Origin of the sequence: Streptomyces cavernicola, from assembly GCF_029968035.1 — a bacterium.
Taxonomy (GTDB): Bacteria; Actinomycetota; Actinomycetes; order Streptomycetales; family Streptomycetaceae; genus Streptomyces; species Streptomyces cavernicola.
On record NZ_JASCIQ010000024.1, the window covers coordinates 57,672 to 113,772 of the forward strand.

Genomic DNA, 56,101 nt, shown 5'->3' on the forward strand with positions numbered 1-56,101 from the left:
GTGGCGAAGGGGTCGGCGGGGCTGTGGATGTCGCCGCCGCGCAGCAGCACGGTGCGGTGGCCGTCGTCGTCGGCGGCCGTGGAGGGGGTGGTGCGCTCACTCATGGGGTCCAGTCTCGCGCTTGCCTCGCGGGGGCGATTGCAGGGGGGGTGCGGGTCGATGTCCCGCGGACAGACTCCGGGGCTTCGCCCACGGACCCCCGGGTCGTGTCTCTACTGCCGGTCCGCTGTGGTTGGTCGCGCCCACGCGGCGCAGCCGCCGATGTCACAGCCCCGCGCCCCTGGGGTACGGCTCCGCCGCCCCCTCAGATGCGCGGTGGGCGGGCCTCGTACGGGGTGGAGAGGACCACCGTTGTGCGGGTGGAGACTCCGGCGAGGGAGCGGACGCGGCTGAGCAGGTCCTCCAGCTCCAGCGGCGTGGCGACGCGCACCTTGAGGATGTAGTTCTCGTCGCCCGCGACGCTGTGGCAGGCCTCGATCTCCGGTACGCCGGCGAGGCGGTCCGCGATGTCGTCGGGGGCGCTGGGGTCGAAGGGCTTGACCGAGATGAACGCCGTCAGCGGCAGGCCGACCTCCTCCGGGTCGACGACGGCCGCGTACCCACGGATGACGCCGCGCTGTTCGAGCCGGCGCACGCGCTGGTGCACCGCCGACGTGGACAGGCCTGTGGCCTTGCCGAGGTCGGTGTAGCTCATCCGCCCGTCCTTGACGAGCAGCTGCACGATCTGACGGTCGAGGTCCTCCATGCCCTGAACCTACAGGGCGGTGATCTCTCGGGACAGCCGGTGTCCGCTGGGCGGATGGTCGACGTGCCGGGAGCGCCCGGAACCCGGCGGCGCGAACGGCGCGCGAAGGTGGCGCGAGGTGCGCAACTGCCCACCCCTGTACGGCGTCTGACCGGGAGACAACGAACGAGAGGCGCCGTCGGACGTCGATCCGTCGCCTGGACCACCCAGCGGACACCGGTTTCCACACCCCGGACATCCGCACCCGCGACAGGCGTGTGACGAACGCCACAGGTTTATGGGCACGGTCCGCACAGTGGACGCGATTACCCGTACGACGAGACGGGCAATGCTTGCTGTGGTCGAGGCCGCAGCGCCCGGCCGGCCCACCCGAGGGGGAGAGTCCCATGCAGAGTGTGAAGCGCCCTGGCCGCACTGCCCGGAACCGGCAGCAGCCTGTCGTCGAGCCCGTATCGGAGGGCGTCGAACCCGGCGCCGACGGAGCCGAGGACACGTTCGACGCGTACGACACCTTCGAGATGTACCGGGTGATCTGCCCGGACTGCGCTCAGCCCATCGCGCTCCTGGCGGACGAGGACGTCCTGCCCGAGCACGCCAAGTGCCCCACTCCCTGGAACCCGTTCGGGCTGCAGGTCTGCTCCGGCACCGGCCGCTCGGCCACCGACGCCCGCCCCGCCGACGAGAGCGAGGAGGTCCAACAGCAGGACACCGCCCTGCTGTTGACGCTCCCTCAGGGGCTGGACTGGCGCACGCAGCCCTTCTCCCACGTCGGCGGCCCCGGCTCGCGGCCCATCAAGGTCCCGCAGCTGCACCGCGCCGCCTGAGTGCTGACGCTCGCTCAACTCCAGTAGCTGCCCTGCACCATGGCCGTCAGGCTGTCGTGGTGCAGGATCAGCCGGTCCGGGTCATCGGGCACGGCGGCCTCGCCGAAGTGGACCTGCCGGTACGCCACACGCAGCATGACGACGGCGTGCCGCAGGGCCGCGTACAGCGTGTAGAAGTCCATGTCGCGCGGCGTGTGGCCGGTGAGTTGTGCGTACCGGGCCTCGATGCGGTCGCGGCGCAGGAACTCCGGCAGTCCGGGCTGGCCGAAGGACACGGTCAGGTCCTGGAAGAAGCGGTGCAGATAGACCGTCCAGCCGAGGTCGACCTCGCGCGGGGCGAGCGCCGCCATCTCCCAGTCGAGGACGGCCGCCGGGGCGAAGCCGTCGTAGATGACGTTACCGATGCGGGCGTCGCCCCAGTTGAGGACGGGTGCGCCCTCGTCCTGCGGCCACAGTTCGGCGAGCCGGTCGAAGGCGCGCTCGATCAGCGGTGAGCGCGGCCGGCCGTCCACCACCCAGGCGTAGTACGCCCGTTGGGCCGCCACGTGCCGCCGCAGCGGGCTGCCCTCGCCCGGCAGCTGAAGGAACCGGGCCCGCTCGACGGGGAAGCGGTCGTGCAGCCGCGCGAGGATCTTCAGCGTCGCGTCCTCGAGCCCGGCCCGTTCGGCGTCGCTCGCGGAGTGCAGCCAGTTGCCCTCGTACGTGTAGGGCATGACGTCCGGTGGCACGCGGCCCTCCTTGCGCTCCATGACGAAGAAGGGCGCGCCGAGCGGTTCGGGGTCCTCCTCCAGCCACAGCACGCGCGGCACCGGTATGCCGGTGTGCTCGCCGACCAGGCGCATGGTGTCGTACTGCCGCCGCATGTCGTAGACCGGGAAGATCGTGTACGCGTCGGGGTCTGCGGCGAGGCGCAACGCGCAGGCGCGCACGGGTGGTTGGGGGTGGTCTAGGTCGAAGAGCAGGGTCTCGCTCGACATGCCGTTGGACTCGGGCACGGACACGCCGGTCGCCCTGGCGCCGGGCAGGCGGGTGTCCAGCCAGGCGGTGAGGCGGCGGGCGAGCCGTTCCGGGTCTCGGGTGGTGGTGCGGGGCCGGGGCGCCGTGGCCATCGCGAACTCCCTTCGCTGGTGGGCATGTTGGCGGGCGCGCTGCGGGGGTCTGAATTTTTCATGTCACAGTGAGACACAAAAAATTCAGGGGGCCACCGAGTCGAAGCCCGTGAAGCCGCTGGGGTCGTGGCGGCCGAAGCTGCCGTGCTCGAAGATGCCGTGGCCGATCCGCCCGTCGAGGGTGAAGCGGGCGGCGTGGTCGGTGACCCCGTACGCGGCGAGCGGGTGGGCGGACGGGTCGGACAGGTCGTAGCTGCGGCGGTCGGTCCAGCCGCGGCCGCGCCAGGTGCCGTGCTGCCAGTCGTCGGCGGGCGGGTAGCCGGCGCCGATCGCGAGCGGCGAGGAGGCCAGGACCTGCACGCCGAGTTCGAGGGGTTTACGCGCCGGGTCGGTCAGGTGGATCACGGCGCGCTCGGGGTGGCGGGTGCCGGGGCGGTAGGTGATGTCGGTGTGCGGCCAGCCGAGTTGGACGTCGCGCCGGCCGTTGCGCACGAGCAGCGCCTCGTTGAGGGACCGGTGCCCGTCGGCGTCCTCCTGAACGATCACCATCATGAAGCGGTCCTCGAAGGCCACCGGCGCCCAGATCCAGTGGAAGCCCTCCGTCCGGTGCTCTTCGGCGGCGCGACCACCGTCCTCGCCGGGGATCGGGCGCACACCCCAGCTCCGGTCCCTGGTCGCCGTCCACTCCCCCGGCGTCACGGCGATCTCCTCGCCACCGACCCGGATCGTGCCGCTCGGCCGCCCGGCCTGTACGAATCGGCGCCCTTCCAGGGTGAGCCGGTCGCCGCGCCGCTGGGTGTGGTGCGGCTCCCAGACGGCCGGGAAGTCCGCGTTCCACTCGATGTCGCACGCGAGGGATTCGGGCCCTTCGGCCGCGCACTGCAGGCGGATGCGCTGGAGGGGGCGGTCGACGGTGAGGCTGAGGGGGCCGACGGCGAGGTTCATCCGGTCGTCGCCGAGGGCGTCCGAGGCGCGTACGGCGTGCAGGGTGTCGCCGATGCGCAGGGTGGCGTAGGCGTCGATCACCCCGATGTTGGGGTAGACGCCGAGGCCGAGGATGAGCAGGGCCCGGCCCTCGTGGTCGAAGACGTGGAAGATGCAGCGGTCGTAGGCGTTCCGGTCACTGGTGGCGACGTGCTTCATCGACAGCGGGACCTGGTGCACGGGGTACTCGTCGAGCGGAACGGGACGGTCGTCGGTCATGGCTCGCCTCCCTGGACGCACAGCGATGGGCGTCGCACGGAGGGGTGCGGCCCCCGGCGGCGCAGATGACGGTACGTCAGATCCGCTGTGGGGGGCCAGGGTCGTGCCGGGGTCAGGGCCTGAACTGACGCCCGAATTCCTGGAACGGTGACCGGTGGTGCATATGCGGCGTTGGCCGGGCATGACCGCCTTGCATGAAGCGATCGGCCGGCGCCGACGCACGCTTTACGTCCCCGCTCCCGGAGAATCGGTTCAGCAAGCGCCGCAGGCCGCTGACCAGCTGGGTCTGCGTCCGTCGGATCCGCCGATCTACCGGGCGATGATGCGGTCCTGGGCGGGCCGGGGTCTGACGCTGCCGGGGCGCCGGGATGCGGAGTGGGTGCGGCTCGCGGCGCCGATCGTACGTACGGGACAGTTCGGCTCGACGACCCCGTTCAGCGCACACCCGATGCAGCAGGCCACCGGCGGTCAGGAGGCCTACCACGGCGGCGAGGGCAGGGCAGCACTGCCGGCGGGGGCGGAGGGCTGATCGGCGCCCCGCACCGAACGCGGGCCGAGGGCCCGAGGCGGGCTCGGCTCACGCCGGGAGCCGAGCCGCGCCGCGCCCGCCGTAGGCCGGCGCGGCCTGCGCGTCGCCGCTACTTCGACTCCGGGCCCACCAAGTGGCGGGCGATCACGACGCGTTGGATCTGGTTGGTGCCCTCGACGATCTGCAGAACCTTCGCTTCGCGCATGAGGCGTTCGACGGGGAAGTCCTGCGTGTAGCCGTACCCCCCGAGCACCTGGACGGCGTCCGTGGTGACGCGCATCGCGGTGTCGGTGCAGAACAGCTTGGCCATGGCGGCCTGTCGGGAGAACGGCAGGCCCGCGTCGCGCAGCCGGGCCGCCGAGAGGTAGAGGGCGCGGCCGGCCTCTATCTGCGTCGCCATGTCGGCCAGCATGAAGCGCAGGCCCTGGAAGTCGGCGATGGGGTGGCCGAATTGGCGGCGGTCCTTGGCGTACGCCGCGGCCTCGTCCAAAGCGGCCTGGGCCACGCCGATCGCGCAGGCGGCGATGCCGAGGCGGCCGGAGTCGAGGGCGGAGAGGGCGATGGCGAAGCCCTGACCCTCCTCGCCGAGCCGGCGGGCGTCGGGGACCCGCACGCCGTCGAAGTGGAGCTGAGAGGTGGGCGAGCCCTTCATGCCCATCTTCCGCTCTGGCGCGGCGGCGGACAGCCCCTCGGCGTCGCCCGGCACCAGGTAGGCCGTGATCCCCTTGGGGCCTTCGCCGCCGGAGCGGGCCATGACCGTGTAGAAGTCGGCGATGCCGCCGTGGGTGATCCAGGCCTTGCTGCCGTCGATCACCCAGCCGTCCCCGTCCCGTACGGCCTTCGTGCGCAGCGAGGCGGCGTCGGAGCCGGCGGCGGGCTCGGAGAGGCAGTACCCCCCGAGGAGGCCGCCGCCGAGCATCGCCGGGAGGTGCTCGGCCTGCTGCTCCTTCGTCCCGTACCCGGCGAGGGCGTGGGCGGCCAGCGTGTGCACACTGACGCCGAGGCCGACGGTGAGCCGGGCCGCGGCGAGCTCTTCGAGGACCTGGAGATAGACCTCGTACGGCTGGTCGCCGCCGCCGAACTCCGAGTCGTACGGCAGGCCGAGGAGGCCTGACTCGGAGAGCAGGGTGAAGACTTCGCGCGGGAACCGCCCCGCTTCCTCGCCCTCGGCTGCGGCCGGGGCGATCTCGCGCTGCGCGATCTCGCGGACGAGTGCGAGGAGGTCGCGGGCCTCCTCCGTGGGCAACTGACGCTCCACCTGCTGGTGCGGCGCACGGTCCGACATGTCGTCGCTCTCCTCCCTGTCGGGCGCTGCGGCGTCGCATCGGGTGGGGTGCCGCAGGAGTCTGACTACCCGGCCACGGGCGGTGATTCGGGTCGCGAAACGGGGCTCGCCGGCGGCCGATGGGGCGAGTATGCCTGATGAATGGCCGCACGTCACCAGGTTCACGACCGTTCACTTCACTTCTCTCGTGAATGCGTGCGCGGCCTCCATGAACGGACCTCGCAGAGGTACACGAACCGGCCTGCGAACCCGCGCCCGGATTGGTCCGAACCATTGACCGCACTGGTCTAGTCCTCTACTGTTCCGGCGAACGCCTTACCGCGTTCATGTCAATCCCGGCGCCGTGTCCCGACCCTCGGGGGCCCGCGCCCTGCGCAAGGTCAACAGCAGTTCCTCCCTCCCCCACGAGGAGACACCATGCTCAGACCGCACCGCCTCCGCACCCGTACGCGGGTGCTGCTCGCCTCGGCCTGTTGTGCCGTACTCGGCGGCGGCCTGCTCGTCGGAGCGGGCGCGGCCGGCGCCGCTCCGAGCCCCGCCCAGGAGAAGACCGCCGCCGGTTCGAAGGTCGTCGGCTACTTCACCGAATGGGGCGTGTACGACCGCAACTACCACGTGAAGAACATCGACACGTCGGGTTCCGCGGCCAAGCTCACGCACATCAACTACTCGTTCGGCAACGTCCAGGGCGGCAAGTGCACGATGGGCGACGCCTATGCCGCGACGGACAAGGCGTACACCGCCGAGCAGTCCGTGGACGGCAAGGCCGACACCTGGGACCAGCCGCTGCGCGGCAACTTCAACCAGCTCCTGAAGCTGAAGGCGAAGCACCCGAACCTCAAGGTGCTGTGGTCGTTCGGCGGCTGGACCTGGTCCGGCGGCTTCACCGAGGCGGCCAAGAACCCGGAGGCGTTCGCCCAGTCCTGCTACGACCTGGTCAACAACTCGAAGTGGGCCGGCGTCTTCGACGGCATCGACATCGACTGGGAGTACCCCAACGCCTGCGGCCTCACCTGCGACACCAGCGGGCGCGAGGCGTACAGGAACGTGATGGCCGCGATGCGCGGCAAGTTCAAGGACCAACTGGTCACCGCCGCGATCCCGGCCGACGCCGCGGACGGCGGCAAGATCGACGCGGCCGACTACGCGGGCGCGGCGCAGTACGTCGACTGGTACAACCCGATGACGTACGACTTCTTCGGGGCCTGGGACGCGCAGGGTCCGACCGCTCCGCACTCGCCGCTGAGCAAGTACGAGGGCATCCCGAAGGACGCCTGGAACTCCGAGGCGACGATCGCGAAGCTCAAGGGGCTCGGCATCCCGTCGGAGAAGCTGCTGCTCGGGGTCGGCTTCTACGGGCGCGGCTGGACCGGCGTCACGCAGAAGGAGCCGGGCGGCACCGCCACCGGCCCCGCGCCCGGCAAGTACGAGCAGGGCATCGACGACTACAAGGAGTTGAAGACGAAGTGCCCGGCCAACGGCACGGTCGGCGGCACCGCATACGCGCACTGCGGCAACAACTGGTGGAGCTACGACACCCCGGAGACGCTCGCCGGAAAGATGGCCTACAAGAACAAGGAAGGCCTCGGCGGCACGTTCTTCTGGGAGCTGAGCGGGGACACGGCCGACGGTGAGCTGATCAAGGCGCTCAACTAGGCGGTGTCCGGTTTCTGCGCCGCGGGTGCCCTGGACGGCAACCGGCCCGCGGCGGGAGTCGGCGGGGCGGAGGGCCTGGTGCTCTTCGCCCCACCGGCGTGCGCGGACCAGGCGCTGGGGGGTGTCTCCCGCTGGGGGGTGTCTCCCCCTAGAGCAGTCCGGCCTGCGTGACGAACATGGCGAGCACGACCACCAGGGTCCAGCCGAGTACGTGTTCCAGGATCTTCGGGCCGTCGTCCTTGGGGCCGCCGGTGCGGAGCCGGGCGCGGGCTTCTTCGACGGTGGTGGCGGTCGCGGTCATGGCTGTCTCGCTCACGGTGGTACGGCAGGTGTCCCCCACTGGCCCGACCAGGGTGCCAGGGCAGGCCGCCGACGGGTTAGGACGTAGGTCACGCGGGCCCGGCCCGACCCCCTCCGCTAAGCTCCGCTGATCTTCGTACCCGGGGAATTCGTACCTCGGGGAGGAGACCTGGGAGGGGACATGGCAGAGAGCCTCAGCGGTGCGGGCACCGCGGATTCCGACAGACCCGAGAACGCCGACGGACCTGAGAGCACCGATGTGAGCACCGGGCCCGCGCCCGTGGAGCTGCGCTACCGGCCGCAGCCCGCCGACACCCTGGCCGGGCTCCGGGTCCGGGAGCGGATCAAGAAGGCCGGGTTCGTGGGGCGGATCCTGTTCCTGGTGGTCTGGGTGGGGCAGTGGCTGCTCGGCACCCTGCACCGGGGCTCGGTGGAGCCCGTCTCGACGGTGCTCGTCGCGCTGGTCGCGCTGTTCCTGTGGGGGTACCCGCGGATCCAGGCCGCGCATGTGCAGAAGCTCGTCGGCTGGCAGGGCGAGTACCGACTCACCGTCTCGGCGGAGGGGCTCCACTGCCGTACGGACGACAGTGCCCTCACGCAGAACTGGACCTTCGTCGGCGGCTGGCGCGAGACCCGGGGCCACTTCGTGCTGATCAGCCGGGACCCGAACATCATGTGCCTGGACGTCATCCCCAAGCACGGCGCGAGCTCGCCGGAGGACGTGGACCGGCTGCGGGCCCTGCTCGACCTGCACGCCAGGCGCGTCTGACAGCAACGGCGTGCGCGGGCCCGGCCTCGCCGGGTTCGGCCTCCGGCTGCTCGGCGGGACCTGGCAGCGCACCCCGTAGATTTCGGGGATGGACGTCCGTCAGTTGGAGTACTTTCTCGCCGTCGTCGAGCACGGCGGCGTCAACCGGGCGGCAGCCGCGCTGCGCGTCGCCCAGCCCTCGCTTTCGCAGGCCGTCAGGAAGCTGGAGAAGGACCTGCGGACCGAGCTGTTCCACCGGGTCGGCCGGGGGCTGGTCCTCGCTCCGGCCGGTGAGGCCCTGGTCGGTCCGGCGCGGCAGATCCTGCGGGACATCAGCTCCGCCCGCCAGGCCGTGCACGAGGTACGGGACGTGGAGCGGGGCCGGATCGACATCGCGTCCCTCTCGGACATCTCGACGGATCCGCTGTCGGTCTGGGTGGCGCACTTCCGGGTCAAGAACCCGAACGTCACCCTGCGCGTCGACGAACGCGACCATGTGTCCGACGTCCTGGAGCTGGTCAAGTCCGGAGCCTGCGAGCTCGGCGTGACGACGCTGCCGGTACCGCACGACGGGCTGACCGACGAGTTCCTGGTCACCCAGCAGTTCCTCCTGCTCCTGCCGCCCGGGACCGAGGGCGAGCTGCCCCCGGTCGTCCCGCTCCGGTCGATGGCCGGCATCCCGCTGGTGATGGGGGAACGGAACACCCCGACCCGGGACTACATCGAGGGCATGCTGCGCGAGAACGGGGTGGCCCCGCACATCGCCGTCGAGGTGCCGCAGCGGGGCGCGGTGGTGCCCATGGTGCTCTCCGGCGCCGGCGCGGCGATCGTCTCCCTCCGGGTCGCCATGGAGGCCCATCAGCGGGGCGCGGTCGTACGCGAGGTCGATCCGCCGCTGCAGCGACGGATCGGGATGGTGCACCGGTCCGGGCGGCTCACCAACGCGGCCGCGGCGTTCCTGGCGGAGACCAAGGCCGACCTGGCGTCGTGGAACCGCTCCTTTGACCGGCGAACGGCTTCGGGGCTGAGCCGGATCGAGGCTGCGGGGCAGGTGATGGCGGCGATGGAGAAGCGGCAGCTCGACCGCTTCAAGGCGCGGTCGCCGATCGCGGTCGAGGAGACCGGCGGCGATGACCTCGACTCATAGGCAATCGCAGTCGATCCGCTCGGCAATTGGTCTTTGACGCTGTCGGTCGCGGGGACGTTTGATGTGGCGCAGTTCAGGACGCGGACAGCAAGCGATCAACTCCCGCTCACCGGAGGCGCCGATGCCAGCACAGGTCTCATGCTCGATAGCCCAGCAGGTCGCGACCGTGACACTCGACAACCCCGAGCGCCGGAACGCCGTTTCGTTCCGGCTGCTCGGTGAACTGGAGGACGTACTCGGACACCTGGAAGCGGACCGCTCGGTGCGGGTCATCGTGCTGACGGGGTCCGGTTCGAGCTTCTGCGTCGGCGCCGACCTCGCCGCTCCCCCGGAGCTTCGGTCCCTGCGGGGCGACTCCTACGAGGAGGACTCGGCGCGGCTGCGCACGGCGAGCCATGTGGCCCAGCGCCTGCACTCGATGCCCCAGGTCACCGTGGCCGCGATCAACGGCGCCTGCGCGGGGGCCGGGCTCTCCCTGGCGCTCGCGGCCGACCTCCGGATCGCGTCCGAGGCCGCCGTCTTCAACACCGCGTTCCTGAGCGCGGGGCTCCCGGGCGACCTCGGCGGCGTCTGGTTCCTCACCCGGCTGCTCGGCGCCGCGCGGGCCCGTGAACTGTTCCTGCTGCCCGAGAAGTTCGACGCGCGCCGGGCGGCCGAGCTCGGCCTCGTCACCTCGGTCGCCGCCGCCGACGCGTTCGGTGCGCTCACGGATCGCGTCACCGCCCGCCTGGCGACCGCCGCTCCGCTCGCGGCGCGGGCCATGAAGCAGAACCTGCTCGCCGCTCAGACCCTGCCGCTGGCCGACTATCTCGGCGGCGAGGTCGACCGTATGGTCCGCTGCTTCCACACCGAGGACGCCCGCGAGGCGGCGGCCGCGTTCCTGGAGCGCCGTCGGCCCGTGTTCGCCGGCCGCTGACCCGCCCCGGGCCCGCTGCCGCCGCCGAACCGACTCCCTCTGCCCGGCCGGCTCCCGCTGCCGAACCGCCCCCTGCCCGGCCGGCTGGGACCTTCACCCTCACCTTTCACCGGCCGGTGGCCGTCGGTCACTGCTGCCTCCCCTTCACGGCCCCCTCCGGCCGGCCTGTCCTGGCTCGGCCGGACCGTGCCCCCCCCTTCATTCGCCGCGCGCCGCACCCCCGCGCGCCGACACCGTTTGGAAACTCCATGACTCCAACGGCACCCACCTCGTCCCCCGGGACATCGACGTCCAGGCCCGCCGTGCGCCGCCAGGCCTGGGTCGTCACACTCCTGCTTCTCGCCTTCATGGTCCTCAACTTCGCCGACAAGGCCGTACTCGGCTTCGCGGGCGTGCAGATCATCGAGGACCTGGGCATCACGCCGCAGCAGTTCGGTCTCGTCCAGAGCGCCTTCTTCTGGCTGTTCGCCGTGGGCGCCGTCCTGGTCGGCGCGCTCACCAGCCGGATCAACATCCGCCTGCTGGTCGCCGCCCTCATGGTGATCTGGATCCTGACCATGATCCCGCTGCTCTGGCAGGTCGGCTTCGCCGCGCTGCTCCTGTGCCGGGTCGTGCTCGGCTTCGCCGAAGGACCGGCGTACGCGCTGGCGACGCACATCGTGCACGCCTGGTTCCCGCCGGAGAAGCGCGGGCTTCCGGCGAGCATCGTCACCTCCGGCGCCTCGCTCGGCCCGCTCATCGCGGCACCGGTGCTGAGCTGGGTGATCGCCACCTGGTCCTGGCACGCCGCCTTCGGAGTGCTCGTCCTCGCCGGGGCGCTGTGGCTGGCGGCCTGGCTCACTCTGAGCAAGGACGCCCCGCGACAGCTCCCGGCGGACTCCGGCGCGGAGGGCCCCGAAGCCGCGGCGCACGCGCCGGTACGGGCGCCGCTCCGTGTCCTGCTCACCACGGGCACCGTGATCGGCATCGGCTTCCTGACCTTCTTCGCCTACTGGTCGACCACGCTCAAGGTCTCCTGGCTCCCCCTCTACCTGAGCCAGGGACTCGGCTACGACGCGATCGACGTCGGCCGCCTCATCACCGTCCCGTACGCGGTCGCCGCGGCCGCTGCCATCGGCGCGGGGCTCCTTTCGAACCGGCTGACCGCCCGAGGGGTGTCCCGGCGGATCACCCGCGGCTACCTGGCCGCCGGGCTCGTCGTCGCCTCCGGAGCGTCGATGTACCTGTTCACGGCGATCGGCAGGGGCCCGCTCCAGATGGTCTTCGTGACCCTCGCCTTCTCGCTCAACTCGGCCGCGTACGCGGTCGCGTTCACGGCGATCGGCGACGTGGTCGCCCCGAAGCAGCGGGGCGCGATCCTCGGCTGCCTGGTCGCCTTCTACAGCCTGGCCGGCGTCCTCGCGCCGCTCGTGCTCGGCCACTTCGTGGGCACGGCGACGGACACCGCGGCCGGCTACGGCCAGGGCTTCGCCCTCACGGGGCTCCTCATGACGGTCGGCGGAGCGCTCGCGGTGCTCCTCGTACGGCCCGAGCGCGACCTGGCGAAGATCCGTGCACGAGTGGAGGTCATGGCGTGAACGCGCCTCTGGAAGGGGTCCGGGTCGTCGACTTCGGACAGTTCATCGCGGCCCCGGCCGCCGCACAGATCCTGGGCGACCTGGGCGCCGACGTCGTCAAGGTCGAGCCGGTCACCGGCGAGGCCGCCCGCGTGATCGGGCTGTACGGCGAGGCGATCCTGCGGACGTACAACCGCGGCAAACGCGCCGTCGCCCTCGATCTGAGGGATCCCCGCGGGCAGGAGATCGCCCACCGGTTGATCGAGGGCGCGGACATCGTCGTACAGAATCTGCGGCCCGGTGTGATGGAGCGCTTCGGGCTCGGCGCCTCCGCGGTACGGGCGAAGCGTCCCGAGGTCATCTACGCGACGGTGAGCGGGTTCGGCCTGCACGGCCCGTCGCGGAACAGGCCCGGTCTCGACATCGCCGCGCAGGCGGAGAGCGGGATCATGTCGGTCACCGGGGAGCGCGCGGGCGAGCCGCAGCGCGTGGGCTTCCCCGTCGTCGACGCGGCGGCGGGGCACGTACTCGCGCAGGCGGTGCTCGGCGCGTATGTGCGCAGGCTCCGTTTCGGCCGGGGCGACGAGGTGGAGGTCTCGCTCCTGGAGGTCGCCGTGCATCTGCAGGGGTCCAACTGGGGCGAGTACCTGCTGACCGGCGACCCGCCGCTGCGCAGCGGCAACGGCCAGCCCACGGTGGCCCCGGCCGCCGACGTCATGCCGACCGCGGACGGCGCGCTCGTGGTCTCCGCCTACTCGGCGCCGCACTTCGAGAGGCTCTGCCGCCTGATCGGGCGGCCCGACCTCCCCGCGGACGAGCGCTTCGCCTCCAACCAGGCCCGCGTCGCCCACCGGGGCGAGCTGCTCACCGAGTTGCGCGCCGCCTTCGCCGAGTTGACCACCGACGAGGCGATGGAGCTGCTGACGCCGAACGGTGTGGTGGCCGGCCGGATCGGCAGCTACGACGAGGTGATCAAGAACCCGGACGTGGTGGCGAGCGGCCTGTTCGTCGAGGCGCTCGGCGCCGACGGCACACCGCACACCACGCTCGGCTCGCCCTGGCAGCTGGGCAGCGCGCCCCGGACCCCCGGCAACGGCGCCCCCGCGCTGGGGCAGCACACCGCGGAGCTGCTGGGCCAACTCGGCTTCTCCGCACCGGAGATCGACGCTCTCGCCGCCGACTCCGTCGTCCACGTCAACGCCTGACCGATCAGGCCTCCCCAGGAGAGAACCATGCGCAGGGACATATTCACCGACGACCACGAGGCGTTCCGCGAGACCGTGCGGGAGTTCATCGCCAAGGAGATCACGCCGCATGTCGAGGAGTGGGAGGCGGCCGGGATCGTGCCTTCCGAGCTGTACCGGAAGACCGCCCGGATCGGCATCAACGGCCTCCAGGTTCCCGAGGAGTACGGCGGCGGCGGGATGGACACCTTCCGCTTCAACACCGTCGTCCTGGAGGAGAACGGCTACGCGGCGGCCACGCTCGGAGGACTGCAGGTGCATCTGAGCACGGTCCTGCCGTACTTCCTGGAGTTCGCGAACGAGGAGCAGAAGGCGCGCTGGTTCCCCGGCTTCGCGGACGGCTCCCTGGTCAGCTCCGTCGCCATGACCGAACCGGGCACCGGGTCCGACCTGGCCGGTATGGCCACCACGGCGGTACGGGACGGCGACTCGTACGTCCTCAACGGCGCCAAGACGTTCATCACGGGCGGCATCGGCGCCGACCTGGTCATCGTGGTCGCGCGCACCGGCGACGGCGGCTTCGACCGGCGGCGGGGCCTCTCGCTGCTCGTCGTCGAGTCCGGCATGCCCGGGTTCAGCCGCGGCCGGAACCTGGACAAGATGGGCCTCAAGGCGCAGGACACGGCGGAGCTGTTCTTCGACGACGTCCGGGTGCCGGCGGCGAACCTGCTCGGCGCGGAGGGCGACGCCTTCAGCATGCTGACCGCGAACCTGCCGCAGGAGCGGCTGACGATCGCGATCACCGCACAGGCGACGGCGACGGCGGCGCTGCGGATGGCCATCGACTACGTCAAGGAGCGCAAGGCGTTCGGCAAGCGCGTCGCGGACTTCCAGAACACGAAGTTCGTGCTCGCCGAGTGCGCCACCGAGCTGGAGGCCGGCCAGGCGCTCGTCGACCGTGCCGTCACCGAGCTGGACGCCGGCACGCTCACTCCCGCCGACGCGGCGAAGGTCAAGCTGTTCTGCACCGAGATGCAGGCGCGGGTCATCGACAAGTGCCTGCAGATGCACGGCGGTTACGGGTTCATGCGCGAGTACCCCATCGCCCGGCTCTACACCGACGCCCGGGTGACCCGCATCTTCGGCGGCACCAGCGAGGTCATGAAGAGCGTGGTCTCCAAGTCCCTGGAGCTGGCGTGATCCACGCATCCGTACGCGACCTGGAGTTCGACGACTACCTCGCGCTGATCCGGGACTTCACGGACGACGAGCTGATCGCCCGCGAACCGGAGCTGGTCCGCACGGGCGCCGTGCCCGACGACCTGGTGCGGCGGATGGCGGAGGTCGGGCTCTTCGGCCTGACCCTGCCGACGGCGTACGGCGGGATGGGCTGGACGGTCGAGCAACAGGCGCTGCTGACCATGGAGTTCACCCGCGCCTCGGCCGTGTACCGGTCGCGTTTCTCCACCACCGTCGGCCTGGTCTCGCAGGCCCTCCTCGACCACGGCACCGACGAGCAGCGGGAGCGGTATCTGCGGGCGATGGCGGGCGGCGAGTGCGTCGCGTCGTTCGCGCTGACCGAGCCCGAGGCGAGCAGCGACGCGACGGCGCTGTCCACCACCGCCCGCCGCACCGCCGACGGGTACGTCATCGACGGGCAGAAGCGGTTCATCACCAACGGCGCCTGGGCGGACGTCCTGCTGGTCTTCGCCCGGACCGGCGAGGGGGACAAGGCGCTCTCGGCCTTCTTCGTCGACCGGACCGCCGACGGCGTGACGGTCCGGCTGCCCGAGCGGATGAACGGGCACGCCGAGGGCCCGGTCGCCGAGATCGAGCTCTCCGGGGTCCGCGTCGGCCCCGAGGCCCTGCTCGGCGGCGTGCCCGGAAGGGGGATGCGCCAGGCCCTGCGCGGCATCAACCACGCCCGTACGCATGTCGCGGCCACCGCGGTCGGGCAGGCGACGCGCATCCTCGCGGAGGCGACCGCGCACGCCGGCCGTCGGGAGCAGTTCGGCCGCCCGATCGCCGAATTCGGCTCGCTGCAGGCCCTGTTGGGGCGCAGCTACGCCGAACTGGAGGCCGGCCGCGCCCTGGTCCTCGACTGCGCCCGCGACTTCGACGCCGGCAGCCCGCCACGGGAACGGATCTCGGCCGCCAAGCTGTACTGCACCGAGATGGCCTCGGCGGTGGCCGACCGCGCGGTGCAGATCCTCGGCGGTGACGGCATCGTCGGCGACCACCCGGTCCCGCGGATGTGGCGGGACGTACGGGCGCTGCGCATCTACGAGGGCACGTCCCAGATCCACGAACGGAATCTGGCCCGCGCCCTGCCCACCCTCCTGGAGCGCGAACTCGCCGTCTCCCTGCGGGCCGCGCCGACAGCACCCCGTACGACAGAAATGAGCACCCCATGAGAGACGCCGTCATCGTCGAGGCCGTACGCACCCCGATCGGCCGGCGCAACGGGTCGCTGAGCGCGGTCCACCCGGTCGACCTCTCCGCCTCGGTGCTGCGGTCCCTGGCGGCCCGGAGCGGCATCGACCCGGCCGTGGTCGACGACGTGATCTGGGGCTGCGTCGGGCAGGTGGGCGAGCAGTCGGCCAACATCGGGCGCAACGCGGTGCTGGCCGCCGGGTGGCCCGAGTCCGTCCCGGGGACCACGGTGGACCGGCAGTGCGGCTCCAGCCAGCAGGCGATCCACTTCGCGGCGGCCACGGTGATCGCCGGGCACGCCGACGTCGTCGTGGCCGGCGGCGTCGAGTCGATGAGCCGGGTCCCGATGGGGTCGGCCAGGGCCAACGGTCCCGGTCTGCCCTTCGGTGACCTGGTCGCCGAACGGTACGACGGCCACGAGTTCCACCAGGGCAGGGGCGCCGAGATCCTCGCCGCCCGATACGACCTGAGCAGGACGTGGCTCGACGCGTACGCCGCGGGTTCGCACGAGCGTGCCGCCGCGGCCGTCGACGGCGGACGCTTCGCCGCGGAGATCGCGCCGGTGGCGCTGCCGGACGGCTCCGGCTTCGCACTCGACGAGGGCGTGCGCCGCGGCACGCACGTCGGCAAGCTCGCCGAACTGAAGCCCGCCTTCGCCGCGGACGGCCGGATGACGGCGGGCAACTCCTCGCAGATCTCGGACGGTTCGGCCGCGGTCCTGGTCACCACGAGCGCACGCGCCGCCGAACTGGGCCTGACTCCGCTCGCCCGCATCCACGCCGCGACGGTCGCCGGCTCGGATCCGGTCGCGATGCTGGCCGGCCCGATCCCCGCGACCGCCGACGTCCTCAAGAAGGCCGGCCTCGCCCTCGGCGACATCGGCGCCTTCGAGGTCAACGAGGCCTTCGCGAGCGTCGTCGGCGCCTGGCTCACGGAGACCGGGGCCGACCCGGGCCGGGTCAACCCCAACGGCGGCGCCATCGCCCTCGGCCACCCCCTGGGCGGGTCCGGCGCCCGCCTGGCGACCACCCTGCTCCACCACATGCGGGCCGAGGGCCTGCGCTACGGGCTGCAGACGATGTGCGAGGCCGGCGGCCTGGCCAACGCGACGATCTACGAGAACTGGGAGCTGCGCGGATGACGCACCAGGAGAACACCGGCGGCGCCCTGCGCACCCGGTTCACCGAGACCTTCGGAGTCACCCACCCCGTGGTGCAGGGCGGCATGCAGTGGGTCGGCCGGGCCGAGCTCGCCGCCGCCGTGTCGGCCGGCGGCGGCCTGGGCATCCTGACCGCGCTGACCCAGCCGACGCCCGAGGACCTGGCCCGCGAGATCCAGCGCACCCGGGACCTCACCGACGCCCCGTTCGGCGTCAACCTGACCATCCTGCCGACGATCAGCCCGCCCCCGTACGACGAGTACCGACGGGTCGTCGTCGAGTCCGGGGTGAAGATCGTCGAGACCGCCGGGTCCAACCCGGCGCCGCACCTGCCGCTGTTCAAGGAGCACGGGGTGAAGGTCATCCACAAGTGCACGAGCGTGCGTCATGCGCTCAAGGCGCAGGCCGTGGGTGTGGACGCGGTCAGCATCGACGGCTTCGAGTGCGCGGGCCACCCCGGCGAGGACGACACCCCGGGCCTCGTCCTGATCCCGGCCGCCGTGGACCGGCTCACCATCCCGGCGCTGGCCTCCGGAGGCCTCGCCGACGGCCGGGGGCTGGCCGCCGCACTCGCTCTCGGGGCGGACGGCGTGAACATGGGCACCCGGTTCCTGTGCACGCGGGAGGCCCCGGTGCACGACTCGGTCAAGGAGGCGATCGTCGCCGGGTCCGAGCGCGACACCAACCTGATCTTCCGGACGCTGCGGAACACCGCCCGGGTGGCGCGCAACTCCGTCAGCGACAAGGTCGTGGAGATCCTCGACGCCGGCGGCTCGTTCGAGGACGTCCGCGATCTCGTCGCGGGCGCCCGCGGCCGGAAGGTCTACGAGGACGGGGACCTCGACGCGGGCATCTGGTCGGTCGGCATGGTGCAGGGCCTGATCCACGACATTCCCCCGGCCGGTGAACTCGTCGGCCGGATCGTCGACGAGGCGGTCGGAGTGCTCCGTTCGCGGCTCGCCCTCGCCGCGGACGCCGGGTGACGCGTTCCCCGGAGAAGGGCTGAACGTACGGCGGCCCGGCCGCGGCGCTCTCCGCCGCGGCCGGGCCGCCCTTGCGCGAGGACGGTTACCGGACGCCCACCGCGCGCAGGGCGGCGATCTGGGCGGCGCTCGGGTCGGCCGGGAAGTACAGGTAGCAGACCCCGCCGGTGCCGGAGACGACCTTGCCGTCGGCGTTGTAGCGCTTGGTGCGGAGCCAGATGTTCTCCCACTCGCGGCGCTTGTAGACGCGGCGGACGGCCTCGTTGTCCTTGGAGGCCGGGTCGTTGGCGATCACGTCGCCGCTCTCCGTGAAGCCGATGACCGTCATCAGGTGTCCCGCCGTGCCGTAGCCGGCGCCGGTCAGCTCCTTCTCCAGGAACGACTGTGACGTTATGGCCGGGATGCCCGCGGCGATCAGCGTCTCCAGGTCGGTGAGCGAGCCGAGCCGGGTGACGACGGCCTGCATGTCGTCGTACGTCGCGGCGTAGGCGGCGTTGAACGGCCAGTTCCCGCAGCCCTCGTACTGGTAGTCGTACGTGAAGCGGGCCGCGTGGCAGACCTGCGGGTCGGCGAAGTCCGGGTTCACCCAGGCCAGTTGCTCGGCGGTGGGCTTGCGGCCCCAGAACTCCAGGATCATCTGCGAGGAGGTCGGGCTGCACCAGGCCTCGCCGCCGTTGTCGTACTCCGGGTACTGCCCGATGTGGGTGTTCTGCGAGTAGCGCGGGACCGTCAGCTCCTCGGCGAGACCCGGCTCGGACGCGGGCACCGTGAAGCGGTCCGGGATGTCCGAGCCCATCGCGCCGAGCCGCCACACCCGCGGCGTGGCCGTGGAGCCCGGCTTGCGGTAGAGGGTCAGGCGCAGTTCGTACGCGGTGAGGCGCAGGCCCTTCTCCGGCTTGTCGACGGAGACCGTGTCCGTCCAGACGGAGCTCTTGCCGTCCTTCTGGCCGTCGACGGAGGTGCGGCGGATCGCGTCGGTGTCGCCCTCGCGGTCGTCGCCCGAGGTCCAGCGGCCGAGCACGTACCACGGGCTGCGCTTGCCGTCGCTGTATGTGGCGCGCAGCTCGGTCTGCAGCCAAGTCCCGGACGGCGTACGGGCGTTCCAGGACGCGATGGCCTCGGTGGCGGGCACGGAGAGCTTGTGCGCGGGGCTCGTCCAGACCGCGTACTCCCAGTTCGCCTCCTTGCCGGTGTGCGGGTCGGCGTACTCGACGGTGCCTGCGGGAGTGCCGATCTCCACGCCGGGGCGGGTCCCGTCGACGGCGCGCGTGCCGTCGTGCGCGCCTGAACTCCAGTCGGCGTACGAGGTCCAGGAGCGGTTGTCGACGCGGCGGGCCGGGGCCTTCGCCGAGGGTGATCGGGCCGTGGTCCTGGCGGTGGGGGCGCGGTCCGAGGCGGCGGCCGTCGCGGCGACGGCTCCGCCCGCTGCCAGCGCCACCGCGGCGGCGAGCACGGATCTGCGGGTGGTGGATCGGGAGGAGTCGGGCATGGTGTGGGGCCCCCAGTCGATTCGCGAGTCGGTGCCTGCCACCGGACGGCCTGGCGACCGGCGGCTCACGGGTGACGGCGGAACATGACAACGACGCCCACTATCTCCGCAGACGACGGCCCTGGGCCAGCACTTCGGGCGCGTGGTCCACGCCAATATTGGCGTGGACCACTGGAACGGCCGCTGCCCGACCGCAGACGGCCACCCGGGGCCCGCCCCGGCCGCGCACGGCCGACCACCCGAGGCCCGACCGCCCGAGGCCCGACCGCCCGAGGCCCGACCGCCCGAAGCCGGCCCCACCCCGCCCGCCGTAGCCTGGAGCCGATGAACGACTCCCCCGAGCCCGCCGCCTTCCCCGAGCTCGCCCGCCTCGCACGCACCCTGCGTGCGCTGCCGCCGTCCTGCGGCCCGGTCCGTCTCGTCGCGGTCGACGGGCACGCCGGCTCCGGCAAGTCGACGTTCGCCGGCCGGCTCGCCGCCGCGCTCGGCGGGGCGCCCGTGCTCACCCTCGACCACGTCCGCAGCCACGCCGAACTCTTCGACTGGACCGACCGGTTCCGGCGCGAGGTGCTCGACCCGCTGGCCGCAGGACGCACGGCGCACGTCCCGGCGTACGACTGGAACACGCGCCGCTTCGACGGCGAGATGCTCCTGCCGGCCGCATCCGTCGTCCTGGTCGAGGGCGTGGGCGCCGGGCGGCGGGAGCTCAGGCCGTGGCTCGCGTGGCTGTGCTGGATGGACCTGGCGCACGGCGACGCCTGGGCGCGCGGGCGCAGCCGGGACGGCGCGGCGCAGCGGGAGTTCTGGGACGGCTGGGAGCGCGCGGAGCATCGGCACTTCGCCGAAGACCCCACGCGCCCCTTCGCGGACGTGCTGGTACAGCAGGGAGAAGAGGGGTACGTGATGCTGCCGGGACAGCGCGAGACGCGCCCGTCACCCCAAGCCATCACACACGGTGACGGGTCGTCGGCGGTGCGCTGAGGGCTCGGAAAACCGCTTCCACAAGAACTCCAACTCTGCTTGACCCAAAGGCCGTACAGGACTTACGTTCTCAATGTGCGGTTCTTCGGACCGCCCCCGCAGACGCGAAGCCCCCGGTTGTTCCCCCGTGATCGGGGGCTTCGTTCTGCCCTTTGTCCCCATTCGCGACCGCGCCCGGACGCAGGTCGATCACCCTCGGTCACCGCACCCGCATTGCCTCAAGTGCCCCTGCCCGCAGGCCTTTTCGCGGTTCCCGGTGCTGCCGCACCCTTCGGTCGAGGGCTACTGCGCAGGTACGATGCAGAGCGGTGCGACCTTGCGGACGGCGCTCGGTGCCACCCCATGTGCGGCGGCAGTCAGCATCGGTCAACTCCCGTCTGCGGCACGAACGTTCGGCGCTCCGGCGGGTACTCGGCGCAGGCCCCGGCGGCACGCCACAGGGCACGGTTGCGGGGGGTTGTGGGGTACGGAATGGACTTCGGCACGCAGGGCGCGTCGTCGGCCCCGGCCGACCTGGCCTGGCTGCGCGGCGTGGACGCCTACACCATGGGGGCCTATCCGCAGGCCGAGGAAGAATTCCGGACGGCCGTCCGGCTCGACCCCGGCATGGCCGACGGCTGGCTCGGACTGCACGCCCTGCGCATCGACACGACGACGGCGCTGCTGCACATGTACCGCAGCCGCGACCGCTTCGGCGAACAGCGCTCCCGCCACCGCCGCACCCTCAACTCCTGGTACTGGCTGGGCTGGTGGGTGCAGCCGGTGCTCGAATCCGACCGCGACCTGCTGCTCGCCCACGCCTCGCACTGGCTCGACGGCCGGCACGTCCCCGAGCTCGACCGCGCCCTCGCCGGCCTCCCGCCGATCGACGCCGACCCGCAGGTCCGCTTCCTGCACGCCTGCCGCGCCTATCTCGTCAAGGACTGGGAACAGCTCGTACGCCACACCGACCCACTGACCGACGACCCGATCCTCGGCATCGAGGCGGGCCTCTTCGGCGGCATGGCCCGGATCCGCCTGGAGATGTACGGGCAGGCCGAACCGCTGCTCTCCGCCGCCCTGATGCGCTGCCGCAGCGAGCAGCCGCAGCGCAAGGAGCTCCGCTACTGGCTGGCCCGCGCGCACGAGGGCACCGGGCGCAGCGCCGCCGCGCTCCCCCTCTACCGGGCCGTGCACCGCGTCGACCCCTCCTTCATGGACACCTCGGCACGGCTCGCGGCCATCGCCGAGTACGACGGGTTCGACGGCGGGGACGACGCCGGGGACCTCGCCGCCGTCACCCGCAGCGGGCTCTCCCCCGACACGGCGGAACTGCCGGAGGCGCTCGACCTCGGGGCCGAGGGGCTCGACGTGAAGATCAGCCCGGAGCCGGAGGGCGCGGCGCCGCCCACGCCCGACCCGGTGCGCGAGAAGGCCGTGCTCCCCGTCCCCGCACCGCAGTTGCCCACCGGCCCCGCCGATCCCGTACTGCTGCAGGAGGCGCTGGCCGAGCTGGAGCGGATGGTCGGGCTCGAACCCGTGAAGCGGCAGGTCAAGGCGCTCTCCGCGCAGCTGCGGATGGCCCGGCTGCGGGCGAGCCAGGGCCTGCCGGTGCAGCCGCCCAAACGGCACTTCGTCTTCTCCGGCCCCTCCGGCACCGGCAAGACGACCGTGGCCCGCATCCTCGGCCGGGTGTTCTACGCGCTCGGGCTGCTCGGCGGGGACCACCTGGTGGAGGCACAGCGGGCGGACCTCGTCGGCGAATATCTCGGCCAGACCGCCGTCAAGGCCAACGAGCTGATCGACTCGGCGCTCGGCGGCGTCCTCTTCCTCGACGAGGCGTACGCGCTGTCCAACTCCGGCTACAGCAAGGGCGATGCGTACGGGGACGAGGCGCTGCAGGTGCTCCTCAAGCGGGCCGAGGACAACCGGGACCACCTGGTGGTGATCCTCGCCGGGTACCCGGAGGGCATGGACCGGCTCCTCGCCGCCAACCCCGGGCTCTCCTCCCGCTTCACGACCCGCGTCGACTTCCCCTCGTACCGTCCGCTCGAACTCACCGCGATCGGGGAGGTGCTGGCTGCGGAGAACGGGGACGTGTGGGACGAGGAGTCGGTCGACGAGCTGAGGTCCATCAACGGGCATGTGGTGGACCAGGGGTGGATCGACGAGCTCGGGAACGGGCGGTTCCTGCGGACGCTGTACGAGAAGTCCTGCGCGTACCGGGATCTTCGGCTGTCGGGGTACCCCGCCGCGCCCACCCGCGACGACCTCGCGACGTTGCGCCTGCCGGACCTGATGCAGGCCTACGGCGAGGTCCTGGCGGGCCGCCCCCCGGGCCCGCCACCCCGCTGACCCCCAGGGGTCGGCTTCGGCTCTCCCGCCGTCGTGGGCTGTGCCCACCCGTTCCGCCCTTGCGGAACGCCTGCCCACAGCGGGGTGAGGGATCCCGCGCCCCGATAGGGGCGCGGGGAACTGCGCGAGCGGCCACGACCGCGGGGCAGCCGACAGAACAGCGCCGCAGGCTTTCGGGAAGGGGCGGGTAGGGGAAAAAGCCCTACCCCGCCAGGACCTCCGAAGCCCGTTCCACCCTCGGCTCCCCCACCCGTACCAGCGGCACCGTCCGATGCGCCGGGTCGCGGACCTCGCCGACGAGGAGTTCGAGGACGTCCTCCAGGGCGACCAGGCCGAGGACGCGGCCGGAGGCGTCCGTGACCTGGGCCAGGTGCGTGGCCGCGCGGCGCATCAGCGTCAGGGCGTCGTCCAGCGGGAGTTCCGCCCGCAGCGTCGGCAGCGGCCGCCAGATCTGCTGCGGCACCGCCCGCTCCGGGTCCTCCAGGTCCAGGACGTCCTTCACATGCAGGTAGCCCATGAACGCACCGCCCTCCGCGCAGACCGGGAAACGCGAGTAGCCGGTGCGGACCGTCAGCTCCTCGATCCGGTGCGGGGTGACCGAAGGGTCGACGGTGACGAGCGCCGCCCGGGTGAGGAGGACGTCCGTGACCGGGCGGGAGCCGAGTTCGAGGGCGTCCTCCAGGCGTTCCTGCTCGGCCGGTTCGAGGAGCCCGGCCTGTCCGGAGTCCTCCACGAGCTGCCCCAGCTGGACGCTGGTGAAGACCGCCTCCACCTCGTCCTTCGGGTCGACCCGGAAGAGTTTCAGGACGAGGCGGGCGCACGCGCCGAGGCCGGCCGTGACCGGGCGGCAGAGGCGGGCGAAGGCGACGAGCCCCGGGCTGAGCCACAGCGCGGTCTTCTCCGGCGCGGCCATCGCGAGGTTCTTCGGCACCATCTCGCCGATGACGAGGTGCAGGAACACGACCACGGCCAGGGCGATCACGTACCCGAGCGGGTGGATCAGGCCCTCCGGGACGTGCGCCGCGAGGAAGACCGGCTCCAGGAGGTGCGCGACCGTCGGCTCGGCGACCGCGCCGAGCGTCAACGAGCAGACGGTGATGCCGAACTGGGCGGCGGCCATCATCTGCGGCAGGTTCTCCAGGCCGTACAGGACTTGCTGCGGCCGCTTGCCGTCGAGCGGTTCGATCTGGCTGCGCCGGACCGAGACCAGCGCGAACTCGGCGCCGACGAAGAAGCCGTTGCCGAGCACGAGGAGCACGGCGAAGAGGAGTTGGAGCAGGCTCATCGGACCGCCTCCGCAGTCGTGGCCGGAGCAGTTTCAGCAGGAGCGGACCCGAGGCCGGTGCGGACGATCCGGACGCGCTCCGCACGGTAGTGGTCGACCTGGCGCACGGCCAGCTGCCAGCCGGGCAGTTCGGCCCGGTCGCCGGGGGCCGGGATGCGGCCGAGGAGGTCGGCGACGAGTCCGGCGACCGTCTCGTACGGGCCCTCGGGCGCTTCGAGGCCGATACGGAGGAGGGTGTCGAGGCGGCAGCCGCCGTCGGCGTCCCAGGCGGGGCGGCCGTCCTCGGCGGGTACGGCCGCGAGTTGGGGCAGGTCGTGCACGTCGTGCTCGTCGCGGACCTCGCCGACGAGTTCCTCGACGATGTCCTCCAGGGTGACGACGCCGGCGGTGCCGCCGTACTCGTCGACGACGACGGCCATCGGCTGCTCGCTGCGCAGCCGCTCCAGGAGGGGCTGTACGGGCAGGGTCTGCGGGACGAGCAGCGGGGCCACCGCTATCCGGCCGACCGGGGCGCGGTGCCGTTCCTGGCCGCGTACGGCGAGGGCGTCCTTGAGGTGGACGACGCCGACGATCTCGTCGATCCGCTCGCGGTAGACGGGGAAGCGGGACAGGCCGGTGGCGCGGGTCAGGTTGACCACGTCGGCGGCGGTGGCCGAGGCCTGCAGGGCGCTGACCTTCACGCGCGGGGTCATCACGTGCTGTGCGGTGAGTTCGCCGAGGGAGAGGGTGCGCACGAACAGGTCGGCGGTGTCCTCTTCAAGGGCGCCCGCCTCGGCGGAGTGCCGGGCGAGGGAGACCAGCTCGCCGGGAGTGCGGGCGGAGGCCAGCTCTTCGGCGGGCTCGACGCCGAGGGCCCGTACGAGCCGGTTGGCGACGGCGTTCAGGCCGGCGATGACGGGGCGGAAGAGGCGGGCGAAGGCGTGCTGCGGTCCTGCGACGAACCGCGCGACCTGCATCGGCCGGGACACCGCCCAGTTCTTCGGGACGAGCTCGCCGATCACCATCTGCACGGCGGAGGCGAGCAGCATGCCTATGAGGACGGAGACGCCCGGTACGGCGCCGTGCGGCAGGCCGACCGCGGTGAGCGGCCCGGCGAGCAGCTGGGCGAGGGCGGGCTCGGCGAGCATGCCGACCACCAACGAGGTGATGGTGATGCCGAGTTGGGTGCCGGAGAGCTGGAAGGACAGCTCGCGCAGGGACTTCACCACGCGGCGGGCCCGCCGGTCGCCTTCGGCGGCGGCGCGCTCGGCGTCCGCCCGCTCCACGGTGACGAGGCCGAACTCGGCCGCCACGAAGAAGCCGTTGGCGAGGATCAGCAGGAAGGCCGCTGCGAGAAGCAGCAAAGGGATGGTCATGCCGCCGCCTGCCGGAAGGGGGCGGCGCAGGTACTACCGGACGATCCGTCCATTGCCGGAGTAAGTCACTCCTCGGGTCGCAGGAAGGCCCCGCGGCCGGGGCCGGCCCGGGGTGCTGTGGTGCGGGGCGGGGCGCGCTGGGGTCGCCACCGGCACCAGAGTAGTCAAGAAGGCCACCCGGAGTGCAGGGCCGGGACGGCCGCGGTGCGGGGCTCCTGCCCCGCACCGGCCGAGGTCATGCGGGGTGCCGGTGTGATGTGCGCCCGGGGCCCGTTCAGGTGAGCCCCGTGCGGGGAGGCTCAGCTGGGTCCGGTGCCGCGCGCCTCGGCGAGGGCCCGCAGCGCACGGGCGTCGCGGATGGCGCGCTCCTTGGCGATGCCGGGCTGGATGCCCATGGCGGGCAGGCTCGTGCCGTCGCTCAGGTTGAGGAACACCCAGGGGTCACCCGGGCGCAGGTTGACCTGGACGATCTCCGCCCATTCCAGGGTGCGGCGGCTGGCGAGGTTGACGACGGTGACGCCGGATTCCTCGGCCACCACCTTGGGGCGGGCGAGCAGCACGAGCACGCCGAGGAACAGGGCGGCCGTGAAGACGAAGCTGGCCCGTTCGCCGGGTCCCAGGTTCTCCAGGAGCAGGGCGACGGTGGTGATCACCGCGAAGACCGCGACGCCGACGGTGAGCAGCACCGCGCGGGTGCGGCCGGGCCGGAACGTGACGGGCAGCGGGGGCAGTTCGGACATGTGCGGGAATCCGTCGGCGAGGTCAGGAGGGGCGGGCGGTCGCGGTCAGAGGCGGCAGGCGTGGATGGCCGTGGTGAGGATGGCCCGCGCGCCCAGCTCGTAGAGGTCGTCCATGATGCGCTGCGCGTCCTTGGCGGGGACCATCGCGCGGACGGCGACCCAGCCCTCGTTGTGCAGCGGCGAGACGGTCGGCGACTCCAGGCCCGGGGTGAGGGCGACGGCCTTCTCCAGGTGCTCGGCGCGGCAGTCGTAGTCCATCATCACGTAGGTCCGGGCGACCAGGACGCCCTGGAGGCGGCGCAGGAACTGCTGGACCTTGGGGTCCTCGGCGTCGTTGCCCTTGGCACGGATCACGCAGGCCTCGGAGCGCATGATCGGCTCGCCGAAGACTTCGAGGCCGGCGTTGCGGAGCGAGGTGCCGGTCTCGACGACGTCGGCGATGGCGTCGGCGACGCCGAGCTCGATGGCCGTCTCGACCGCGCCGTCGAGGTGCACGACGGAGGCCTCCACGCCGCGCTCGGCGAGGTGCTTGGCGACGATGCCCTCGTACGAGGTGGCGATGGTGCGGCCCGCGAGGTCCGCGAGGTCCTTGACGGCGCCGGGCCGGGAGGCGAAGCGGAAGGTGGAGCGGGCGAAGCCGAGCGGCAGGATGACCTCGGCCTGCGCGCCGGAGTCGATCAGGAGGTCCTCGCCGGTGATGCCGATGTCGAGCTTGCCGGAGGACACGTAGATCGCGATGTCCTTGGGGCGCAGGTAGAAGAACTCGACCTCGTTGTCGGGGTCGACCGTGACGAGTTCCTTGGACTCCTTGCGCTGCCGGTAGCCGGCCTCATGGAGCATCGCCGACGCAGGTCCTGACAGTGAACCCTTGTTGGGGACGGCGATGCGCAGCATGAGGTCGGCTTCCTTTGCGTGTGGTGATACGGGGGTGAGAACGGGAGGTTCAGAGGTTGGCGTAGACGTCGTCGAGGGAGATGCCGCGGGCGACCATCATCACCTGTACGTGGTACAGGAGCTGGGAGATCTCCTCGGCGGCGGCTTCCTTGCCCTCGTACTCGGCGGCCATCCAGACTTCGGCGGCCTCCTCGACGACCTTCTTGCCGATCGCGTGCACGCCCTTGTCCACCAGCTCGGCGGTGCGGGACGTGGTGGGGTCGGCGTGGGCGGCCTTGTGCTGGAGCTCGGTGAAGAGCTCCTCGAAAGTCTTCTTGGACATGGTGAGGCTTACTCTACGCGGCCCTTCCGCCTCCCTCAGCGCCAGGGCTCGGAGACGGAGCGGAGCGTGGTGGCGGTGGCGACGGCCGCGGTGACCGCCTCGTGGCCCTTGTCCTCGCTGGAGCCCTCGATGCCGGCGCGGTCCAGGGCCTGCTCCTCGGTGTCGCAGGTGAGGACGCCGAAGCCGACGGGGACGCCGGTGTCGATGGAGACCTGGGTGAGGCCGTTGGTCACGCCCTGGCAGACGTAGTCGAAGTGCGGGGTGCCGCCGCGGATGACGACGCCGAGGGCGACGACCGCGTCGTAGCCGCGGCCGGCGAGGACCTTGGCGACGACCGGCAGTTCGAAGCTGCCGGGGACGCGCAGAAGGGTCGGCTCGTCGATGCCGAACTCGTTCAGGGCGCGCAGGGCGCCGTCGACGAGGCCGTCCATGACCTTCTCGTGCCACTGGGCCGCGATCACCGCGACCCGCAGGTCGCTGCAGTTCTCCACGCTCAGTACGGGTGCGCCCTTGCCGCTCACGTCTCTCCTCGGGGTGTGCTGTGTGCTGTGTGCTGTACGAGTTGCCGGTGGTGCTACTGCGCGTCGAGCCACGGGAGTTCGTGGCCCATGCGGTCGCGCTTGGTCTGCAGGTAGCGCAGGTTGTGCTCGCCCGCCTGTACGGGCATCGGCTCGCGGCGCGTGACCTTGAGTCCGTGGGCGGTGAGCGCCTCGCTCTTGTCGGGGTTGTTGGTGAGCAGGCGCAGGCTGCGTACGCCGAGGTCGGCGAGGATCTGCGCGCCGGCCGCGTAGTCCCGGGCGTCGGCGGGCAGGCCGAGTTCCAGGTTGGCGTCGAGGGTGTCGCGGCCGCGCTCCTGCAGGGCGTAGGCGCGGAGCTTGGAGAGCAGGCCGATGCCGCGCCCCTCGTGGCCGCGGAGGTAGACGACGATGCCGCGGCCCTCTTCGGTGATGCGCTGCATGGAGGCCTCCAGCTGGGGTCCGCAGTCGCAGCGCAGGGAGTGGAAGACGTCGCCGGTGAGGCATTCGGAGTGGACGCGGACGAGGACGTCCTCGCCGTCGCCGATCTCGCCCTGGACGAGGGCGACGTGCTCGACTCCGTCGACCGAGGAGCGGTAGCCGTACGCGGTGAACTCGCCGTGGGCGGTGGGGAGTTGGACCTGGGCCTCGCGGTGCACGGTGGGTTCGCTGGAGCGTCGGTAGGCGATCAGGTCCTCAATGGAGATGATCGTCAGGCCGTGCTTGCGGGCGAACGGGATCAGCTCGGGCAGGCGGAGCATCTTGCCGTCCTCGCCGGCGATCTCCACGATGGCGCCGGCCGGGCGGAGGCCGGCGAGCCGGGCGAGGTCGACGGCGGCCTCGGTGTGGCCGTTGCGGACGAGGACGCCGCCGGTGCGGGCGCGCAGCGGGAAGATGTGGCCGGGCCGGACGAAGTCGCCCGCCTGGGCGTGGCCGTCGGCGAGGAGCTGCAGGGTGGTGGCGCGGTCGGCGGCGGAGATGCCGGTGGTGACGCCGTGCGCGGGGCCCGCGTCGACGGAGACGGTGAAGGCCGTCCGCATCAACTCGGTGTTGTTGTCGACCATTTGGGGCAGTTCGAGGCGGTCGAGCTCGTCGCCCTCCATGGGCGCGCAGATCAGGCCGCGGCACTCGCTCATCATGAACGCGACGATCTCGGGGGTCGCCTTCTCGGCGGCGACGATCAGGTCGCCTTCGTTCTCCCGGTCCTCGTCGTCGACGACGACGACGGGGCGGCCGGCCGCGATGTCCGCGATGGCCTGCTCGATCGGGTCGAGGACGAGGCTCTCCGTTTCGTCGCCGGAGTACCAGTGGGGTGCCGTGCTCATGCCGTTGCTCCTTCCAGGGCGGGCGCCGTCACTCGGGAGCGCAGCCACCAGTCGCGCATCCCCCACAGGACGAGGGCGAGGTAGATCACGTAGACCAGGCCGGAGAAGGCGAGGCCGCTGTTGAAGGCGAGGGGGACGCCGACGAGGTCGACGAGGAGCCAGGCGAACCAGAACTCCACCAGGCCGCGGGCCTGGGCGACCATCGCGACGAGGGTCCCGACGAATATGTACGCGTCCGCCCAGGGGCTCCAGGACAGGGACGGGTAGGCGCTGAAGAGGCCGCCGACGGCGAGGGTGCCGACGGCCGCGGCGGCGAGGAGCGCGCCGCGCTCCTTCCAGGTGGCGAACCGTACGGCGATGGTGCCGTCCTGGGCCTGCTGCTTGCCGCGGCTCCACTGCCGCCAGCCCCACAGGGCGACGCCGATGACGAGGAGCTGCTTGCCGACGCCGCCGGCGAGCTGCGCGGAGGCGTACGCGCCGACGAGGATCAGGCCGGAGAGGAACTGGGCGGGCCAGGTCCACACGGAGCGGCGCCAGCCGAGGGCGAGGGCGCCGAGGCCGATGGTGTTGCCGATCATGTCGGACCAGATGACGTGCTGGCCGAAGGCGCTGAAGGCCTCGGTGTTCAGCCAGTTCAGGGCGCTCACTTCCCTGCCTCCTGCGCCTGGTCCGCCGCCGGGGCCCGGTCGCCGAGGAGGCGCTCGACGTACTTGGCGATGACGTCCACTTCGAGGTTGACCGGGTCGCCGGGCTGCTTCAAGCCGAGCGTGGTCAGGGCGAGGGTGGTGGGGATGAGGCTGATGGTGAAGTAGTCCGGTCCGGCGTCGACGACGGTGAGGCTGACGCCGTCGACGGTGATGGAGCCCTTCTCGACCACGTACCGGGAGAGCTGGGCGGGCAGGGAGACCTTGACGATCTCCCAGTTCTCGGAGGGCTTGCGCTCCTCGATGGTGCCGACGCCGTCGACGTGGCCCTGCACGATGTGGCCGCCGAGGCGGGCGCCGACCGCGGTGGGCCGCTCCAGGTTGACGCGGGAGCCCTCGCCGAGCGCGCCGAGGCTGGAGCGGTTCAGGGTCTCGGCCATCACGTCGGCGGTGAACTCGTCGCCCTCGTGCTCGACGACGGTCAGGCAGACGCCGTTGACGGCGATGGAGTCGCCGTGCGCGGCGTCCTGCGTGACGACGGGGCCGCGCAGGCGGAAGCGGGAGGCGTCGCCGAGGTTCTCGACGGCGGTGACCTCACCCAGTTCTTCGACGATTCCGGTGAACACTTCAGCGCTCCTTGGGGGACGAGGCGGCGGGGACGGCGGGTGCTGCGGTGATCCGGAGATCGGGGCCGATGCGGACGGTCTCGGTGATGTCGAGCCGCAGCGCGTCGGCGATGGTGCCGATCCCGGCGTCGGCCAGTGCGGTGGGGCCGGCGCCGAGGAGGACGGGGGCGAGGTAGCCGACGACGCGGTCGACGGCGCCGGCGGCGACGAACGCGCCGGCGAGGGTGGGTCCGCCTTCGAGGAGTACGGAGCGGACGCCGCGGGCGTGGAGTTCGGCGAGGAGGGCGGGGATGTCGAGGCCCTTGCCGTCCGTTGCACGCGGGAGGCGTACGGCGGCGGCAAGTTCGGTCGTGGCGTCCTCGGCGACGGCGACGAGGGTGGGCGCCGCGTCGTCGAGGACCCGCGAACTCGCCGTGACCGCCGTGCCGTCGGTGTCGACGACGACGCGCAGCGGCTGCACCGCGCCGTCGATGCCGCGCACCGCGAGATGCGGGTCGTCGGCGCACTGGGTGCCGGAGCCGACGACGACGGCGTCCGACTCGGCGCGCAGCCGGTGGACGTCGGCGCGGGACTCGGGCGAGGTGATCCAGCGGCTGCTGCGGTCGGCGGCGGCGATGCGGCCGTCGAGCGTCGCGGCGTACTTCCAAGTGACGTACGGGCGGCCGGACTTGGCGGCGGTGAGCCAGGCGATGTTGCCCGCGCGCGCCTCGTCCTCCAGGAGGCCCTGCTCGACGTCGACGCCGGCCGCGCGCAGGCGCTGGGCGCCGCCGGTGGCCGTGGGGGTGGGGTCCGGGACGGCGTGGACGACGCGGGCGATCCCGGCGTCGAGGAGGGCCTGGGCGCAGGGGCCGGTGCGGCCGGTGTGGTTGCAGGGTTCGAGGGTGACGACGGCGGTGCCGCCGCGGGCCTTCTCGCCGGCGGCGCGCAGGGCGTGCACTTCGGCGTGGGGTCCGCCGGCGCGCTGGTGGTAGCCCTCTCCGACCACGGTTCCGGTGGCGTCGAGGACGACGCAGCCGACGACCGGGTTGGGGCTTGTGGCGCCGAGTGCGCGCGCGGCGAGCGCGATCGCCTGCCGCATGGCGGCTGTTTCGGCTGCGGTGGCCACCGGGTCCTCCTGCCTCTTCGGGCACGGACTCCGGGGCTGTCGATGACGACAGATCTGACGGGCGAGGAACGCTGAGCACCGGGGACGCCGGACGACGGTCGCCCTGACGTAGGACGGACCGACGGCGCGGCATACACGGATGTGCCTGCCCGCCGCGCACTGCCTCCCATCCGGACTTTCACCGTCGGTGCAGGAATTTCACCTGCTCAACCGGCCACTGGATGCGGCCGGGTCGCGGACTATTACCGCCGGTTCGGAATTACACCGACCCCGGAGTGCGCTGCTGCTGTTACACGGCCAGTCTGCCACGGCTGATCGTCACCCATGCGGGCGATCGCGTGTGGGCTGACTCACAGCGCCGAGAAAGTCGTGACTTCGTCAGGTCGGACCCGATTCCGGGCACGGCTGCGCCGTCGGGCGCTCTGGCACGCTGTCGCCGTGACGACGACGACCGATCCTGCCGCCGAGTTCGAGACGCACCGGCCCCGCATGTTCGCCCTCGCCTACCGTCTGCTCGGCTCGGCCCAGGAGGCCGACGACGCCGTGCAGGACGCGTATCTGCGCTGGTCGAAGGCGGTGCGCGCGGACATCGAGCAGCCGGCGGCCTGGCTGGCGAAGGTCGTGACCAACCTTTGCGTCAATCGGCTGACGTCGGCGCGGGCCCGCCGTGAGGAGTACGTCGGACCGTGGCTGCCGGAGCCGGTGGTGACCGGCTCGGGCGCGCTCGGCCCGCTGGACTCGGCGGAGCAGCGCGACTCGGTCTCGACGGCGCTGCTCGTCCTCCTGGAACGGCTGACTCCGGCGGAGCGCGCGGTGTACGTGCTGCGGGAGGCGTTCGCGTACAGCCATCGGGAGATCGCCGGGGTGCTCGACGTCGGCGAGGCCAACGCGCGGCAGCTGTACGGCAGGGCGGTGCGGCGGGTGGCGGCCGGGACGCCGCGGTTCGTGCCGCGGCCCGAGCAGCAGCGGGGGCTCGTGGAGTCGTTCATCGCGGCGGCGCGCGAGGGCGATGTGGCCGGTCTGGAGAAGCTCCTGGCCGACGACGTGACGTGGTGGGGCGACGGCGGCGGCCGGATCACCGCAGCCCGGCGGCCGATCGTGGGGCGCGAGAAGGTGCTGCGGTTCCTGGCCGGTGCGGCGGAGCGGTTCCTGGTCGGCGTCGAGCTCGCGGCGGTGGAGGTCAACGGCTGGACGGCGCTCGTGGCGCGTCTGGGCGGCGAGCTGACGGCGGTAGCGTCGTTCGAGGTGCGGGAGGACGGGGCGATCGCCGATGTGCGGGTCGTGGTGAACCCGGAGAAGCTCACGTTCGTACGGCGGCAGCTGGGGGCGGCCGGGGGCTGAGGGCGTCCGGCTCGGGCTTTTCGGCTCGGCTTGTCACATCCGGGCGGGCTCTCCGGTTCTCAGCTGGTGTCGGGCGCTCCACCGGGGAGCGCCCCGCCCCGAAGGGACCGAACGACCATGACCACGATCCTGGTGACCGGCGGGACCGGCACCCTCGGCCGGTTCGTCATCGAGCGGCTGCGGGCGAGCGGCGGGCACGAGGTGCGGGAGCTGAGCCGCCGCTCCGTGCAGTACCCGGTGGACCTCCTGACCGGTGCGGGTCTGGCGGACGCCGTGGCCGGGGCGGAGGTGATCGTGCACTGCGCGACGACGCCGAAGGGCGGTGCGGACGAGACCGCGGCACGCCATCTGATCGACGCGGCGCGGGCGGCCGGGGTGCGGCACCTGGTCTACATCTCGATCGTCGGCATCGATCGCGTGCCGCTCGGCTACTACCGCACGAAACTGCAGGTGGAGCGGCTGATCGAGGAGTCCGGGCTCGGCTTCACGATCCTGCGGGCGACACAGTTCCACGAGCTGGCCCTGACCTTCGCCCGCGGCCTGACGAAACTCCCGGTCGCTCTCGTGCCGACGGGGGTACGGCTGCAGCCGGTCGCGGTGGACGAGGTCGCCGCCCGCCTGGTCGCTCTGGCCCTCGGCGAGCCGGCGGGGCACGCGGAGGAGCTGGGCGGCCCGGAGGTGCTGAGCCTGGAGGCGCTCGTACGGACGTATCTGCGGGCTGTCGGCAAGCGGCGCCCGGTGCTCGGCGTACGGCTCCCGGGCCGGCTCTTCGCCGCGCTGCGCGCGGGGGGTCTGCTGACTCCTGAACACGCGGTGGGCGAGGGGACGTTCGGGGAGTTCGTGGGCGGTGCGGTCGGCCGCTGACCGCTGCGGGCGCGCTTCTTCTTCCCCACCCCGCCCCTTCCCGAAAGTCCTGGCGGACGGCTACGGGGGCTGCGCCCCCGGACCCCCCCGTCGTTCGACTGCTGCGCCGTCGTGGCTGATCGCGCAGTTCCCCGCGCCCCTGAAAAGCCCCTATCGGGCCGGCGTTTGAGGAGCAGGGGTCCGGGGGCGGAGCCCCCGCAGCTGCCGCAGGCTTTCGGGAAGGGGCGGGGTGGGGAGAAAGAAGGGATGGCCACCAGCATGGGCGAACAAGCGCACTCCGCAAGGCAGTTGAGGCGCGCCCGGCACGCAGTGGCCGCCGTCTTCTGCGTGCACGGCGCGGTGACCGGCTCGTTCGCGACCCGCGTGCCCTGGATCCAGGAGCACACCGGCGCGAGCGCCGGCCAGTTGGGCCTCGCGCTCGCGTTCCCCGCCATCGGCGCCTCCCTCGCGATGCCGCTCGCGGGCGCGGTCAGCCACCGCTTCGGCGCCCGCACCGCCCTGCGTGGCCTCCTCGCCCTGTGGACGCTCTCCCTCACCCTGCCCGCACTCGCCCCGAACCTGCTCACCCTCTGCGCCGCCCTCTTCGTGTACGGGGCGACCTCCGGCATGTCGGACGTCGCGATGAACGCGCTCGGCGTGGAGGTGGAGAACCGGCTCGGCCGCTCGATCATGTCCGGCCTGCACGGCATGTGGAGCATCGGCGCCCTGCTCGGCTCGGCGGCCGGCACGCTCGCCGCGCACCTCGGGGCGGACGCCCGGCTGCACCACGCGCTTGCCGCCGCCGTCCTGACCGTGCTCGGCCTGGTCTGCTGCCAGGGCGTGCTCGACCTGCACTCCACCCCGGACGAGGAGCCGCCGCCGCGCTTCGCGCTGCCGCCGAGGTCGGCCGTGCTCATCGGCCTCGTCGGGTTCTGCGCGGTGTTCGCGGAGGGGGCGAGCCTGGACTGGTCGGCGGTGTACCTGCGGGGCGAGCTGGCGGCGTCGGCCGGGCTCGCGGCCGCCTGCACGACCGCGTTCGCGCTGACGATGGCGGTGGCGCGGATCGCGGGCGACCGGGTGGTGGACCGGTTCGGCGCGGTGCGCACGGTCCGCGTCGGCGGGCTGCTCGCGACCCTCGGCGGCGTCCTGGTGGTGACCTCGGCGCACCCGGCGCAGGCCATGGCCGGTTTCGGCTGCCTCGGACTCGGTATCGCGGTGGTCGTGCCGCTGGCGTTCGCGGCGGCGGGGCGCAGCGGCGACAACCCGAGCCTGGCGATCGCGGGCGTCGCGACCATCACGTACACCTCGGGTCTGATCGCCCCCTCGGCGATCGGCGCGATCGCCGACGCGACGTCGCTCGTCGCCTCGTTCGGCCTGGTGACGGCGCTGGCGCTGGGGCTTGTGGTATTCGCGGGGGTGTTGCGGGGACGCGGACGCATCTCAGCCCGTCCGGGGACGACTCCCGGCCGGAGGCTCGGGGAGATCGAGGACGAGCCCGGAGGGCGGTCGACGGCCACCCCGGCTCGAGGCGCAGGCACGGCGGACGGCCACCTACCATAGGCCGAGCTCAATCCATGTACAGAAAGTGAATTCCGGCCATGAACCTCGGCGTCCGCTGGTCACTCCACGGCGATGGCCGCACCCCCGCACCCGGCGCCGTGGTCCGCCCCGACGAGCGGCTCTCCTGGCCGCGCACGGTCGGGCTCGGGGCGCAGCACGTGGTCGCGATGTTCGGTGCGTCGTTCGTGGCGCCCGTCCTGATGGGGCTCGACCCCAATCTGGCGATCATGATGTCCGGCGTCTCCACGGTCATCTTCCTGCTCGCGACCCGCGGCACCGTCCCGTCGTACCTGGGCTGTTCGCTGTCGTTCGTGGGCGTGGCCGCGGTGATCCGGGCGCAGGGCGGGTCGAGCGCGAGCGTCACCGGTGCGGTGTTCGTGGTCGGCGCGGTCCTGTTCCTGGCGGGCCTGGCCGTGCAGAAGTTCGGGGCGCGGATCATCCACGCCACGATGCCGCCGATCGTCACGGGCGCCGTGGTGATGCTGATCGGCTTCAACCTGGCCCCGGTCACGGCCACCACGTACTGGCCGCAGGACCAGTGGACCGCGCTGCTCGTGATGCTCTTCACCGGCCTGGCCGTGGTCTGCCTGCGCGGCTTCTTCTCCCGGATCGCGATCTTCCTGGGCCTGATCTTCGGGTACGGGATCTCCTGGCTCTTCGACCGGATCTTCGGCAAGATCCACTCCCCGGCGGGCGGCGCCGAGGCCGTCGACCACTGGCGGCTCGACCTGTCCGGCGTCGGCAAGGCCGACTGGTTCGGGCTTCCGTCCTTCCACGCGCCGAGCTTCGAGTGGTCCGCGATCCTCGTGGCGCTGCCCGTCGTGATCGCCCTGATCGCCGAGAACGCGGGGCATGTGAAGGCCGTCGGCGAGATGACCGGCGACAACCTGGACTCCAAGCTCGGCACCGCGATCTCCGCCGACGGCGTCGGCTCGATGCTGTCCACCGCGGTCGGCGGCCCGCCCAACACCACGTACTCCGAGAACATCGGCGTGATGGCCGCGACCCGCGTCTACTCCACGGCCGCGTACTGGGCCGCCGCCGGCTTCGCGCTCCTCTTCGGCCTGTGCCCGAAGTTCGGCGCGGTCGTGGCGGCCATCCCGGGCGGCGTCCTCGGCGGCATCACCGTGATCCTGTACGGGATGATCGGCCTGCTGGGCGCGCAGATCTGGATCAACGCCAAGGTGGACCTGCGCAATCCGCTGAACCTGGTGCCGGCGGCCGCGGGCATCATCATCGGCGTCGGCAACGTGTCCATGAAGTTCACCGACACGTTCGAGCTGAGCGGTATCGCGCTCGGCACCCTCGTCGTCATCACCGGCTACCACGCGCTGCGCGCCATGGCCCCGGCCCACCTCAAGACGCAGGAGCCGCTGCTCGACGAGGGCACGTCGCGGTACGACACGGACGCGGACGCGGACGCGGGCGCAGACATGAGCACGGGCACGGGCACGGGCGCCGACGGGAACGCGTCCAAGAAGTAGCCCGCCCCGTTTCGTCACGCACAGTTCCGTCCCGTACGAGGTCCAAACCCGGGATTCCGGCCGGTCGTTACCCCGTTTCGGGGAAGCTCGCGTCTCGGTCGGCCGTGGTTCCGGCTCGGCCTGTCACGCTGCGTGCATGGCGCTGACGGGACAGATCGGGACCGTGACGGTCGAGGCGCGGCCCGGGGCCGCCGGGGCGGACCGGGTGCTCGCGCAGACGCGGGCCCCGGACGCGGACCGGCCGCACCCGGACGGGGCCGCCGTGTTCCACCGCGCCTACCTGGCGGTGGCCGGGGAACCCGCCGCCCCCACCGCCTCCGCGCTCGAAACCCGCCTGGCCGAGCGGTACTTCGCGGCCCGCGAGACGGTCCGCGGCGGCCATCGGCCCCCGGCCGCCTGGCGCCCGCTGTTCCAGTTCCGGCGCCACCCCGGCGTACGGCCGCTGCAGTTCGGGCTCGCCGGGATCAACGCGCACGTCGGGCACGACCTGCCGCTCGCCGTCGTCGACGCCTGCCTCGCCCTGGGCTGCGAACCGGCCGCCGTGGAGGGCGAGTTCGAGCGCGTCGGGGACCGGCTGCTCGCCCTGGAGGAGCGGATCGTCGAGGACCTCGCGCCGGGCCCCGACCTGCTGCACGTGACCGATCCGCTCGCGCATCTGCTCGGCGTCTGGTCCCTGGAGCGGGCCAGGGACACGGCCTGGTCGGCGGCGCGGGTGCTCTGGTCGCTGCGTGAACTGCCCGATCTCGCCGCCGAGTTCAGCCGGCGCACCGACGCCGGCGTGGGCCTCGTCGGCCGCTGTCTGCTGACCCCCTGGCGCTGACCGCCCGCGAAGCGTTAGCTGTACGGGACACCGGCCGCCCCGCCGGGCCGACGGTCCGGAACCGCGGGCCGGCCGCCCCGGGACCGTACAGGAGGCGCAGCAGATGGCGACCAGGCTTGGACTCGGCCTTCCGCAGATGAGGCAGTACGACATCGGACGCGACGTCCCCGCGGTGGCGAAGGCCGCGGAAGAGATCGGGTACGAGAGCCTGTGGGTCTTCGAGCGGGTGCTGTTCCCGACCCCCGTGACCCAGGGCCTGTACGGGATCGACGGGCTGCCGTGGCCCGAACAGTACCGCTCGGTGGCCGATCCGCTGGTCTCCCTGACGCTCGCCGCAGCCGCCACCGAACGGGCCAGGCTCGGCACCAGCGTCCTGGTCGCACCGCTGCACCTCCCCTTCCAACTCGCCCGTACGCTCGGCACGTTGGACGCGGTGAGCGGCGGCCGCGTCGTCGCCGGGCTCGGCACCGGCTGGTCCCACGACGAGTACGCGGCGCAGGGCCTGGCCCCCTTCGAGCGGCGCGGCGCCGTCCTCGACGAGACGCTCGACGTGTGCCGGGCGGTGTGGGGCCCCGACCCGGTCGCGTACGAGGGCGAGTGGACCCGGATCGCGCCCTCGGCGGTCGGCCCGAAGCCGGCCCGGCCGATCCCCGTGCACCTGCCCGCGAACGGGCCGCGCTCCGCCCGCCGCCTGGTCGAGCGGGCGGACGGCTGGATGCCCGTCGCGATGGGGGCCAGCCAACTGGCCGAGTCCTGGAAGCAGTTGCAGGACCTGGCCGCCACGACCGGCCGCGAGCGCCCCATCGCGGTGACGGTGCGCGCGAACGCGACGTACAGCCCCGAGCCCTACGAGGGTGACGGGCGGCGGCCGTTCCAGGGCAGCGTCGAGCAGATCGTCGAGGATCTCGCGGCGCATGTGGAGGCCACCGGGATCGAGGAGTTCTTCCTCGAACTACAGGGGCAGACCCGCGACGCGCAGGAGCTGACGGACGTCGCGGCGGCGGTGTACGAGGCGGCGCGGGCGGCGGGCGTCTGAGACCCATCTGAGACCCGGGGGAGGGGCGAAGCCCCTCCCCCGGTCCCCCGTCAGTCCTCCGGCAGCTCGACCGGAGCGATCTCGTCGTACACGTCGCCCGGACCGGGGTTGGTCGCGTCCGTCGCGCCGCCGAACTGGTGCATGACGCCCCACACGGCGTTGAGCGCGGTGGTGACGGCACCCTCGGCCCAGCCGGCCGTCCAGGAGATGTCGTCGCCGGCGAGGTAGATGCCGCGCTTCTCCTCGGGCAGGCGGTCCTGCATGAAGTGGGTGAACAGGCGGCGCTGGTAGCGGTAGTGGCCCGGCAGGTTCGCCTTGAACGCGCCCATGAAGTAGGGCTCGTTCTCCCAGGACACGGTCACCGGGTTGCCGATGATGTGCTTGCGGATGTCGACGTTCGGATAGATCTCGCCGAGCGACTTCAGCATGACGTCCATCCGCTCGTTCGCGGACAGCGGCAGCCACTTCAGGCTGTCGTCGCACCACGTGTACGAGAGGCAGATGACGGCGGGCTTGTCCGGGCCGTCGTCGAGGAGGTAGGTGCCGCGGGTCATCCGGTCGGTGAGCGTCATCGACATGACGTCACGCCCGGTGACCTCGTCCTTGTCCAGCCAGAACGGCCGATCGACGGGCACGAAGAGCTTGGAGCTCTCCATGTAGTGGGTGCGCTCGATGGCGGTCCAGTGGTCGATCGGGAAGAGCGAGTCGTCGCACTCGATCTTCGAGAGCAGCATCCAGGACTGCGCGGTGAAGATCGCCGCCCGGTACGTACGGATGTCGCCGGAGGCGTCCGTGACGGTGATGCGGTTGCCGGCGGTGCGGTGCAGCCGGGTCACGGCCGGGCGCGGGGCGCCGTCGTGCAGGGAGGACAGGGAGGTCCCCTGCGCCCAGTGCACGATCTTCTGCGGCTCGCGCTCCCAGAGCCGGAGCGGGAGCTGCTGGCTGCCGCCGACGATGCCGCGGTGGTGGTCGTCCGCCTCGGTGTAGACGACGCGGAGGATCTCCAGGATGGAGTTGGGGAAGTCGGTGTCCCAGCCGCCGGTGCCGAAGCCGACCTGGCCGAAGATCTCGCGGTGCCGGAACGACTTGAACGCCTCGGACTCGCAGAGGAAGCCGTAGAAGGTCTGGTTGTCGAGCTTCTCGACAAGCTTCGACCAGATCTCCCGGATCCGCGGAACATCGCGTTCCCTGAGGGCGCGGTTCATGTCGGAGAAGTCGGCGCCCTCCTCCAGGCAGGCGTTCCAGGCGTGCATGACGTCCCGGTACACCTGCGGCAGGTCGTCGACGGTCTCCGCGTAGTGCGACTCGCCCTTGAGGTCGACGACGGTCGACGGGGTGTCGGGCGCGAGCGGGTTCGGGAACGGCTTGGTGGTCAGGCCCACCAGGTCGATGTAGTGCTGCAGCGCGGTGGAGGACGGCGGGAACCGCATGGCGCCCATCTCGGCGGTCAGGTCGGTGTCCGTACCTGGGAAGTCCACGGTCCGCAGCCGCCCGCCGATCTGGTCGGCCTCGTACACGACGGGCTTCAGGCCCATCTTCATCAGCTCGTACGCGGCGACGATGCCGGAGAGCCCGCCACCGATGACGGCGACCTCCTGGCCGTGCTCGGTCGCGGGTATCTGGCCGAGCCCGGCGGCGTGCCCGAGGAAGTCGTCGTACGCGAAGGGGAAGTCCGGCCCGAACATGGTGATCGGCGGCTGCTGCACGTCGGTGTGCTGGACGGCGTTGGGCACCGTGGACGTCATGGGGTGGGGACTCCTTGCTGCGGTACTGAAAGTGGTTCGGGGAGGGGTGCCTGCGCGCGCGTCAGCGGGCGAGGGGGGCGTACAGGCCGGGGCGGCGGTCCCGCAGATACGCGTTGCCGGCGCGCGACTCGGCCAGGAACTCGGGGTCGACGTCGCCGAACACCAGCTCCTCGCCACGCCCGGCCCGCGCCTTGGCGATGCCGTCGGGCCCGGCGAGCGTGGACAGCCCGACGAACTCGAACTCCCCTTCCGGGCCGGTCCTGTTGACGTACGCCACGTACATCTGGCTCTCGAAGGCGCGCACCGGCACGAGGGACTCGGCGACGAACTGGAACGGGTGCATCTGCGCCGTCGGCACGAGCAGCAGGTCGGTCCCGGCGAGGGCGTGCGCCCGTACGTTCTCCGGGAACTCCACGTCGTAGCAGATCAGCGCGCCGATACGGAGGCCGCCGAGCTCGGCCTGGACGACGGGGGTGTCGCCGGGCGTGAAGTGGTCCTGCTCGAAGCAGCCGAAGAGGTGGGTCTTGCGGTAGTTGAGCAGGGGCGTGCCGTCGGGGCCGATGGCCTGCGCGGAGTTGAACACGCGCTGCCCGTCGCGCTCCGGGTAGCCGTAGAACACGGCGAGGCCGTGGCGGGCGGCGATCTTCGCGATCGCCTCGGCGGAGGGGCCGTCGGCGGGCTCGGCGAGCCGAGGGATGTCGTCGCCGATCGCGTACCCCGTCAGGTACATCTCGGGGGCGACGAGCAGCCCGGCCCCCGCATCGGCGGCCCGGCCGGCAGCCTCCTCCAGGATGCGCAGATTCTGCGCGACGTCACCGGGCCGTCCAGAGCTCTGGAGCAGGGCGGTGCGCAGCGGCGACGACATGGGCAGACCTCGGCGGTACGAAGGGGTTGCGGGGACGCATTGACGTTACGGTCGCCGGGGTCGCACGGACAAGGCGCGTCCGTTGCGAGCTGTCGGGGTATCTGTTGCGCGGTTGCCGCCAAGCCCGGCGATTCGTTGCGCAAGGCCTCGTCTTTCCCCTCCCCACCCCTTCCCGAAAGACTGCCGTCGGCACCGGGGGCCAGCCCCCGGACCCCCGCTCCTCAAACGCCGGAGAGGCTGTCTTTTAGGGGCGCGGGGAACTGCGCGACCAGCCACGACGACGGGCCAGCCGAAAGGCAACGGGGACCTGGGGCGCAGCCCCGAAGCGGGGGACTGGGCAGAACCCCGAAGCGAGCCCCCGGGAACGGCAGCCCCGAGACCGAGACGCAAGGGCACAGCCCCAAAGCAAGGCCCGGGAGCAGCAGCCCCAGAACGACAGCCCGGAGCGCAGCCCCAAAACGGGCCCCCGGGAACGGCAGCCCCGAGACCGAGACGCGAGAGCGCAGCCCCAAAGCAAGGCCCAGGGACAGCAGCCCCAGAACGGCAGCCCCGAAGCGGGCCCCCGGGAGCGGCAGCCCCGAGATCGAGACGCAAGGGCACAGCCCCAAAGCAAGGCCCAGGAGCGGCAGCCCCAGAACGACAGCCCGGAGCGCAGCCCCAAAGCGAGCCCCCGGGAACGGCAGCCCCGAGATCGAGACGCAAGGGCACAGCCCCAAAGCAAGGCCCAGGGACAGCAGCCCCAGAACGGCAGCCCGGGGCAGCAGTCCCAAAATGAGACCCCAGGGACAGCAGCCCCAGGACGGCGGCCCGGGGCGGCAGCCCCAAAGCAAGGCCCAGGGGCGGCAGCCCCGGAACGGAAGCAGGGGCGCAGCCCCGGAACGGGGGCGGGGCGACAGCCCCGAGCGGGGGCGGGGCGACAGCCCCGAAGCGGGGGCGGGGGCGCAGCCCCGGGGCTGTCCGCAGGACTTTCGGGAAGGGGCGGGGAGGGGAGAAGAAAGCCCCCACAGGAAGCAGCCCGACAGGGGCGAGGGGCCGGCAGAAGCGAAGCGCCAGACAGGGGCGAGCGGGCCCAGGGGGCGAAGGGCCCAGGGGGCGAAGGGCCCGGGGGGGGCGAAGGGCCCGGGGGCCCTACGTAGGCGCCCCCGAGGAAAACCTCCGCATCAGCGGCGAAAGCACCAACACAGACTTGGTCCGCTCAACAAAATGCTCCCCGGCGATCCGCTCAAGCACCCGCTCGAAGTGCCGCATGTCGGAGGCGAAGACCTGGACGATCGCGTCCGCCTCACCGGTGACGGTGGAGGCGGCCGCGATCTCCGGGTACCGCTCGAGGCCCCGCTTGATGGCCTCGGGCGAGGTGTTCCGCCGGCAGTAGATCTCGATGAACCCCTCGGTCTCCCACCCCAGCGCCGCCGGGTCCACCCGGACGGTGAATCCGGTGATGGCCCCGGTGGCCCGCAGCCGGTCCACGCGGCGTTTCACGGCCGGCGCGGACAGGCCGACGATCTGGCCGATGTCCGCGAAGGAGCGGCGGGCGTCCTCGGCGAGGGCGTGCACGATCCGTTCATCGAGTTCGTTCAGCACGGCGGGCGGTTCACTTCTCTTGACCTGATTCCTTGACGGCCGCGACAGAGTCGTCCGCACCCTGTGTCTGCAGGCGGGAGCGGCGCTGGCCGTACCCGAAGTAGATCACGAGGCCGACGGCCATCCACACGCCGAAGACGACCCAGGTGATCGCGTCGAGGCTGAACATCATCCACACGCAGAAGCCGAAGCCCACCAGCGGGAAGAGCGGCGAGAGCGGCACCCGGAAGGTGCGCTTCATCTCGGGCCGGGTGCGGCGCAGCACGATGACGGCGATGTTGACCAGGGCGAAGGCGAAGAGCGTACCGATGCTGGTGGCGTTGGCCAGCTCGCCGAGCGGGATGGCCGCGGCGAGCACACCGCAGAACAGCGAGACGACCACAGTGTTCACCCGCGGCGTGCCGGTGCGCGGGCTGACCTTGGAGAACGTCTTGGGCACGAGGCCGTCGCGGGACATCGCGAAGAGGATGCGGGTCTGGCCGTAGAGCACGGTCAGGACGACGCTGGCGATGGCGATGACGGCGCCGGCGGCGAGGACGGTGCCCCAGAACGGCTGCCCGGTGACGTCCTTCATGATCCCGGCGAGCGCGGCCTCGGAGTCGGTGAAGCCCTTCCAGGGGCGGGCGCCGACGGCGACGGCGGCGACGAGGACGTACAGCGCGGTGACGATGACGAGCGACAGCATGATCGCGCGCGGCAGGTCCCGCTGCGGGTTCTTGGCCTCCTCACCTGCGGTGGAGGCGGCGTCGAAGCCGATGTACGAGAAGAACAGGGTGGCGCCCGCGGCGCTGACTCCGGCCATGCCGAGCGGCATGAAGTCGGCGTAGTTGCCGGACTTGAAGCCCTGGATGCCGATGGCGCAGAACAGCAGCAGTGCCGCGATCTTCACGACGACCATGATCGTGTTGGCGCGCGCCGACTCCTTGGCGCCGCCGAGCAGGAACGCCATGGCGAGCAGGACCACGATCAGCGCGGGCAGGTTGAATATCCCGCCGTCGCCGGGCGGCGCGGAGAACATGTCAGGGATCGTCCAGCCGATCGTGCCGGCGAGCAGCTCGTTGAGGTACTCGCCCCAGCCGACGGCGACGGCCGCGACGGAGACGCCGTACTCCAGGACGAGGCACCAGCCGCAGACCCAGGCGACGAGCTCGCCCATCGTTGCGTACGCATACGAGTACGAGGAGCCGGAGACCGGGATCGTGCCCGCCAGTTCCGCGTACGAGAGGGCGGAGAAGAGGGCCGTGAGGCCGGCGATCACGAAGGAGATCGTGACGGCGGGACCGGCGGCGGGCACGGCCTCGCCGAGGACGACGAAGATGCCGGTGCCGAGGGTCGCGCCGATGCTGATCATCGTCAGCTGCCACATGGAGAGCGAGCGCTTCAGCGTGCCGCCCTCACCCTTGCCACCCTCGGCGACCAGGAGTTCTACGGGCTTGCGACGCATCAGCCGGCCCATCTGGCCGGGCCGCTGCGGCGCTTGCGTCGGCGGGGCTGCGCCTTGGTCGAGCACGGGGGGCTCCTTGATCGCTGCGAGGAGGACGGCAGCGACCGCGGCGGTGCCCGCAGCGGGGCGACCACCGAGCAGGCGGTCACCGCCAGACGAAGTACAGCGGATGACATTAGGGCGAACGGCTTCACTTGCGTAATGAAGCAACCTTGCGCATACGGGCAAGATCCTTGCGTACCCCGGAAAAATACGGGAGTTCGTTGCACATCAGCTTTCGGTCGCCGGAAGAAGGTGACCATTCCCACATCGTGGACACCCTCGGGAACGCGCACGGCCCCGACCGTCCGAAGACGATCGGGGCCGTGCGAAAGCCGTTCTACGAGGCCTTCCAGGAGGCCTTACGAGGTCACTGCCAGCTGGCGTGCAGCGGCTTGCCCTCCGCGTAGCCGGCGGCGGACTGGATGCCGACGACGGCGTTCGCCTCGAACTCGGCGAGGGAGCCCGCGCCCGCGTAGGTGCAGGAGGAGCGGACGCCCGCGATGATCGAGTCGATCAGGTCCTCGACGCCGGGGCGGGCCGGGTCGAGGAACATCCGCGAGGTCGAGATGCCCTCCTCGAAGAGCGCCTTGCGGGCCCGGTCGTACGCCGACTCGTCGCTGGTGCGGTTGCGCACGGCGCGGGCCGAGGCCATGCCGAAGGACTCCTTGTACTGCCGCCCGTTGGCGTCCTGCTGGAGGTCGCCCGGGGACTCGTACGTCCCGGCGAACCAGGAGCCGATCATGACGTTGGACGCACCGGCGGCGAGCGCCATGGCGACGTCGCGCGGGTGCCGGACGCCGCCGTCGGCCCAGACGTGCTTGCCGTACTTCTTCGCCTCGGCGGCGCATTCCAGGACGGCGGAGAACTGCGGGCGGCCGACGCCGGTCATCATGCGCGTGGTGCACATGGCGCCGGGGCCCACGCCGACCTTGATGATGTCGGCGCCGGCGTCGATGAGGTCCTTGACGCCCTCGGCGGCGACGATGTTGCCCGCGACGATCGGCACCTGCGGGTCGAGCGCGCGCACCTTGCGGATGGCCTCGATCATCGACTCCTGGTGGCCGTGGGCCGTGTCGATGACGAGGGTGTCCACGCCGGCGTCGAGCAGCTGCTGCGCCTTGCCCGCCACATCGCCGTTGATGCCGACGGCGGCGGCGATGCGGAGCTTGTTGTTGCCGTCCACGGCCGGGGTGTAGAGCGTGGCGCGCAGGGCGCCCTTGCGGGTGAGGATGCCGACGAGGCGGCCGTCCTGGTCCACGGCGGGGGCGACCTTGCGGTGGCCTGCGTCCAGCTTGTTGAAGGCCTCGCGCGGGTCGATGTCGGCGTCGATGAGCAGCAGCTCCTTCGACATGACCTCGGAGAGCTGGGTGAAGCGGTCGACGCCGTTCAGGTCGGACTCGGTGACGACGCCGACGGGGCGGTGGTCCGCGTCGACGACGACTCCGGCGCCGTGCGCACGCTTGTGGATCAGCGACAGGGCGTCGGCGACGGTCTGCGTCGGGGCGAGCGTGATCGGGGTGTCCAGGACGTGGTGCCGGGTCTTGACCCAGGAGATGACCTCGGTGACGACCTCGATCGGGATGTCCTGGGGGATGACGACGAGGCCGCCGCGGCGGGCCACGGTCTCGGCCATGCGGCGTCCGGCGATCGCGGTCATGTTGGCGACGACCAGCGGGATCGTGGTCCCCGTGCCGTCCGGGGCGGAGAGGTCGACGCCCTGCCGGGAACCCACGGCGGAGCGGCTCGGCACCATGAACACATCGTCGTACGTGAGGTCGTACGGCGGCTTGATGTCGTTGAGGAAGCGCACGTGCTGAACATCCCAGTCGTTCGGAGTTGACCCTCGGGCAGGTCAGCCGAGGAAAACGCACGTACTTCATTCTCCCATGACGCACCGTTTCCACTCCCCGGACAGATCCTCCAGGGCACGAGGGGAACGGCCGTCTGATCCTCCAAACCACCCCCCGCCCGAGGCGTCAGTCAGCGGCCGGCCGGCTCCAGGGTGAGCAGCACGCTGAGCCGCTCCCCCGCGGACTCGGTGAGCACGTCCTGCGCGACGGCCCACTCCTCGGGTCTCGCGGCCGCGTACTGCTGCCAGCCGCGGACCACGAGGAGCGTGCCGCGCGGGAGTTCGGAGAGGGAGTCGGCGAGCGCGTCCCAGTTCCGCCCGAACCAGTTGGGCAGGTCCAGGTCGCGGGCGCAGCGCTCCATGAACGCGGCCTTGTCGGTGACGCCGCCGAGCGCGAGGACCACGGCGGGCAGTTCGGCCGTACGGGCGGCGCCGAGCAGGGTGGCGAGGGGGCCCGGGGTGTGCTCCGTCATCGCAGGACCGCCTTGAAGGTCTGGTAGTGGTCGTCGGTGTAGTAGATCTCGCCGTCCCTGCCGGTGACCAGCCGCCGGGCGCCGCGGTCACTCTCGCCGGGGGTGCGGACGGTGTACTCGCGGTAGTGCCCGCGCGGCTGCTTCGGCAGCTCCCCCTCGAAGTTCCCGAAGGCGCTGCCGTCCTTCTCGTACGGGAAGGGCCCGCCGTCGTCGATCAGCCGCAACGTCTCGCGGGCCTGCGCGGGCAGGGCGTCGGCGCGTACGGTCGCCATGCCGCGGGCCCAGTCGGGGGTGGCGGCGACCGAGACTCCGCCACCGCCTCCGCCTCCGCCGCACCCGCTGAGCAGCAGCAGCCCGAGGCAGACGAGAACCACTGCGAGCGGCCGGTACCGCCGAGGCGCAACCATGCGCAGATGCTGCCACACCGCCTGGGCCTGGGCCCGCTGCGCTCTTCCCCACCCCGCCCCTTCCCGAACTCCTCGCCGGACACCCCGGGGGCTGCCCCCAGGCGGCCCCGGGGGGACCCCCAGGCCCCCGACTCGGGGCTCCCCCCGACCCGACCCGGGGCTCCGCCCCAGACCCCGGCCGTCTTTTCGACTGCCGCACCATCGTGGCGGGTCGCGCAGTTCCCCGCGCCCCTCAATAACCCACCCACCCCAACTCGGGGCTGCGCCCGGACCCCGGCCGTCATTCGGCTGCCGCGCCGTCGTGGCCGCTCGCGCAGTTCCCCGCGCCCCTCAAAAACCCACCCACCCCGGCAAACTCAGCCCCTCCCACCTTCTCCGCGAACGCCTTCAGAGCTCCGCCCCAGACCCCGGCCGTCACTTCGACCGCCGCACCGTCGTGGCCGCTCGCGCAGTTCCCCGCGCCCCTGTCGGGGCACGTGAATCCAGCCCCAGCCCGCAAATTCCAGCCCCTCCGGCGTTTGAGGAGCGGGGGTCCGGGGGCTGGCCCCCGAAACGGGGTCCGGGGCGCAGCCCCGTGGTGGGGTCCAGGGGCAGCAACCCCGAAGCGGGGGCCAGGGCAGAGCCCGTGGTGAGGTCCAGTGGCAGCAGCCCCAAGGCGGGGGCCGGTGCGGAGCCCCGAAGCGGGTTCCAGGGGCAGCAATCCCAAGGCGGGGGCCAGGGCGGAGCCCCGAAGCAAGGGGCCGGGGCGGCAGCCCCAAAGCGGGGTTCAGAGGCGGCAGCCCCCAAGCGGGGTTCAGAGGCGGCAGCCCCCAAGCGGGGCCCAGGGGCGGCAGCCCCCAAGCGGGGGGCCGGGGGCGGCAGCCCCGAAGCAGGGGTCCGGGGGCGGCAGTCCCCGGGGCTGTCCGCTGAGGACTTTTGGGAAGGGGCGGGGAGGGGATAAAAAAGGCCGGCGCCCGAGTCAACAGTGCGGGCCGGGACCACCTGGGTGACCATGAATTCATGCTGCTCGCCGACCTGGCCAAAACCTCCCGGGAGCTGACCGCCACCACCTCCCGTACCCAAAAGCGGGCCCTCCTCGCGGAGCTGTTCGGCGGAATGACCCCGGACGAGGCGCCCCTGGTCGTCAGCTATCTCTCCGGCCGGCTCCCGCAGCGCAAGATCAACGTCGGTTGGACCGCGTTCAAGGACCCCCCTCCCCCGGCCGTGACCCCCACCATCGAGGTTCAACACCTGCACGAGACCTTCGACCGCATCGCCGCCGTGGCAGGCAAGGGCGCGCAGGCCGAGCGGAAGCGCCTGCTGCACGACCTGCTCGACGCGGCCACGGAGGACGAACAGCGGTTCCTCTTCGGCCTGTTGGGCGGCGAGCTGCGCCAGGGCGCGTTGGACGCGCTCGCCGTGGAAGGCATGGCCGCGGCGACCGGAGTGGAGCCCGAGGCGGTGCGCCGCGCCGTGATGCTCGCGGGCCGGCTCGACGTGGTGGCCCGCCAGCTGGTCGCCGAGGGGGCGGCGGCGCTCGACGCGTTCCGCCTCGACGTGGGCCGCCCGGTCCTGCCGATGCTGGCGAAGACGGCGCAGGACGTCGACGAGGCCCTGGACGTGCTCGGCCCGTGCGCGGTCGAGGAGAAGCTGGACGGCATCCGCGTACAGGTGCACCGCGCCGGCGACGACGTACGGATCTTCACCCGTACGCTGGACGAGATCACCGCCAGACTCCCCGAAGTGACTGCGGCGGCAAGGGAGTTGGCATCCACGAGGGCGGTCCTCGACGGGGAGGTGATCGCCCTCGACGAGACGGGGCGGCCGCGCTCGTTCCAGGACATCGCGGGGCGCGTCGGCTCCCGCCTCGACGTCGAGGGCGCGCAGGCCTCGCTCCCGCTGTACCCGGTCTTCTTCGACCTCCTCTCCGTGGACGGCCGCGACCTGCTCGACCTGCCCGCCCGCGAGCGGCACGCCGAGCTGGCCCGGATCGCGCCGGAGCCGCGCCGGGTGCGCCGCTTCGTGGTCGAGGACCCGGCCGATCCCGAACTCCGGTCCGGGGCGAGGGAGTTCGCCGAGCAGGCGCTCGCGCGCGGGCACGAGGGCGTGGTCGTCAAGGGTCTGGACGCCCCGTACAGCGCGGGCCGCCGAGGCGCCTCCTGGGTCAAGGTGAAGCCGGTGCACACCCTCGACCTGGTGGTCCTCGCCGCGGAGTGGGGGCACGGGCGGCGCACCGGCAAGCTGTCCAACCTGCATCTGGGGGCGCGCCGCGCGGACGGCACGTTCGCGATGCTCGGCAAGACCTTCAAGGGCCTCACCGACGCCCTCCTCGACTGGCAGACCCGCCGCCTCCAGGAACTCGCCGTACGGGACGAGAACGCGAGCGACGACGAGTCCGGATGGGTCGTACGGGTGCGGCCCGAGCTGGTCGTGGAGGTGGCCTTCGACGGGGTGCAGCGCTCCTCGCGCTACCCGGAGGGCGTCACACTGCGGTTCGCCCGCGTCGTCCGCTACCGCGAGGACAAGCCGGCGGCCGAGGCCGACACCGTGGAGACGGTCGTAGGGCTGCTGCACTGAGCCCCCCTCGGAACGGAGCACGATTTCAGGTGAACCAGCCGCAGTGTCAAGGGAGTTGGGGGTACGGGACCGGGCGGGCCGACACGCCCGACCGGACCAGTGGGCGTGCCCGTGGGCCCGAAGCCGGGTAGCGCCTCCCCATGGACAGCTCACCGGAGACCCCGGAGACCCCAGAGCCCCTCGACCACGCCGCCCACGCCGCCCACGCCGACCACCACTCCCGGTCCACGGACCCGCTGGTCACCCGGCTCACCGCCCGCGGAGTGCACGGCGTGGCCCTGACCTGGGTGGACAACGCGGGCCTCACCCGCGTCAAGGCCGTACCTCTCGCCCGGCTCGGGCCGGCCGCCGAGCGGGGCGTCGGCATGTCGCCCGTCTTCGACGTGTACCTCGTCGACGACTCCATGACGTCCAGCCGGCACACCGGCGGCCCCGACGGCGACCTGCGCCTCGTGCCCGACCTCGACCGCCTCACCGCCCTTGCGGGGCAGCCCGGTTGGGCCTGGGCGCCGGTCGACCGCTTCGACCAGGGCGGCCGCCGCTACCGGGGCTGCCAGCGCCACTTCGCCCGCCGTATGGCCGACCGGGCCGCCGAGCGCGGCCTTCGGCTGCGCATGGGCTTCGAGACGGAGTGGGTGGTCACCCGCGACGGCGCTCCGGCGGCGACCGGTCCCGCGTACGGGATGACACGCATCGTCGAGCTGTCCGCATACGCCGACGAGCTGCTCACCGCCCTCGCCGCGCAGGGCCTCGACGTGCTGCAGCTCCATCCCGAGTACGCGCCGGGCCAGTTCGAGGTGTCCGTGGCGCCGTCCGACCCGGTGCGCGCCGCGGACGAGGCGGTCCTGGTGCGGGAGACGATCCGGGCGGTGTCCCTGGCGCACGGGCTGACGCCCGCGTTCGGCCCGGCCGTCGCGCCCGGCACGGTGGGCAACGGGCGGCATCTGCACCTGAGCCTCTGGGACGGCGAGCGGAACCTGTGCGCGGGCGGTGAGGGGCCCTTCGGCATGACGAGCCGCGCGGAGTCCTTCCTCGCCGGGGTCCTCGCGGCGCTGCCCGAACTCCTCGCCGTCGGCGCGCCCTCACCCGCGAGCCACCTCCGCCTGGAGCCCTCCCGCTGGGCCGGCGCGTTCCAGTGCTGGGGCCTGGAGAACCGCGAAGCCGCGCTCCGTTTCATCACCGGCGCCCCCGACGACCCGGCCGCCGCCAACGCCGAGGTCAAGTGCTTCGACCCGGCGGCCAACCCGTACCTCGTGGTCGGCTCGGTGATCGCCGCGGGCCTGGCCGCCCTGGACTCGGGCGCCACCCTGCCCGAGCCGGTCTCCGGCGACCCGGCGGGCCAGGAGCAGCCGCGTCTGCCCACCTCGCTGCCGCAGTCCCTGGACCTCTTCCGCGGCTCGGCCGTGCTGCGCGAGGCGATGGGCGACGAGCTGTTCGAGGCGTTCGCGGCGGTGCGTGCGGCCGAGGTCGAGCTGTTCGCCGCGCACACTCCGGACGAGCTGGCCGCGGCGACGAGGGAGCGCTACTGACGCCCGCGGCGCAGCTGCCTCCGGCCGCCCTGGTCGACCACCACTGCCACGGCGCCCTCCGCCCCCTCCCGGCCGACGGGGCCGCCTTCGAGTCGCGGCTCACCGAGTCAGGACGCCCCCGCTCCGCCGGGCACGAGGTTCCACGACACCCAACTCGGCTCCGCCGTACGGAGGTTGCGCCCGCCGCGCCGGGCTCGGCGTGCAGGTGGTCGGCGAGCGGCAGCTGCGGGCCGCCGGCATCGGGGAGACGCCCCCTGGCGGGCGATCTGACGGGACTCGCGGAGAACGCCCACCGCGGCTACGAACACGACGGCCCGCACGGCGAGAGCGCCGCGCGAGCCGGGTGAGCGTTCGCACAAGGCTTCCTGGAGCACTCGTACGGGAAAAGGTTCCTGCTCGGGTGGAGCAGGGGTCGGGGCGTCAGGATCCGTCGGGGTCGGCCCGGTCCAGGGCGGGACGCGGGGCGGGGCCCGCCTCCAGGAGCTGGTCGGCGGCCGCTGTGTCGGTGACCAGGCTGGTCACAAGGCCGGAACGCAGCACCGCGTCGATCGCCGCCGCCTTGCGCTGCCCGCCCGCGATGGCCACGACCTCGGGGATGCGGCGCAGCCGGTCGGCCTCGACGGTGATGCAGCGCTCGCCCAGGTCACGGCCGACGCGGCGGCCCTCGGCGTCGAAGAGGTGCGCGGACATCTCGGCGGCGACGCCGAGCGAGGCGTAGTGCGCGCGCTCCTCGTCGGTGAGCATGTCGTGCACGGTCGAGATGCCCGGCTCCCAGGAGCCGATCGAGACGCAGGCGACGGTGACCTTGTCGAAGTACTCGAAGGCGCGGGCGATCCCGGTCTGGTTGCGCAGCGCGGCCGCGGTCGCCGAGTCCGGGAGCAGCATCGGCGCGTAGATCGGGTGCGCCTCGCCGCCGGAGACCTGGGCGGCCCGCCGGACGGCCTCGACGGAGCCGCGCTCGGCGGTGCCCGCGTCGTACACACCGGTCAGCTGCACCACCGTGCACGGCGGCAGGCTGCTGAGCGCGGCCGCCATGTGGATCGTGGACCGGCCCCAGGCGAGGCCGAGCACATCTCCCTCGGTGACCAGCTCGCCGAGCAGGTCGGCGGCGACCTCGCCGAGGTTCTCCGGGTCGGGCGACTCCTCGACGGCCTGCGCCGGGGACTCCACGACGACTGCGTGGCGCAGGCCATAGCGGGCCCGCAGCCGGTCGGAGCGCTCGGCGTCCAACTCGGCGGGTACGCGGATCTCGATCCGTACGAGATCCCTCTCGAGGGCGGTCTCCAGGACCCTCGCGACCTTGAAGCGGCTGACGCCGAACTCCTCCGCGATCTGGATCTTGGACTTGCCCTCGAGATAGAAGCGGCGGGCCATGGCCGCCGCCTGCACCAGCTCAGCGGGTCCCATCCGCAGGGCCGGCCTCCCCGCTGACATGCCAGTCACGGCGCTCTCCTCACTGCTGTTCACAAGCTCTGCTGCGATACGGGCCCTGCCGGTCAGGCGCGGCCGCCGTATCCAGTCTGCTGCTCACATGCTGTTGTTTCACACGACTGCGTTCACAAGTTCACTCATCGGCTTTCCGCTCATCCTTGCAGATGCGGCGACACTTGATCAGTCCTGCCGGTCGCCGTTCATCTGCCGGTGGCTCGGAGGTCGCCGAGGCGGTCGCTCGTGACGGTTCAGTGGGCGCAGGCCCACGCTGCGGAGGCGGTCACGTCCTCGGCCTTGGCGCGCAGGGCCTGCACGGCGGCGGCCGGGTCGTCCTTGCCGTAGACGGCGGAGCCGGCCACGAACACATCGGCGCCCGCTTCCGCGCACCGCTCGATCGTCGACTCCGCGACGCCGCCGTCGACCTGCAGCCACAGCTCCAGGCCGTGCTTGGAGATCAGCTCACGGGTCCTGCGGATCTTCGGCAGCATGATGTCGAGGAAGGCCTGGCCGCCGAAGCCGGGCTCCACGGTCATGATCAGCAGCATGTCGAGCTCGGGCAGCAGATCCTCGTACGGCTCGATCGGCGTGGCCGGCTTCAGCGCCATGGAGGCGCGGGCGCCCTTGGCCCGGATCTCCCGCGCGAGCCGCACGGGCGCGGCGGCTGCCTCGGCGTGGAAGGTCACGGACCCGGCCCCGGCCTCCACGTACTGCGGCGCCCAGCGGTCCGGGTCCTCGATCATCAGATGGCAGTCGAGCGGCGTGCTCGTCGCCTTGCTCAGGGACTCCACGATCGGCACCCCGAGCGTCAGATTCGGCACGAAGTGGTTGTCCATCACGTCGACGTGGAGCCAGTCGGCGCCGCGGACGGCCTCGGCCTCTTCGGCGAGACGCGCGAAGTCGGCGGACAGGATGCTGGGATTGATCTGAACTGCCATGCCCCAAGCCTGCCATGCCCGGCGCGCATTGCTGTCGGTGTACCGTGCATCGGCCCTTCTGGAGAGGCTGGCGGCGGGTGAGTTGAGGCCTCCCTTGTAGGGTCGCTGCGGGCCGGACGACGCCGTACGGGCACCGGTCCCGGTTCCTGGAAGAGGTGGTGTACGGATGCTGGGCATCCTGATCGTGATCGTGCTGTTGACTCTGGCCGTGGTGGGGGCGGCCGTGGTAGCGGTCATCGCCCTGCGCAACCGCCGGCCGGCGCCGCCCGCCCCGCTCATGGGCCCGCCCCAGCCCCCGTACCCGCAGCAGTACCCGGCGGCCCCCGGTCAGGTCCCGGGCCCGAACCCGAACCCGAACCCGTACGCGCAGGCCCCGCAGGCCCCGCAGGCCCCGCAGGCCCCGCAGGCCCCGCAGGCCCCGCAGGCCCCGAACCCGTACGGCCAACAGCCGCCCTACCAGGGTCAGTAGAGGCTGGGCCCCCGCTAGGGGGCGTCTCCCCGATCTTTGCGGGTCCGCGACGCCTGGCACGCACTCTCGCCGCACGCCCGAATCACCCAAGTACGTCCAGTACGAGGGAGATCCGGGCGCACGCCGAGAGCACGCACCAGACGCCGCGGCCTGATCCGCAAAGATCGGAGAGACACCCCCTAGGCCGTGCGGCGCAGCAGGGCCAGGTACATCGCGTCCGTGCCGTGCAAATGCGGCCAGAGCTGGATGTCGGGGCCGTCGCCGAGGGCGGGCACGCCGGGCAACAGCGGGCGGGCGTCGATGAGTTCGGCGCCGCCCTGCCGCTTCAGGACGTCGTCGACCACGGCGCGGGTCTCGGCCAGGTGCGGCGAGCAGGTCGCGTAGCCGACGACGCCGCCGACCCGTACCGCCTTCAACGCCTCCTGGAGCAGGGCCCGTTGCAGCGGCGCGAAGCCGTCCAGGTCCTCGGGCCGACGGCGCCAGCGAGCCTCCGGGCGGCGGCGGAGCGCGCCGAGACCGGTGCAGGGCACGTCCATGAGCACGCGGTCGAAGGAACCGGGCAGCCACGGCGGCCGGGTCCCGTCGGCGGCGATCACCTGGTACGGCCCGGGGTTGCCCTCGAGCGCACGCTCGACCAGCTTGGCCCGGTGCGGCTGCTTCTCGGAGGCGAGCAGCGTCGCACCGCGCTGCGAGGCGAGCCCCGCCAGCATCGCGGCCTTCCCGCCGGGCCCGGCGCAGCCGTCCAGCCAGCGCTGATCGGAGCCTTCGAGGGGCGCGTTGGCGAGCGCGAGGGCCACCAGCTGGCTGCCCTCGTCCTGCACACCGGCCCGCCCCTCGCGCACCGCGTCGAGCGCGCCCGGCTCGCCGCCCTCGGTGAGCCGCACCGCGTACGGCGACCAGCGGCCGGGCAGCGCGGAGTCCTCGCCGAGCCCGTCGAGCAGCTCGTCGGCGGTGATCCGGCCGGGCCGGGCGACCAGGGTGACCTCGGGCCGCTCGTTGTCGGCGTCGAGCAGGTCCTCGATCCCGGCGCGGCCGCCGCCGAGCGAGTCCCAAAGCGCGGAGACGACCCAGCGCGGGTGCGAGTGCACGACGGCCAGGTGGTCCTCGGGGTCCTCGTCGTAGGGCGGCGCGACCCGCTCCAGCCAGCCGTCGAGATCCTCGGCGGCGATCTTCCGCAGCACGGCGTTGACGAACTTCGCCCGCCCGTCGCCGAGCACGACCCGCGCCAGTTCGACGCTCGCGGACACGGCGGCGTGCGTCGGGATCCGGGTGCCGAGCAACTGGTGCGCGCCCAGGCTCAGGACGTCGAGCACAGGCGGGTCGACCTCACGCAGCGGCCGGTCGACGCAGGCCGCGATGATCGCGTCGTACGTGCCCTGCCGGCGCAGCGTCCCGTACACGAGCTCGGTCGCGAGCGCCGCGTCCCGCCCGTCGAAGTTCTCCGGCCCCTCCTTCTCCCGCGCCTTGCGCAGCAGCGGCGGCAGCACGAGGTTCGCGTACGCGTCCCGCTCGTCCACCGCCCGCAACGCCTCGAAGGCAAGGATCCGCACAGGGTCCTTCTGCGGACGCCGATACGGCTTGGCGGGCTTACGGGGACGACGACCGTGCTGTTCGCTCACGAGAAAAGGTGCTCCGGATCCTGGAATGGGTGCGGTTTCCAGCGTAAATGACGCGCGGGAGGCCGACTCGGGGCACCTGTACGGCTCTGAACCCGTCCGGCGTTTGAGGGCGAGGCCGCAGGCCGATAGGGGCGGGGTCTGGGGGAAGGCCCCAGGAACGACCGAGCCCCGTACGCCGGTGCGGACCGCAGGCCCGCGAACTACTCCCCCACCCGCTCGCCAGAGCCGATCCGCACCCCCCGGGCCCAATCCGCCGCCCGCATCGGCTTCTTGCCCTGCGGCTGCACCCACAGCAACTCGACGGCGTGCGACCCCGTGCCCACGTACACATTGTTCTTGCCCGCGTCCAGCGCCCCCTGCCCCAGATCCGTACGGTCCACCGCCGGCTGCACGGACACCAGCTTCAACCGCTCGCCGCGGAACGTCGTCCACGCACCCGGCGCGGGCGTGCAGCCACGCACCACCCGGTCGACGCGGAGCGCCGGCGCGGACCAGTCGATCTCCGCGTCCTCGACGGTGATCTTCGGCGCGTGCGTGATGCCGTCGGCGGGCTGCGGCACAGCCTTGACGGTGCCGTCCTCGATGCCGTCCATCGTCGCCGCGAGCAGCCCCGCCCCCGCGAACGCGAGCCGGGTGAGCAGGTCCCCGCTGGTGTCCGTGGACCGGACGACCTCGGTGAC

51 protein-coding genes and 1 riboswitch (2 of these 52 only partly in view) are annotated in these 56,101 nt (G+C 72.3%); of the genes, 23 read left to right on the forward strand and 28 right to left on the reverse strand.

The genetic code is table 11. The annotated features are described in order from the left end of the window. Together QIS96_RS22455 and QIS96_RS22460 are read right to left on the reverse strand one after the other, a co-directional pair. Positions 1–104, reverse strand: partial view of an amidohydrolase gene (locus tag QIS96_RS22455; RefSeq protein ID WP_282544491.1) — the start only. 1,552 nt of this gene lie to the left of the window's left edge; the window shows 104 of its 1,656 coding nt (coding positions 1–104); its start codon is at positions 102–104; the stop codon falls past the left edge of the window. Between the two features lie 200 nt (positions 105–304). Next, a complete protein-coding gene (locus QIS96_RS22460) occupies positions 305–745 on the reverse strand; it encodes an Lrp/AsnC family transcriptional regulator (protein WP_282544492.1) in 441 nt (146 codons plus the stop codon). 386 nt (positions 746–1,131) lie between these two features. Between QIS96_RS22460 and QIS96_RS22465 the strand changes: the two genes are divergently transcribed. Next, on the forward strand, positions 1,132–1,569 hold the full coding sequence (locus QIS96_RS22465) for a hypothetical protein (RefSeq protein ID WP_282544493.1): 438 nt from the start codon (positions 1,132–1,134) through the stop codon (positions 1,567–1,569). 14 nt (positions 1,570–1,583) lie between these two features. Here the strand turns inward: QIS96_RS22465 and QIS96_RS22470 are convergent, their stop codons facing one another. Beyond that, on the reverse strand, positions 1,584–2,678 hold the full coding sequence (locus tag QIS96_RS22470; RefSeq protein WP_282544494.1) for a phosphotransferase family protein: 1,095 nt from the start codon (positions 2,676–2,678) through the stop codon (positions 1,584–1,586). Between the two features lie 84 nt (positions 2,679–2,762). Continuing rightward, entirely contained in the window at positions 2,763–3,881 is a 1,119-nt protein-coding gene (locus QIS96_RS22475) for a hypothetical protein (protein ID WP_282544495.1), read from the reverse strand. 319 nt (positions 3,882–4,200) lie between these two features. On the opposite strand from QIS96_RS22475, the gene QIS96_RS37750 reads away from it, so the two are divergent. Further along, positions 4,201–4,410: a hypothetical protein gene (locus QIS96_RS37750; protein ID WP_349017408.1), complete on the forward strand. Its 210-nt coding sequence runs from the start codon at positions 4,201–4,203 to the stop codon at positions 4,408–4,410. A 109-nt stretch (positions 4,411–4,519) separates the two neighbouring features. Here the strand turns inward: QIS96_RS37750 and QIS96_RS22485 are convergent, their stop codons facing one another. Further along, entirely contained in the window at positions 4,520–5,695 is a 1,176-nt protein-coding gene (locus tag QIS96_RS22485; protein ID WP_282544497.1) for an acyl-CoA dehydrogenase family protein, read from the reverse strand. A 417-nt stretch (positions 5,696–6,112) separates the two neighbouring features. On the opposite strand from QIS96_RS22485, the gene QIS96_RS22490 reads away from it, so the two are divergent. Beyond that, positions 6,113–7,351 (forward strand): glycoside hydrolase family 18 protein, encoded by a 1,239-nt coding sequence (locus tag QIS96_RS22490; protein ID WP_282544498.1) that lies wholly within the window; start codon positions 6,113–6,115, stop codon positions 7,349–7,351. Between the two features lie 148 nt (positions 7,352–7,499). On the opposite strand, the gene QIS96_RS22495 is transcribed toward QIS96_RS22490, so the two are convergent. Next, positions 7,500–7,667, reverse strand: coding sequence for an SCO1431 family membrane protein (locus tag QIS96_RS22495; RefSeq protein ID WP_408907237.1), 168 nt, complete (start codon positions 7,665–7,667; stop codon positions 7,500–7,502). Between the two features lie 165 nt (positions 7,668–7,832). Here QIS96_RS22495 and QIS96_RS22500 point away from each other — a divergent pair, with 165 nt between their 5' ends. From QIS96_RS22500 to QIS96_RS22540, 9 genes are all read left to right on the forward strand, one after another. Further along, on the forward strand, positions 7,833–8,420 hold the full coding sequence (locus QIS96_RS22500; protein WP_282544499.1) for a YcxB family protein: 588 nt from the start codon (positions 7,833–7,835) through the stop codon (positions 8,418–8,420). Between the two features lie 88 nt (positions 8,421–8,508). Further along, entirely contained in the window at positions 8,509–9,546 is a 1,038-nt protein-coding gene (locus tag QIS96_RS22505; RefSeq protein ID WP_282544500.1) for a LysR family transcriptional regulator, read from the forward strand. A gap of 121 nt (positions 9,547–9,667) precedes the next feature. Next, a complete protein-coding gene (locus QIS96_RS22510; protein ID WP_282544501.1) occupies positions 9,668–10,462 on the forward strand; it encodes an enoyl-CoA hydratase-related protein in 795 nt (264 codons plus the stop codon). A 248-nt stretch (positions 10,463–10,710) separates the two neighbouring features. Further along, positions 10,711–12,039 carry an MFS transporter gene (locus QIS96_RS22515; RefSeq protein WP_282544502.1) on the forward strand — a complete coding sequence of 443 codons (1,329 nt, stop codon included), beginning with the start codon at positions 10,711–10,713 and terminating at the stop codon, positions 12,037–12,039. Then, positions 12,036–13,223, forward strand: coding sequence for a CaiB/BaiF CoA transferase family protein (locus tag QIS96_RS22520; RefSeq protein ID WP_282544503.1), 1,188 nt, complete (start codon positions 12,036–12,038; stop codon positions 13,221–13,223). Before QIS96_RS22515 ends, QIS96_RS22520 begins: the two co-directional genes overlap by 4 nt. Before the next feature lie 27 nt (positions 13,224–13,250). After that, positions 13,251–14,402: an acyl-CoA dehydrogenase family protein gene (locus tag QIS96_RS22525; RefSeq protein WP_282544504.1), complete on the forward strand. Its 1,152-nt coding sequence runs from the start codon at positions 13,251–13,253 to the stop codon at positions 14,400–14,402. Next, a complete protein-coding gene (locus QIS96_RS22530) occupies positions 14,399–15,616 on the forward strand; it encodes an acyl-CoA dehydrogenase family protein (protein WP_282544505.1) in 1,218 nt (405 codons plus the stop codon). Before QIS96_RS22525 ends, QIS96_RS22530 begins: the two co-directional genes overlap by 4 nt. Then, complete coding sequence (locus tag QIS96_RS22535) at positions 15,613–16,776, forward strand: thiolase family protein (RefSeq protein WP_282544506.1); 1,164 nt, start codon at positions 15,613–15,615, stop codon at positions 16,774–16,776. The genes QIS96_RS22530 and QIS96_RS22535 overlap by 4 nt, the downstream gene beginning before the upstream one ends. After that, positions 16,773–17,777, forward strand: coding sequence for an NAD(P)H-dependent flavin oxidoreductase (locus tag QIS96_RS22540; protein ID WP_282544507.1), 1,005 nt, complete (start codon positions 16,773–16,775; stop codon positions 17,775–17,777). Before QIS96_RS22535 ends, QIS96_RS22540 begins: the two co-directional genes overlap by 4 nt. Before the next feature lie 85 nt (positions 17,778–17,862). On the opposite strand, the gene QIS96_RS22545 is transcribed toward QIS96_RS22540, so the two are convergent. Next, positions 17,863–19,266 carry a peptidase C39 family protein gene (locus QIS96_RS22545; RefSeq protein WP_282544508.1) on the reverse strand — a complete coding sequence of 468 codons (1,404 nt, stop codon included), beginning with the start codon at positions 19,264–19,266 and terminating at the stop codon, positions 17,863–17,865. Between the two features lie 324 nt (positions 19,267–19,590). On the opposite strand from QIS96_RS22545, the gene QIS96_RS22550 reads away from it, so the two are divergent. Both QIS96_RS22550 and QIS96_RS22555 read left to right on the forward strand, forming a co-directional pair. Then, positions 19,591–20,247: a uridine kinase family protein gene (locus tag QIS96_RS22550; RefSeq protein WP_282544509.1), complete on the forward strand. Its 657-nt coding sequence runs from the start codon at positions 19,591–19,593 to the stop codon at positions 20,245–20,247. A gap of 471 nt (positions 20,248–20,718) precedes the next feature. Continuing rightward, a complete protein-coding gene (locus QIS96_RS22555; protein ID WP_282544510.1) occupies positions 20,719–22,581 on the forward strand; it encodes an AAA family ATPase in 1,863 nt (620 codons plus the stop codon). A 202-nt stretch (positions 22,582–22,783) separates the two neighbouring features. Here QIS96_RS22555 and QIS96_RS22560 read toward each other — a convergent pair whose 3' ends face one another. The 10 genes from QIS96_RS22560 to ribD form a co-directional block, all read right to left on the reverse strand. Further along, positions 22,784–23,866 carry a hemolysin family protein gene (locus QIS96_RS22560; protein ID WP_282544511.1) on the reverse strand — a complete coding sequence of 361 codons (1,083 nt, stop codon included), beginning with the start codon at positions 23,864–23,866 and terminating at the stop codon, positions 22,784–22,786. Continuing rightward, positions 23,863–25,221, reverse strand: a complete 1,359-nt coding sequence (locus QIS96_RS22565; protein ID WP_282544512.1) for a hemolysin family protein — start codon at positions 25,219–25,221, stop codon at positions 23,863–23,865. Before QIS96_RS22565 ends, QIS96_RS22560 begins: the two co-directional genes overlap by 4 nt. Before the next feature lie 299 nt (positions 25,222–25,520). Then, positions 25,521–25,961: a PH domain-containing protein gene (locus QIS96_RS22570; RefSeq protein ID WP_282544513.1), complete on the reverse strand. Its 441-nt coding sequence runs from the start codon at positions 25,959–25,961 to the stop codon at positions 25,521–25,523. 45 nt (positions 25,962–26,006) lie between these two features. Beyond that, positions 26,007–26,855: an ATP phosphoribosyltransferase gene (gene hisG, locus QIS96_RS22575; RefSeq protein WP_282544514.1), complete on the reverse strand. Its 849-nt coding sequence runs from the start codon at positions 26,853–26,855 to the stop codon at positions 26,007–26,009. 49 nt (positions 26,856–26,904) lie between these two features. Next, on the reverse strand, positions 26,905–27,177 hold the full coding sequence (locus QIS96_RS22580; protein ID WP_282544515.1) for a phosphoribosyl-ATP diphosphatase: 273 nt from the start codon (positions 27,175–27,177) through the stop codon (positions 26,905–26,907). Positions 27,178–27,212: 35 nt separating this feature from the next. Further along, positions 27,213–27,698: a 6,7-dimethyl-8-ribityllumazine synthase gene (gene ribH / locus QIS96_RS22585; RefSeq protein WP_282544516.1), complete on the reverse strand. Its 486-nt coding sequence runs from the start codon at positions 27,696–27,698 to the stop codon at positions 27,213–27,215. A 53-nt stretch (positions 27,699–27,751) separates the two neighbouring features. After that, a complete protein-coding gene (locus tag QIS96_RS22590; RefSeq protein ID WP_282544517.1) occupies positions 27,752–29,017 on the reverse strand; it encodes a bifunctional 3,4-dihydroxy-2-butanone-4-phosphate synthase/GTP cyclohydrolase II in 1,266 nt (421 codons plus the stop codon). After that, positions 29,014–29,664: a nicotinamide mononucleotide transporter family protein gene (locus QIS96_RS22595; protein WP_282544518.1), complete on the reverse strand. Its 651-nt coding sequence runs from the start codon at positions 29,662–29,664 to the stop codon at positions 29,014–29,016. Before QIS96_RS22595 ends, QIS96_RS22590 begins: the two co-directional genes overlap by 4 nt. Beyond that, positions 29,661–30,287, reverse strand: coding sequence for a riboflavin synthase (locus QIS96_RS22600; protein WP_282544519.1), 627 nt, complete (start codon positions 30,285–30,287; stop codon positions 29,661–29,663). The genes QIS96_RS22595 and QIS96_RS22600 overlap by 4 nt, the downstream gene beginning before the upstream one ends. A gap of 1 nt (position 30,288) precedes the next feature. After that, positions 30,289–31,392 carry a bifunctional diaminohydroxyphosphoribosylaminopyrimidine deaminase/5-amino-6-(5-phosphoribosylamino)uracil reductase RibD gene (gene ribD / locus QIS96_RS22605; RefSeq protein ID WP_282544520.1) on the reverse strand — a complete coding sequence of 368 codons (1,104 nt, stop codon included), beginning with the start codon at positions 31,390–31,392 and terminating at the stop codon, positions 30,289–30,291. 152 nt (positions 31,393–31,544) lie between these two features. Further along, positions 31,545–31,675: riboswitch (FMN riboswitch) on the reverse strand. A 155-nt stretch (positions 31,676–31,830) separates the two neighbouring features. On the opposite strand from ribD, the gene QIS96_RS22610 reads away from it, so the two are divergent. The 6 genes from QIS96_RS22610 to QIS96_RS22635 all read left to right on the forward strand — a co-directional run bounded on the left by QIS96_RS22610 (position 31,831) and on the right by QIS96_RS22635 (position 38,476). Next, complete coding sequence (locus tag QIS96_RS22610) at positions 31,831–32,733, forward strand: RNA polymerase sigma-70 factor (protein WP_282544521.1); 903 nt, start codon at positions 31,831–31,833, stop codon at positions 32,731–32,733. 117 nt (positions 32,734–32,850) lie between these two features. Continuing rightward, positions 32,851–33,597: an SDR family oxidoreductase gene (locus tag QIS96_RS22615; protein ID WP_282544522.1), complete on the forward strand. Its 747-nt coding sequence runs from the start codon at positions 32,851–32,853 to the stop codon at positions 33,595–33,597. Between the two features lie 246 nt (positions 33,598–33,843). Then, the gene (locus tag QIS96_RS22620; RefSeq protein WP_282544523.1) at positions 33,844–35,136 is read left to right on the forward strand and encodes an MFS transporter; all 1,293 of its coding nucleotides are present in this window, start codon (positions 33,844–33,846) and stop codon (positions 35,134–35,136) included. 38 nt (positions 35,137–35,174) lie between these two features. Further along, positions 35,175–36,620: a uracil-xanthine permease family protein gene (locus QIS96_RS22625; protein WP_282544524.1), complete on the forward strand. Its 1,446-nt coding sequence runs from the start codon at positions 35,175–35,177 to the stop codon at positions 36,618–36,620. A gap of 136 nt (positions 36,621–36,756) precedes the next feature. Beyond that, positions 36,757–37,440 carry a DUF5995 family protein gene (locus tag QIS96_RS22630; RefSeq protein WP_282544525.1) on the forward strand — a complete coding sequence of 228 codons (684 nt, stop codon included), beginning with the start codon at positions 36,757–36,759 and terminating at the stop codon, positions 37,438–37,440. A gap of 103 nt (positions 37,441–37,543) precedes the next feature. Then, on the forward strand, positions 37,544–38,476 hold the full coding sequence (locus tag QIS96_RS22635) for an LLM class F420-dependent oxidoreductase (RefSeq protein ID WP_282544526.1): 933 nt from the start codon (positions 37,544–37,546) through the stop codon (positions 38,474–38,476). 50 nt (positions 38,477–38,526) lie between these two features. Here QIS96_RS22635 and QIS96_RS22640 read toward each other — a convergent pair whose 3' ends face one another. The 7 genes from QIS96_RS22640 to QIS96_RS22670 all read right to left on the reverse strand — a co-directional run bounded on the left by QIS96_RS22640 (position 38,527) and on the right by QIS96_RS22670 (position 46,882). Next, positions 38,527–40,221, reverse strand: coding sequence for a flavin monoamine oxidase family protein (locus QIS96_RS22640; protein ID WP_282544527.1), 1,695 nt, complete (start codon positions 40,219–40,221; stop codon positions 38,527–38,529). 61 nt (positions 40,222–40,282) lie between these two features. Next, a complete protein-coding gene (locus QIS96_RS22645; RefSeq protein ID WP_282544528.1) occupies positions 40,283–41,086 on the reverse strand; it encodes a carbon-nitrogen hydrolase family protein in 804 nt (267 codons plus the stop codon). Positions 41,087–42,214: 1,128 nt separating this feature from the next. Continuing rightward, positions 42,215–42,667 (reverse strand): Lrp/AsnC family transcriptional regulator, encoded by a 453-nt coding sequence (locus QIS96_RS22650; RefSeq protein WP_282544529.1) that lies wholly within the window; start codon positions 42,665–42,667, stop codon positions 42,215–42,217. A 10-nt stretch (positions 42,668–42,677) separates the two neighbouring features. Further along, positions 42,678–44,177, reverse strand: coding sequence for an amino acid permease (locus tag QIS96_RS22655; protein WP_282544530.1), 1,500 nt, complete (start codon positions 44,175–44,177; stop codon positions 42,678–42,680). Positions 44,178–44,520: 343 nt separating this feature from the next. After that, positions 44,521–45,963 (reverse strand): GuaB1 family IMP dehydrogenase-related protein, encoded by a 1,443-nt coding sequence (locus QIS96_RS22660; protein ID WP_282544531.1) that lies wholly within the window; start codon positions 45,961–45,963, stop codon positions 44,521–44,523. Positions 45,964–46,133: 170 nt separating this feature from the next. Then, positions 46,134–46,475, reverse strand: coding sequence for a barstar family protein (locus tag QIS96_RS22665; RefSeq protein ID WP_282544532.1), 342 nt, complete (start codon positions 46,473–46,475; stop codon positions 46,134–46,136). Continuing rightward, a complete protein-coding gene (locus QIS96_RS22670; RefSeq protein WP_282544533.1) occupies positions 46,472–46,882 on the reverse strand; it encodes a ribonuclease domain-containing protein in 411 nt (136 codons plus the stop codon). The genes QIS96_RS22665 and QIS96_RS22670 overlap by 4 nt, the downstream gene beginning before the upstream one ends. 999 nt (positions 46,883–47,881) lie before the next feature. Here QIS96_RS22670 and QIS96_RS22675 point away from each other — a divergent pair. Then, on the forward strand, positions 47,882–49,438 hold the full coding sequence (locus QIS96_RS22675) for an ATP-dependent DNA ligase (protein WP_282544534.1): 1,557 nt from the start codon (positions 47,882–47,884) through the stop codon (positions 49,436–49,438). Positions 49,439–49,578: 140 nt separating this feature from the next. Beyond that, a complete protein-coding gene (locus QIS96_RS22680) occupies positions 49,579–50,967 on the forward strand; it encodes a type I glutamate--ammonia ligase (protein WP_282544535.1) in 1,389 nt (462 codons plus the stop codon). Between the two features lie 420 nt (positions 50,968–51,387). Here QIS96_RS22680 and QIS96_RS22685 read toward each other — a convergent pair whose 3' ends face one another. Together QIS96_RS22685 and rpe are read right to left on the reverse strand one after the other, a co-directional pair. Beyond that, positions 51,388–52,434 carry a sugar-binding transcriptional regulator gene (locus tag QIS96_RS22685; protein ID WP_282544536.1) on the reverse strand — a complete coding sequence of 349 codons (1,047 nt, stop codon included), beginning with the start codon at positions 52,432–52,434 and terminating at the stop codon, positions 51,388–51,390. A gap of 212 nt (positions 52,435–52,646) precedes the next feature. Next, complete coding sequence (gene rpe, locus QIS96_RS22690) at positions 52,647–53,333, reverse strand: ribulose-phosphate 3-epimerase (RefSeq protein ID WP_282544537.1); 687 nt, start codon at positions 53,331–53,333, stop codon at positions 52,647–52,649. A 166-nt stretch (positions 53,334–53,499) separates the two neighbouring features. On the opposite strand from rpe, the gene QIS96_RS22695 reads away from it, so the two are divergent. Next, on the forward strand, positions 53,500–53,802 hold the full coding sequence (locus tag QIS96_RS22695; RefSeq protein ID WP_282544538.1) for a hypothetical protein: 303 nt from the start codon (positions 53,500–53,502) through the stop codon (positions 53,800–53,802). 179 nt (positions 53,803–53,981) lie between these two features. Here QIS96_RS22695 and QIS96_RS22700 read toward each other — a convergent pair whose 3' ends face one another. After that, the gene (locus QIS96_RS22700) at positions 53,982–55,421 is read right to left on the reverse strand and encodes an RsmB/NOP family class I SAM-dependent RNA methyltransferase (protein WP_282544539.1); all 1,440 of its coding nucleotides are present in this window, start codon (positions 55,419–55,421) and stop codon (positions 53,982–53,984) included. A 200-nt stretch (positions 55,422–55,621) separates the two neighbouring features. Beyond that, a protein-coding gene (gene fmt / locus QIS96_RS22705) for a methionyl-tRNA formyltransferase (RefSeq protein WP_282544540.1) crosses the window boundary here: on the reverse strand, positions 55,622–56,101 show its 3' portion. Its footprint extends 453 nt past the window's final position; only the last 480 of its 933 coding nucleotides appear in the window; its start codon lies beyond the right edge, outside the window — the gene reads right to left on this strand; it ends in the stop codon at positions 55,622–55,624.

Excerpts from the sequence above, each read along its gene's own strand:
- QIS96_RS22545 (WP_282544508.1), bottom strand. The coding sequence starts at position 19,266 with ATGCCCGACTCCTCCCGATCCACCACCCGCAGATCCGTGCTCGCCGCC.
- QIS96_RS22490 (WP_282544498.1), top strand. The coding sequence starts at position 6,113 with ATGCTCAGACCGCACCGCCTCCGCACCCGTACGCGGGTGCTGCTCGCC.
- QIS96_RS22560 (WP_282544511.1), bottom strand. The coding sequence starts at position 23,866 with ATGAGCCTGCTCCAACTCCTCTTCGCCGTGCTCCTCGTGCTCGGCAAC.
- QIS96_RS22465 (WP_282544493.1), top strand. The coding sequence starts at position 1,132 with ATGCAGAGTGTGAAGCGCCCTGGCCGCACTGCCCGGAACCGGCAGCAG.
- QIS96_RS22680 (WP_282544535.1), top strand. The coding sequence starts at position 49,579 with ATGGACAGCTCACCGGAGACCCCGGAGACCCCAGAGCCCCTCGACCAC.
- QIS96_RS22630 (WP_282544525.1), top strand. The coding sequence starts at position 36,757 with ATGGCGCTGACGGGACAGATCGGGACCGTGACGGTCGAGGCGCGGCCC.
- QIS96_RS22615 (WP_282544522.1), top strand. The coding sequence starts at position 32,851 with ATGACCACGATCCTGGTGACCGGCGGGACCGGCACCCTCGGCCGGTTC.
- QIS96_RS22665 (WP_282544532.1), bottom strand. The coding sequence starts at position 46,475 with ATGACGGAGCACACCCCGGGCCCCCTCGCCACCCTGCTCGGCGCCGCC.
- QIS96_RS22540 (WP_282544507.1), top strand. The coding sequence starts at position 16,773 with ATGACGCACCAGGAGAACACCGGCGGCGCCCTGCGCACCCGGTTCACC.
- QIS96_RS22550 (WP_282544509.1), top strand. The coding sequence starts at position 19,591 with ATGAACGACTCCCCCGAGCCCGCCGCCTTCCCCGAGCTCGCCCGCCTC.
- QIS96_RS22460 (WP_282544492.1), bottom strand. The coding sequence starts at position 745 with ATGGAGGACCTCGACCGTCAGATCGTGCAGCTGCTCGTCAAGGACGGG.
- QIS96_RS22580 (WP_282544515.1), bottom strand. The coding sequence starts at position 27,177 with ATGTCCAAGAAGACTTTCGAGGAGCTCTTCACCGAGCTCCAGCACAAG.
- QIS96_RS22635 (WP_282544526.1), top strand. The coding sequence starts at position 37,544 with ATGGCGACCAGGCTTGGACTCGGCCTTCCGCAGATGAGGCAGTACGAC.
- hisG (WP_282544514.1), bottom strand. The coding sequence starts at position 26,855 with ATGCTGCGCATCGCCGTCCCCAACAAGGGTTCACTGTCAGGACCTGCG.
- QIS96_RS22625 (WP_282544524.1), top strand. The coding sequence starts at position 35,175 with ATGAACCTCGGCGTCCGCTGGTCACTCCACGGCGATGGCCGCACCCCC.
- QIS96_RS22470 (WP_282544494.1), bottom strand. The coding sequence starts at position 2,678 with ATGGCCACGGCGCCCCGGCCCCGCACCACCACCCGAGACCCGGAACGG.
- QIS96_RS22640 (WP_282544527.1), bottom strand. The coding sequence starts at position 40,221 with ATGACGTCCACGGTGCCCAACGCCGTCCAGCACACCGACGTGCAGCAG.
- QIS96_RS22525 (WP_282544504.1), top strand. The coding sequence starts at position 13,251 with ATGCGCAGGGACATATTCACCGACGACCACGAGGCGTTCCGCGAGACC.
- QIS96_RS22675 (WP_282544534.1), top strand. The coding sequence starts at position 47,882 with ATGCTGCTCGCCGACCTGGCCAAAACCTCCCGGGAGCTGACCGCCACC.
- QIS96_RS22620 (WP_282544523.1), top strand. The coding sequence starts at position 33,844 with ATGGCCACCAGCATGGGCGAACAAGCGCACTCCGCAAGGCAGTTGAGG.
- QIS96_RS22535 (WP_282544506.1), top strand. The coding sequence starts at position 15,613 with ATGAGAGACGCCGTCATCGTCGAGGCCGTACGCACCCCGATCGGCCGG.
- QIS96_RS22590 (WP_282544517.1), bottom strand. The coding sequence starts at position 29,017 with ATGAGCACGGCACCCCACTGGTACTCCGGCGACGAAACGGAGAGCCTC.
- QIS96_RS22570 (WP_282544513.1), bottom strand. The coding sequence starts at position 25,961 with ATGTCCGAACTGCCCCCGCTGCCCGTCACGTTCCGGCCCGGCCGCACC.
- QIS96_RS22695 (WP_282544538.1), top strand. The coding sequence starts at position 53,500 with ATGCTGGGCATCCTGATCGTGATCGTGCTGTTGACTCTGGCCGTGGTG.
- QIS96_RS22645 (WP_282544528.1), bottom strand. The coding sequence starts at position 41,086 with ATGTCGTCGCCGCTGCGCACCGCCCTGCTCCAGAGCTCTGGACGGCCC.
- QIS96_RS22670 (WP_282544533.1), bottom strand. The coding sequence starts at position 46,882 with ATGGTTGCGCCTCGGCGGTACCGGCCGCTCGCAGTGGTTCTCGTCTGC.
- QIS96_RS37750 (WP_349017408.1), top strand. The coding sequence starts at position 4,201 with ATGATGCGGTCCTGGGCGGGCCGGGGTCTGACGCTGCCGGGGCGCCGG.
- QIS96_RS22500 (WP_282544499.1), top strand. The coding sequence starts at position 7,833 with ATGGCAGAGAGCCTCAGCGGTGCGGGCACCGCGGATTCCGACAGACCC.
- QIS96_RS22475 (WP_282544495.1), bottom strand. The coding sequence starts at position 3,881 with ATGACCGACGACCGTCCCGTTCCGCTCGACGAGTACCCCGTGCACCAG.
- QIS96_RS22515 (WP_282544502.1), top strand. The coding sequence starts at position 10,711 with ATGACTCCAACGGCACCCACCTCGTCCCCCGGGACATCGACGTCCAGG.
- rpe (WP_282544537.1), bottom strand. The coding sequence starts at position 53,333 with ATGGCAGTTCAGATCAATCCCAGCATCCTGTCCGCCGACTTCGCGCGT.
- QIS96_RS22510 (WP_282544501.1), top strand. The coding sequence starts at position 9,668 with ATGCCAGCACAGGTCTCATGCTCGATAGCCCAGCAGGTCGCGACCGTG.
- QIS96_RS22555 (WP_282544510.1), top strand. The coding sequence starts at position 20,719 with ATGGACTTCGGCACGCAGGGCGCGTCGTCGGCCCCGGCCGACCTGGCC.
- QIS96_RS22505 (WP_282544500.1), top strand. The coding sequence starts at position 8,509 with ATGGACGTCCGTCAGTTGGAGTACTTTCTCGCCGTCGTCGAGCACGGC.
- QIS96_RS22565 (WP_282544512.1), bottom strand. The coding sequence starts at position 25,221 with ATGACCATCCCTTTGCTGCTTCTCGCAGCGGCCTTCCTGCTGATCCTC.
- QIS96_RS22485 (WP_282544497.1), bottom strand. The coding sequence starts at position 5,695 with ATGTCGGACCGTGCGCCGCACCAGCAGGTGGAGCGTCAGTTGCCCACG.